47 protein-coding genes and 1 pseudogene (1 of these 48 cut by a window edge) are annotated in these 53,426 nt (G+C 67.1%); 25 read left to right on the top strand and 23 right to left on the bottom strand.

From position 1 onward, the window contains the following. Window positions 1-333 precede the first annotated feature (333 nt). The 3 genes from ACFWO8_RS10640 to ACFWO8_RS10630 all read left to right on the top strand — a co-directional run bounded on the left by ACFWO8_RS10640 (window position 334) and on the right by ACFWO8_RS10630 (window position 4,442). Complete coding sequence (locus ACFWO8_RS10640) at window positions 334-1,686, top strand: wax ester/triacylglycerol synthase family O-acyltransferase (RefSeq protein ID WP_378947507.1); 1,353 nt, start codon at window positions 334-336, stop codon at window positions 1,684-1,686. A 44-nt stretch (window positions 1,687-1,730) separates the two neighbouring features. Further along, a complete protein-coding gene (locus ACFWO8_RS10635; protein ID WP_378947504.1) occupies window positions 1,731-2,849 on the top strand; it encodes an NAD(P)H-dependent flavin oxidoreductase in 1,119 nt (372 codons plus the stop codon). A gap of 153 nt (window positions 2,850-3,002) precedes the next feature. Continuing rightward, on the top strand, window positions 3,003-4,442 hold the full coding sequence (locus ACFWO8_RS10630; RefSeq protein WP_378947501.1) for a threonine/serine exporter ThrE family protein: 1,440 nt from the start codon (window positions 3,003-3,005) through the stop codon (window positions 4,440-4,442). Between the two features lie 9 nt (window positions 4,443-4,451). Here ACFWO8_RS10630 and ACFWO8_RS10625 read toward each other — a convergent pair whose 3' ends face one another. Further along, window positions 4,452-5,225, bottom strand: coding sequence for a GntR family transcriptional regulator (locus tag ACFWO8_RS10625; RefSeq protein ID WP_378947498.1), 774 nt, complete (start codon window positions 5,223-5,225; stop codon window positions 4,452-4,454). 297 nt (window positions 5,226-5,522) lie between these two features. On the opposite strand from ACFWO8_RS10625, the gene ACFWO8_RS10620 reads away from it, so the two are divergent. Further along, the gene (locus ACFWO8_RS10620) at window positions 5,523-6,359 is read left to right on the top strand and encodes a hypothetical protein (protein ID WP_378947495.1); all 837 of its coding nucleotides are present in this window, start codon (window positions 5,523-5,525) and stop codon (window positions 6,357-6,359) included. A gap of 145 nt (window positions 6,360-6,504) precedes the next feature. Here ACFWO8_RS10620 and ACFWO8_RS10615 read toward each other — a convergent pair whose 3' ends face one another. After that, entirely contained in the window at window positions 6,505-8,877 is a 2,373-nt protein-coding gene (locus tag ACFWO8_RS10615) for a flippase-like domain-containing protein (RefSeq protein ID WP_378947492.1), read from the bottom strand. Window positions 8,878-9,039: 162 nt separating this feature from the next. Here ACFWO8_RS10615 and ACFWO8_RS10610 point away from each other — a divergent pair, with 162 nt between their 5' ends. After that, on the top strand, window positions 9,040-9,966 hold the full coding sequence (locus ACFWO8_RS10610) for an NAD-dependent epimerase/dehydratase family protein (RefSeq protein ID WP_378947489.1): 927 nt from the start codon (window positions 9,040-9,042) through the stop codon (window positions 9,964-9,966). 15 nt (window positions 9,967-9,981) lie between these two features. Here ACFWO8_RS10610 and ACFWO8_RS10605 read toward each other — a convergent pair whose 3' ends face one another. From ACFWO8_RS10605 to ACFWO8_RS10590, 4 genes are all read right to left on the bottom strand, one after another. Then, window positions 9,982-10,923: an MBL fold metallo-hydrolase gene (locus ACFWO8_RS10605; RefSeq protein ID WP_378947485.1), complete on the bottom strand. Its 942-nt coding sequence runs from the start codon at window positions 10,921-10,923 to the stop codon at window positions 9,982-9,984. A 91-nt stretch (window positions 10,924-11,014) separates the two neighbouring features. Continuing rightward, the gene (locus ACFWO8_RS10600) at window positions 11,015-11,401 is read right to left on the bottom strand and encodes an RNA-binding S4 domain-containing protein (protein ID WP_378947482.1); all 387 of its coding nucleotides are present in this window, start codon (window positions 11,399-11,401) and stop codon (window positions 11,015-11,017) included. A 3-nt stretch (window positions 11,402-11,404) separates the two neighbouring features. Continuing rightward, window positions 11,405-11,971: a C40 family peptidase gene (locus tag ACFWO8_RS10595; protein WP_378948202.1), complete on the bottom strand. Its 567-nt coding sequence runs from the start codon at window positions 11,969-11,971 to the stop codon at window positions 11,405-11,407. Between the two features lie 330 nt (window positions 11,972-12,301). Continuing rightward, complete coding sequence (locus ACFWO8_RS10590; protein WP_378947478.1) at window positions 12,302-12,553, bottom strand: hypothetical protein; 252 nt, start codon at window positions 12,551-12,553, stop codon at window positions 12,302-12,304. 109 nt (window positions 12,554-12,662) lie between these two features. On the opposite strand from ACFWO8_RS10590, the gene ACFWO8_RS10585 reads away from it, so the two are divergent. From ACFWO8_RS10585 to ACFWO8_RS10560, 6 genes are all read left to right on the top strand, one after another. Then, complete coding sequence (locus ACFWO8_RS10585; protein ID WP_378947475.1) at window positions 12,663-13,844, top strand: AAA family ATPase; 1,182 nt, start codon at window positions 12,663-12,665, stop codon at window positions 13,842-13,844. Between the two features lie 258 nt (window positions 13,845-14,102). After that, entirely contained in the window at window positions 14,103-15,053 is a 951-nt protein-coding gene (locus tag ACFWO8_RS10580; protein WP_378947472.1) for an alpha/beta fold hydrolase, read from the top strand. Between the two features lie 193 nt (window positions 15,054-15,246). Next, window positions 15,247-15,537, top strand: a complete 291-nt coding sequence (locus ACFWO8_RS10575) for a hypothetical protein (RefSeq protein WP_378915991.1) — start codon at window positions 15,247-15,249, stop codon at window positions 15,535-15,537. Window positions 15,538-15,774: 237 nt separating this feature from the next. Next, the gene (locus tag ACFWO8_RS10570; protein WP_378948197.1) at window positions 15,775-16,614 is read left to right on the top strand and encodes a hypothetical protein; all 840 of its coding nucleotides are present in this window, start codon (window positions 15,775-15,777) and stop codon (window positions 16,612-16,614) included. A 30-nt stretch (window positions 16,615-16,644) separates the two neighbouring features. After that, the gene (locus ACFWO8_RS10565) at window positions 16,645-18,567 is read left to right on the top strand and encodes a fumarate reductase/succinate dehydrogenase flavoprotein subunit (protein WP_378947469.1); all 1,923 of its coding nucleotides are present in this window, start codon (window positions 16,645-16,647) and stop codon (window positions 18,565-18,567) included. 2 nt (window positions 18,568-18,569) lie between these two features. Continuing rightward, window positions 18,570-19,316 (top strand): succinate dehydrogenase/fumarate reductase iron-sulfur subunit, encoded by a 747-nt coding sequence (locus tag ACFWO8_RS10560; protein WP_378947466.1) that lies wholly within the window; start codon window positions 18,570-18,572, stop codon window positions 19,314-19,316. Between the two features lie 321 nt (window positions 19,317-19,637). Here the strand turns inward: ACFWO8_RS10560 and ACFWO8_RS10555 are convergent, their stop codons facing one another. From ACFWO8_RS10555 to ACFWO8_RS10545, 3 genes are read right to left on the bottom strand one after another with little or no spacing between them, the layout of a single operon-like run. Further along, complete coding sequence (locus ACFWO8_RS10555; RefSeq protein ID WP_378947463.1) at window positions 19,638-19,847, bottom strand: DUF397 domain-containing protein; 210 nt, start codon at window positions 19,845-19,847, stop codon at window positions 19,638-19,640. Then, the gene (locus ACFWO8_RS10550) at window positions 19,844-20,044 is read right to left on the bottom strand and encodes a DUF397 domain-containing protein (RefSeq protein WP_378947460.1); all 201 of its coding nucleotides are present in this window, start codon (window positions 20,042-20,044) and stop codon (window positions 19,844-19,846) included. The genes ACFWO8_RS10555 and ACFWO8_RS10550 overlap by 4 nt, the downstream gene beginning before the upstream one ends. Then, window positions 20,041-20,946, bottom strand: a complete 906-nt coding sequence (locus ACFWO8_RS10545; RefSeq protein ID WP_378947457.1) for a helix-turn-helix domain-containing protein — start codon at window positions 20,944-20,946, stop codon at window positions 20,041-20,043. The genes ACFWO8_RS10550 and ACFWO8_RS10545 overlap by 4 nt, the downstream gene beginning before the upstream one ends. Before the next feature lie 182 nt (window positions 20,947-21,128). On the opposite strand from ACFWO8_RS10545, the gene ACFWO8_RS10540 reads away from it, so the two are divergent. Continuing rightward, window positions 21,129-21,335 carry a hypothetical protein gene (locus ACFWO8_RS10540; protein ID WP_056824023.1) on the top strand — a complete coding sequence of 69 codons (207 nt, stop codon included), beginning with the start codon at window positions 21,129-21,131 and terminating at the stop codon, window positions 21,333-21,335. A 12-nt stretch (window positions 21,336-21,347) separates the two neighbouring features. On the opposite strand, the gene ACFWO8_RS10535 is transcribed toward ACFWO8_RS10540, so the two are convergent. Both ACFWO8_RS10535 and ACFWO8_RS10530 read right to left on the bottom strand, forming a co-directional pair. Beyond that, window positions 21,348-22,295, bottom strand: coding sequence for a DNA-3-methyladenine glycosylase family protein (locus tag ACFWO8_RS10535; RefSeq protein ID WP_378947454.1), 948 nt, complete (start codon window positions 22,293-22,295; stop codon window positions 21,348-21,350). Window positions 22,296-22,322: 27 nt separating this feature from the next. Further along, a complete protein-coding gene (locus tag ACFWO8_RS10530; RefSeq protein WP_378947451.1) occupies window positions 22,323-25,220 on the bottom strand; it encodes an FAD-binding and (Fe-S)-binding domain-containing protein in 2,898 nt (965 codons plus the stop codon). Between the two features lie 195 nt (window positions 25,221-25,415). Between ACFWO8_RS10530 and ACFWO8_RS10525 the strand changes: the two genes are divergently transcribed. The 3 genes from ACFWO8_RS10525 to ACFWO8_RS10515 all read left to right on the top strand — a co-directional run bounded on the left by ACFWO8_RS10525 (window position 25,416) and on the right by ACFWO8_RS10515 (window position 28,060). Further along, complete coding sequence (locus ACFWO8_RS10525; RefSeq protein ID WP_378947448.1) at window positions 25,416-27,299, top strand: ABC transporter ATP-binding protein; 1,884 nt, start codon at window positions 25,416-25,418, stop codon at window positions 27,297-27,299. Window positions 27,300-27,398: 99 nt separating this feature from the next. Further along, window positions 27,399-27,641: an Arc family DNA-binding protein gene (locus tag ACFWO8_RS10520; protein WP_378947444.1), complete on the top strand. Its 243-nt coding sequence runs from the start codon at window positions 27,399-27,401 to the stop codon at window positions 27,639-27,641. After that, complete coding sequence (locus tag ACFWO8_RS10515; RefSeq protein WP_378947440.1) at window positions 27,638-28,060, top strand: type II toxin-antitoxin system VapC family toxin; 423 nt, start codon at window positions 27,638-27,640, stop codon at window positions 28,058-28,060. Before ACFWO8_RS10520 ends, ACFWO8_RS10515 begins: the two co-directional genes overlap by 4 nt. A gap of 170 nt (window positions 28,061-28,230) precedes the next feature. Here ACFWO8_RS10515 and ACFWO8_RS10510 read toward each other — a convergent pair whose 3' ends face one another. Beyond that, a complete protein-coding gene (locus tag ACFWO8_RS10510) occupies window positions 28,231-29,226 on the bottom strand; it encodes an acryloyl-CoA reductase (protein WP_378947437.1) in 996 nt (331 codons plus the stop codon). 107 nt (window positions 29,227-29,333) lie between these two features. Next, complete coding sequence (locus ACFWO8_RS10505) at window positions 29,334-30,401, bottom strand: DNA polymerase IV (protein WP_378947434.1); 1,068 nt, start codon at window positions 30,399-30,401, stop codon at window positions 29,334-29,336. 104 nt (window positions 30,402-30,505) lie between these two features. Here ACFWO8_RS10505 and ACFWO8_RS10500 point away from each other — a divergent pair. Next, a pseudogene (locus tag ACFWO8_RS10500) lies at window positions 30,506-30,913 on the top strand (PaaI family thioesterase); the annotation flags it as partial. A 228-nt stretch (window positions 30,914-31,141) separates the two neighbouring features. On the opposite strand, the gene lon reads toward ACFWO8_RS10500, so the two are convergent. Continuing rightward, complete coding sequence (lon, locus tag ACFWO8_RS10495; RefSeq protein WP_378947431.1) at window positions 31,142-33,709, bottom strand: endopeptidase La; 2,568 nt, start codon at window positions 33,707-33,709, stop codon at window positions 31,142-31,144. A 187-nt stretch (window positions 33,710-33,896) separates the two neighbouring features. Between lon and ACFWO8_RS10490 the strand changes: the two genes are divergently transcribed. Both ACFWO8_RS10490 and ACFWO8_RS10485 read left to right on the top strand, forming a co-directional pair. Continuing rightward, the gene (locus ACFWO8_RS10490; protein ID WP_378947427.1) at window positions 33,897-34,304 is read left to right on the top strand and encodes a YciI family protein; all 408 of its coding nucleotides are present in this window, start codon (window positions 33,897-33,899) and stop codon (window positions 34,302-34,304) included. Further along, complete coding sequence (locus tag ACFWO8_RS10485) at window positions 34,301-35,449, top strand: RNA polymerase sigma factor (RefSeq protein ID WP_378947424.1); 1,149 nt, start codon at window positions 34,301-34,303, stop codon at window positions 35,447-35,449. The genes ACFWO8_RS10490 and ACFWO8_RS10485 overlap by 4 nt, the downstream gene beginning before the upstream one ends. Window positions 35,450-35,455: 6 nt before the next feature. Here the strand turns inward: ACFWO8_RS10485 and ACFWO8_RS10480 are convergent, their stop codons facing one another. From ACFWO8_RS10480 to ACFWO8_RS10465, 4 genes are all read right to left on the bottom strand, one after another. Beyond that, the gene (locus ACFWO8_RS10480) at window positions 35,456-36,550 is read right to left on the bottom strand and encodes an oxygenase MpaB family protein (protein WP_378947419.1); all 1,095 of its coding nucleotides are present in this window, start codon (window positions 36,548-36,550) and stop codon (window positions 35,456-35,458) included. Between the two features lie 167 nt (window positions 36,551-36,717). Next, window positions 36,718-37,791, bottom strand: a complete 1,074-nt coding sequence (locus tag ACFWO8_RS10475) for a DUF3068 domain-containing protein (protein WP_378947416.1) — start codon at window positions 37,789-37,791, stop codon at window positions 36,718-36,720. Further along, the gene (locus ACFWO8_RS10470; RefSeq protein ID WP_378947413.1) at window positions 37,788-37,958 is read right to left on the bottom strand and encodes a DUF2613 domain-containing protein; all 171 of its coding nucleotides are present in this window, start codon (window positions 37,956-37,958) and stop codon (window positions 37,788-37,790) included. The genes ACFWO8_RS10475 and ACFWO8_RS10470 overlap by 4 nt, the downstream gene beginning before the upstream one ends. Window positions 37,959-37,988: 30 nt before the next feature. Beyond that, window positions 37,989-38,768, bottom strand: coding sequence for a hypothetical protein (locus ACFWO8_RS10465; protein WP_378947410.1), 780 nt, complete (start codon window positions 38,766-38,768; stop codon window positions 37,989-37,991). Between the two features lie 83 nt (window positions 38,769-38,851). Here ACFWO8_RS10465 and ACFWO8_RS10460 point away from each other — a divergent pair, with 83 nt between their 5' ends. Then, complete coding sequence (locus tag ACFWO8_RS10460; RefSeq protein WP_378947407.1) at window positions 38,852-39,469, top strand: TetR/AcrR family transcriptional regulator; 618 nt, start codon at window positions 38,852-38,854, stop codon at window positions 39,467-39,469. Window positions 39,470-39,784: 315 nt separating this feature from the next. Here ACFWO8_RS10460 and ACFWO8_RS10455 read toward each other — a convergent pair whose 3' ends face one another. The 4 genes from ACFWO8_RS10455 to ACFWO8_RS10440 form a co-directional block, all read right to left on the bottom strand. Continuing rightward, the gene (locus ACFWO8_RS10455) at window positions 39,785-41,533 is read right to left on the bottom strand and encodes a serine/threonine protein kinase (protein WP_378947404.1); all 1,749 of its coding nucleotides are present in this window, start codon (window positions 41,531-41,533) and stop codon (window positions 39,785-39,787) included. A gap of 19 nt (window positions 41,534-41,552) precedes the next feature. Continuing rightward, the gene (locus tag ACFWO8_RS10450; protein ID WP_378947401.1) at window positions 41,553-44,390 is read right to left on the bottom strand and encodes a hypothetical protein; all 2,838 of its coding nucleotides are present in this window, start codon (window positions 44,388-44,390) and stop codon (window positions 41,553-41,555) included. Continuing rightward, complete coding sequence (locus ACFWO8_RS10445; protein WP_378947398.1) at window positions 44,390-46,186, bottom strand: HSP90 family protein; 1,797 nt, start codon at window positions 46,184-46,186, stop codon at window positions 44,390-44,392. Before ACFWO8_RS10445 ends, ACFWO8_RS10450 begins: the two co-directional genes overlap by 1 nt. A gap of 119 nt (window positions 46,187-46,305) precedes the next feature. Then, complete coding sequence (locus tag ACFWO8_RS10440) at window positions 46,306-47,181, bottom strand: 3-hydroxyacyl-CoA dehydrogenase family protein (RefSeq protein ID WP_378947395.1); 876 nt, start codon at window positions 47,179-47,181, stop codon at window positions 46,306-46,308. A gap of 199 nt (window positions 47,182-47,380) precedes the next feature. Between ACFWO8_RS10440 and ACFWO8_RS10435 the strand changes: the two genes are divergently transcribed. The 6 genes from ACFWO8_RS10435 to ACFWO8_RS10410 all read left to right on the top strand — a co-directional run bounded on the left by ACFWO8_RS10435 (window position 47,381) and on the right by ACFWO8_RS10410 (window position 53,046). Continuing rightward, a complete protein-coding gene (locus ACFWO8_RS10435; RefSeq protein ID WP_378947391.1) occupies window positions 47,381-48,736 on the top strand; it encodes a hypothetical protein in 1,356 nt (451 codons plus the stop codon). A 153-nt stretch (window positions 48,737-48,889) separates the two neighbouring features. Further along, the gene (locus ACFWO8_RS10430; RefSeq protein WP_378947388.1) at window positions 48,890-49,681 is read left to right on the top strand and encodes a TIGR03084 family metal-binding protein; all 792 of its coding nucleotides are present in this window, start codon (window positions 48,890-48,892) and stop codon (window positions 49,679-49,681) included. A gap of 334 nt (window positions 49,682-50,015) precedes the next feature. Further along, complete coding sequence (locus ACFWO8_RS10425; protein WP_378947385.1) at window positions 50,016-50,693, top strand: hypothetical protein; 678 nt, start codon at window positions 50,016-50,018, stop codon at window positions 50,691-50,693. Continuing rightward, window positions 50,690-51,907 (top strand): L-2-hydroxyglutarate oxidase, encoded by a 1,218-nt coding sequence (gene lhgO / locus ACFWO8_RS10420; protein WP_378947382.1) that lies wholly within the window; start codon window positions 50,690-50,692, stop codon window positions 51,905-51,907. The genes ACFWO8_RS10425 and lhgO overlap by 4 nt, the downstream gene beginning before the upstream one ends. Before the next feature lie 70 nt (window positions 51,908-51,977). Then, complete coding sequence (locus ACFWO8_RS10415) at window positions 51,978-52,451, top strand: SRPBCC family protein (RefSeq protein WP_378947377.1); 474 nt, start codon at window positions 51,978-51,980, stop codon at window positions 52,449-52,451. 10 nt (window positions 52,452-52,461) lie between these two features. Continuing rightward, the gene (locus ACFWO8_RS10410) at window positions 52,462-53,046 is read left to right on the top strand and encodes a ribonuclease H (protein ID WP_378947374.1); all 585 of its coding nucleotides are present in this window, start codon (window positions 52,462-52,464) and stop codon (window positions 53,044-53,046) included. An 89-nt stretch (window positions 53,047-53,135) separates the two neighbouring features. Here the strand turns inward: ACFWO8_RS10410 and ACFWO8_RS10405 are convergent, their stop codons facing one another. Further along, window positions 53,136-53,426: the 3' end of a hypothetical protein gene (locus tag ACFWO8_RS10405; RefSeq protein ID WP_378947369.1), read on the bottom strand. It continues 471 nt past the right edge of the window; the window shows 291 of its 762 coding nt (coding positions 472-762); its start codon lies beyond the right edge, outside the window; it ends in the stop codon at window positions 53,136-53,138.

The raw sequence follows: 53,426 nt of genomic DNA, 5'->3' as shown, positions 1-53,426 counted from the left end.
GCCCCCTACCCCCCCATAAATCCTGCGCGGGGCGCCGCGGTCCCCCCGCGCCCCCAACCCCGCGACTTTTTTTCCCCCCCCCAAACACCGGGGGGCGGCTACTGGGGGGGGGGGCCCCGCTTCGTTCTCTTCACCTCCAGCATCCAGTACTGTTCCGCGAATTGAACATTCGGTGAACACCATGGATCTCGTGATGGTCTGGGCGTTCAGCTGACGCGATACCGAACGGCCGGGTAACTTGGGTGTACGGCACGCAGGGGTGCCGTACCCGACAGCGTGGTCGATCGTCTGAACACTGAGCAACGACCCACTCTCGTCAGGGGGCGATCTGTCATGGATCTCATCGCGCCGTTGGATGCGCTGTTCCTGCTCGCGGAATCTCGTGAGCACCCGATGCACGTCGGCTCATTGCAGTTGTTCGAACCGCCAGAGGACGCGGGGCCCGAATATCTGCGCGAGTTCCGCGACACCTTGTTGGCCGACAAGACCGTTCGGCCCACTTTCAGTAAGCGACCTGCCACCTGGCTGGGCGCACCACAGATGGCGTGGACCCAGGATGACGACGTCGACCTGGACTATCACGTGCAGCGCAGCGCCCTACCCGGACCGGGCCAATTCGACCAGCTGCTCGACCACACGTCCACCTTGCACAGCTCGCTGCTCGACCGGCACCGCCCGATGTGGGAGCTGCACTTCGTCGAGGGCCTGGCCGATGGACGCTTCGCGCTCTATTCGAAGATGCATCACGCACTGGTGGACGGTGTTTCGGCCCAGCGCCTCATGCGACGCACGCTCACCACTGATCCGTTCGCGACCGAGCTCATGCGGCCGTGGAACCTGCCGCGCAAGATCGGTCCCGCCCGCCCCGGCAAATCCCGGCTGGGCGGGCTGATCGACTCGGTCACCTCGGCGCGCTCGTCGACCACCGCGTTGATCAAGGCGACCCGCACCGGTCTGCTGCAACAGCAGCTCACCCTGCCGTTCGAGGCGCCGCGCACGCTGTTCAATGTGCCGATCGGCGGTGCCCGCAAGTGCGCGGTGCGCAGCTGGTCGATGGATCGGGTCAAGCAGGTGAAGAAGGCGACCGGCGCCACCGTCAACGATGTGGTGCTGGCGATGTCGGCGGGCGCGTTGCGGGCATATCTGCTGGAGCGCAATGCTTTACCGGACAAGCCGATGATCGCGCTGGTGCCGATGTCGTTGCGCGAGGAAGACGATGTCGACACCCAAGGCGTGAAAATCGCGGCGCTGCTGTGCAATCTGGGCACCGATGTCGCGGATCCGCTGGAACGTCTTCGGGTGGTAAGCGACTCGACGCGCCGCAACAAAGAGGTGTACCGCTCGCTCACGCCCACGCAGACGCTGGCGATGGCCGGGGTGATGTTGAGTCCGCTCGCGGCGATGCTGCTGCCCGGGTTCGCCTCGGTGGCGACGCCGCCGTTCAATATCGTCATCTCGAATGTGCCCGGTGCGCGCGAGTCGCTGTACTGGAACGGCTCGCGCCTGGACGCCACCTATCCCCTGTCGATCCCGCTCGACGGGCAGGCCGTGAACATCACGCTCACCTCGAACGGCGACAACCTCGATTTCGGCCTGGTCGGCTGCCGCCGCACGCTGCCCGACCTGCATCGACTGCTCGATCACCTCGAGGATTCGCTGGCCGCGCTGGAGGATGCCGCGCTGTAGAAATCGGGCATTTTCGACCAAACTAGAACATGTTACAGTTCGGTATGCGTACCGAATTCTGCGAACAGCTCGGCATCGAGTTCCCCATCTTCGCCTTCACCCACTGCCGCGATGTTGTGGCAGCGGTGAGCAACGCGGGCGGTTTGGGGGTACTCGGCGCGGTCGGCTTCACCGCCGAGCAGCTCGAGGTGGAGCTGGCCTGGCTCGACGAGCACGTCACCGGAATCTACGGGGTCGACCTGGTGATCCCGTCGAAGTACGAGGGCAAGGGCGTCGACGGACTCAGCCCCGAACAGCTGGAAAAGCAGCTGGCGCAGATGGTTCCGCAGGGTCATCGCGACTTCGCCCAGCAGATCCTCACCGATCACAACGTGCCCGCGCTGCCCGACGGCGAGCACCACAACGAGCTGCTCGGCTGGACCGCCACCACCGCGGGCCCGCAGGTCGACGTCATCCTGAACCACCCCAAGGCCAAGCTCGTCGCCAACGCGCTCGGCACCCCGCCCGATGACGTCGTCAAGCGCATCCAGGATTCCGGCCGGGTGATCGGCGCGCTGTGCGGCTCGGTCAAGCACGCGATGAACCACAAGGCGGCCGGCCTCGACTTCGTGGTGGTCCAGGGCACCGAGGGCGGCGGGCACTGCGGTGAGGTGTCCTCGCTGGTGCTGTGGCCGCAGGTGATCGACGCGATCGGCGATGTGCCGGTGCTGGCCGCCGGTGGCATCGGCAACGGCGCGCAGGTCGCGGCGGCGCTGGCGATGGGCGCGGCGGGCGCGTGGACCGGGTCGCTGTGGCTCACCGTCGAGGAGGCCAATGTGCCGCCCGCCCAGATGGACACCTACCTCGAGGCGACCAGCCACGACACCATCCGCTCGCGGTCCTGGACCGGCAAGCCGTGCCGCATGCTGCGCAACGACTGGACCGACGCCTGGGAGTCCACCGAGACCCCCGACCCGCTGCCGATGCCGCTGCAGATGATGGTCGCCCTCGACGGCGTCAAGCGCGGGCACCGCTACCCGGAGGCCGCCAAGGACGTGAACTTCAACCCGGTCGGCCAGGTGGTCGGCATGATGAACAAGGTCGAACGCAGCGCCGACGTGGTCAACCGCCTCGTCGAGGAATACGTCACCGCCTACGACCGCCTCACCCGACTCAACGGCTAGCCCGCCTCCCCGCGAACTTTAGCCAGGGCTCAGGTGCGGGGGTAGTTGGCGACGCGGCAAGCTTCCCAGCACTACACTCGGCGTATCTGACCTGCGGGGCGGTGTTCTGTACACCGCCCGCAGCATTGCCCAACGGTTGCGGACGGCGGTGGCATGGGTTCGGAGGAATACGCGAGCAAGACCTGGCAGGTGGCCAGGAACCGAGTGGCCCATGCCATCGCCAAGATCCGCGAGGGATACGCGAAGGCCCCGCCCCGGCCCACCGAGCACGAGCCCGTCGACCCGCCCGTGCCCGCCGACCTGCTGAATCTGCTGTGCCGTATCGGCGTGGCGCTGGTCGGCGCGGACGAGACCTCCGCGCGGGTGCAGGCCATCCTCGACAAGCTGTCTCGGCGCTACGGCACCGACAACATCCACTTCATGGTGTTGCCCACCGCGGTATTCGTCCGGGTACGTGCCGACGAGAGCTCCGCGGTCGACATGCTCGACGCCCGCGTCGGCACCCTGCCGCTCGACCAGATCGATGGCCTCTACCGGCTCATCGACCAGATCGAGCAGGACGCGCCGCCGCCGAGCCAGGCATCGAGGGATCTCGACAAGATCCTCACCCAGAAGCCCGGCAGTCCGCCGTGGCTGATCTTGCTCGGCCAGGTCATGCTGACCGTCGGCGTCGGCATGATGCTCAATCCGGGGGCGCGGGCACTGGTCGGCTATGTGGTGCTCGGCCTGGTCGTCGGCGTGCTGACCCAGCTCGCCGACAAGGTGAAGCTGCTCTCGCTGGCGTTGCCGGTGGTCGCGTCGGTGGTGGTCGCGGTGCTCGCGTACGGCTTTCCCGGCGCGCTCGCCGGCGGGCAGCCGCAGCAGTTGCTGGTTCCCGCGATCGCGACGCTGCTGCCCGGCGCGATGCTCACCAACGGCACGATCGAGTTGGCGACCGGGTCGATGGTGGCCGGTGCCAGCCGCGTCGTCTACGGCATCAACATGCTGTTCTTGCTCGCGCTGGGTTGCTACGTGGGGATCAGCGTGCTCGGACCGCTGTCGGATCCGCCGGTGAGTAATGCCCAATTGGGTTGGTGGGCCCCGTTGCTCGGGGTGCTTCTGATCGGTTACGGACATTCGTGGCGGTCGAGCGCGCCCCAGAACTCGGTGGGCTGGCTGCTGCTGGTCCTCTACATCACCTTCGCGGCACAGGTCCTCGGCAAGCACGTGTCCGGTCCGCTGACGGGCACGTTCCTCGGCGGGCTCGTCGCCGTGAACGCGGCATATCTGATCCAGGGCCGCAAGCACGCGCCACCGCCCCAGGTCGCGTTCCTGCCCGCGTTCTGGATGCTGGTACCGGGCGGGATCAGCTTCACCGGGATTTCCGATCTGGTCACGCACTCGATTTCGGGGGTGTCGAGCGGCGGGCTGGAGGTACTGGTGTCGGCGCTGCTCTCGGTGATGTCGATCGCGCTTGGCGTGCTGGTCGGGTCGGGTCTGGCGACCGCGCACACACCACGGGTCGCCACGATCATCGAGACGGTGGTGCCACACCACCTGCCGTGGCAGCACACCGCGGGCGCGACAACGAAGAAGCCCGACTCAGACAGCTAGCAGGGTAGTTCAGACGGCCGAGCTCAGTGGCACGGTGTGGATCGGTGTCTCGCCGACGAGTTGACCGAAACGGGCGATCACCTTCTCGTGATACAGCGCGAAAAGGTCACCGAACAGGGCGAGTTGGGCGTCGCTCGGCGCGGATTCGGCGTCCCAGACCGCGAGCAGCGCCCGCCAGACGAGCACGTGCAGATCGGGGGCGACGGCGAAGTAGGCGGCAACCGCCTCCGGCACCTCGACGACCATATCGGCGATCGAATTCAGCACCGCGCGTTGCATACTCATCTCGAGCACGCCGAGGAGCTTGCGCACCAGCGCGATCTCGGCGGCGATGATGCGCGCGTGGTCGGGCACGGCGTGGCGCGCCATCGTCTCCAGCTCGTCGACGGCGGCGGCGAGCTCGGCCGGATCGAGCACCTTCTCCCCCGCGGTGTAGGCGAGCAGTGCCTCGCCCACGATGCCGCGCTCCACCTCGACGATGTCGGTGAACATCTCGGCGGCGACCGCGGGCGCGGTGATCGAGAACCGGAACAGGTGCCGGTAGACGTCCATGCCGCCCTCGACCCGCACATCGCGGATGGTGAACCCCTTGCCACGCCGCGCCTCGACGAATCCGTAGGACTCGAGTCTGCCGAGGATGAGCTGGGCGGTGGCGCGGTTCATCCCGAACTCATCGGCGACCTGGCGCACCGACGGCATCAGCTCGCCAGGTCGGTACTCGCCGGTGGCTACCCGGCGTGCCAGCTCATCGGCAACATCGGCGACCACCGTCCGGGATCCCATCGAAAACACCTTTCGGTCATCATCTGGCTACGTCCCAGACAGTTTAGGTGGTGGAACCCCACCCCGCACACACCTGCGCACGCTGTGGGGTGGTTCACGTCACAGGCTGTTCATCCCCCGGAACCGACCGAACAGCCCGTTCGGCAAGCGGTGGGCAACCCGGTGAATGCCGGGGCACGCAAACCCCGAACCACAGATATTTCGCCGGGCAACGCGCACATCTGGATCAGACAGCGGTGTGCGACACCGTGATTGAATACGCAGGCAACTGCGCAGCTAAACATTGTGGGAGGAATTGTGAGAACCACTCGGCTCGCCGCGAGCGCGGTCGCCGCACTCGCCGTGATCGCAGGCTTGTCCGGCTGTAGCGACAACAAGGAAGATCATTCGGCGCACCCGTCGAGCACCACCGCGGCGACGACCACGGCGGGCAAGACCTCCGCGGCGAAGCTGACCGGCACCTCGGCGGCACCACTGCCTTCGCCGAGCCCAACCCATCCGCCGCACCCCGCGCCCCCGCCGCTGCAAGACGTCAACTGTGGCCAGGTGACCGGCGGCAACGGCGCCACCGCCGATGTGATCGTGTTCGCCTCCGACGCGGGCCGGGCCGGCTGCACCGAGGCTTTCAATGTCGTCGCCGACTATCTCGAAGTGCCGCGCACCGGCGATGCGGCGAATGTCGACGGCTGGGTCTGCGAACCACAGCCCGACGCGTCGGTGAAACACATCTGCGTCAATCAAGGCCTGACCATCGGCCTGCGCGGTGACGCGGCACCGGCCGACCCACCGTCACCCGCGCCCAGCCCGATTCGCACGGTCGACCCGACCAAACCCCCGGTCACCACCACCAGCAGCGTTCCGCCCGAACCGGACCCAGGCACCACGGTCGAGGACGTGAACTGCGGCCCGGTCACCGACGCGGGCGGGCACGCGCGCACCGTGATCGCGGTGGGCAACTCCGCGGGTCGCCCCGGCTGCACCGAGGCGATCACTGTGGCCACCACCTACGCCACCACGATCGGTCCCTCCGACGCGATGGTCGTCGACGGCTGGCAGTGCAACGCCCAGCCCGACGCCGCCACCCCATCGGTGTGCTCGAAGGACGGCCTCGTGATCGCATTGCGGGCGAACTGAGCGCTCGGCCGCAATTCAGGAAGTCTTGTAGTCGCGGCCCGCCCGATTCTGGACTGACTGAAGGGTGCGACGAAGGAGTGCCCGTAGGGAGGGAAGAATCGGGGCCCGAAGGGCCGCGATCCGAGCGCGCCAGCGCTCCAACAATTCAGATCATGTCTTTCTTATCTAGCCAACGCATGACCGGCCAGCCTAAAGCGACTGGGATCCAACAGGTCAGCACTCGGTAGAGCAGTACCGCGGGGACCGCGATCTCGGCTGGAACGCCGAAGGCCGCGAGACCACCGATCAGCGCCGCCTCGACCGCGCCGACGCCACCGGGTGTCGGCGCGGCCGAGGCCAGCGTGCCGCCGATCATGGTGACGATGGTGACGGCCACGAAATCCGTGCCACCGCCGAAGGCTTCGACGGCCGTCCACAGCGCCAGCGCCTGCCCGAGGGTGATCGCGCCGCAGCCGCCGACGATGACCACGAATCGCCTCGGATCCTTCGCGAGGTCGGCGAGTTCGCCCAGCACTTCCTTGACCTGCGGGCGTATCGAGTGATTCACCCAGCGACGCAGCGTCGGCACGAACATGAACGCGCCGATCAACCCGACACCGACGCCCGCGATCAGGTACAGCACCGTCGCGTCGGGCACGATGTGGGCCAGGTTGCTCGATGTTCCGGCCACCACGCTGAACACCACGAGCAGCACCAGGTGGGTGAGCACCTGCATCGACTGCTGCATCGCCACCGCGGCCGTCGCGCGCAGCGTCGACATGCCCGCCTTCTGCAGGAACCGCACGCTCAGCGCCAACCCGCCGACGCCCGCGGGCGTGGTCGTCGCCACGAAGGTGTTGGCCAGCTGCTCCACGAGCAGATAGCGCAGTTTGATCAGCCCGTCCGCGCAAGCACCCAGCGCGGCGGCGGCGCCGACGTAGGTCAGCCCCGAGACGGCAAGACCCGCGAGCGCCCACCACCAGTTGAGCGTGCGCAACTGACTGAAGAACGTCGGAACCTGGCTGAAGAACGGATACGCCACATAGACCAGCGCCATGAGCAGGACGAGCTGGATGAGCTGGTTGCGCGTGAAGCGGGTGATCTGTTCGGACTGGATGCGGTCGTGGCCGGTTTGCCTGCGCACCTCCTCGTGGGCGGTGGCCATCACCTTGGTCCACTGCGGCACCGACTTCCGGATGCCGATCGACATGGCCGATTTCGTCAGGCGCCTGGCCGCGTAGGCGACCTTGTCCTCGCCGAGCGCCTCGATCGCCGCCGAGACCGCCTCATGTTTGCCGTAGAGCGAGGTCGTGGTCACCAGCAGCTGGGCGATATCGGTCTGGCACTGCGCCTGCGCCGTACCGAATTCGGCGGCGGCGAAACCGCCGAACAGGGTGTCGCCCTGGCTGACTCGCACGAAGTCGGGTTGCAGATCGCCGAGGCTGATCTGGTTCTCGTGCAGGCGAAGCAGCGAACGCCACACCCCGGGCAGTACCTGCGCGGACAATGTCGCGATCTGCGTACCGCGAGGCATGGTGTGCGCGTACAGCATCCAGCCGCGATTCAAGCCCGCCACCGCGACCTGATGACTGTCGGCCATCCGGAGGTCACCGATCGCGATGCCGAGCAGCGCCCGATGTTCCACCGCGCGGTGCATCGATCCGTGCAGCGGTGCGGTCTCGCTGGAGCGGAAGGTGATCCAGCGCCACACCTGCCGGATCGCGCCGAAGCTGCGCTGATTCTTGCCGTACAGCTCGACGACGATCTCGTCTTCTGGCCCGTCGACCTCGGTGGCCAGCAGCAGTGGTCCGCGCCCGGCAGGCCGGTCGACCCGGAAGGCTTTCACGGTGTATCCCCGCCCGGCCAGCACCCGGACCGCGGCGTCGAGGGGCACCTCGAGCGCGGGCGTACCGACCAGCCAGACGATCACCGCGCCGACCAGCCAGCCGACCGCCAAGCCGAGCATCGCCCGCGCGGGCACCACCGAGCTGACGAACAGGTGGATCGGCGCGAACATCAGCAACAGAAACCACATCCAGCGCCGTGGCCGCACCGGCAGCCACGGGCTCGACACGGTGAGCATGGCCGCGAGCATCGCGATCCAGCGTGGATCGTCGAGGAATTGCGACAGGAAGGTGTCGAAGCGGTCCGGGACCGGCAGGTGCCATTTCGGCGTGGAGATGCCGGCACCGGTGATCGACAGGGCGAGCGCGGCGAGCAGGCCCGCCGCCGCGTACCCGGCGAGCAGCTTCCACTGCGCGCGCAGCACGAGTTCGATGAGGATGGCGAACGGCAGTGCCAGGATGAGCATTCCGTAGATCAGGTAGACCATGGTCGACTGGTCCTGGCTGAGGAACCCGACGATATTGGCGACCGAGCGTTCCAGTGCCAGCCATTCCGGCCGGGTGATCAGCGAGCCCGCGACCACGACGGCAACGCCTATCCCCGCCAGCACTACCCGGACGATGTCACTGGTTCGCCGGATCAGCGGTTGCAGGAGTTTCCCCGTGACCGGGATCTCCCGACCGTCGACTCGCATGAGCCGCACGATACACACCGACACGCCGCAGACCCGCCGTGACATCACCCAATCAGCACGGTCGTTCCCGCATGGCGTGAAGCCGATCACAGGCCGTCACAAACACTGGCGATACCCCGTCCAGAGGGTAGGGAAACACCCACTCAGCCGGAAGGAACGATCATGCAGGTTCTGCTCGCAGGTGCCACCGGTGCCATCGGACGCCCGCTGATCCGCGCGTTGACCGCGAACGGACATACGGTGTCGGCGCTCGTCCGCGATCCGGGTGCCTTCCCGCTCGTGCGCGAGCTCGGCGCCACCCCGGTCACCGCCGATGTGCTCGACCGCGAGGGACTGCTGCGCGCTGTCGACGGTCTGCGCGCCGATGCCGTGATCCATCAGGCCACCGCCTTGCGCGATGCGAAGGTGCAGCGCCGGATTCCGGCCGACGATCCGACCGGGCTGCTGCGCACGGTCGGCACGGCCAACCTGCTCGACGCCGCGGCGGTGGTCGGTGCCGGTCGGTTCGTCACCCAGTCGCTGATCCTCGGCTACGGGTACCGCGATCACGGTGACCGGCTCGTCACCGAGCGCGATCGGTTCGGGGTGTACGACGGCGGGGTGGCCGACGAGGTGGTTCGCGCGTGCGTTTCCGGCGAGAGTCAAGTCTTCGACGCACCCGGTGTCGACGGAATCGCGTTGCGGTACGGACTCTTCTACGGTCCCGGTGCGTTCAGTGATCTGTTCGCGGACATGATGCGCGAGCACAGTCCGGTCGGGCCGTTGGGCGCCGGCGGAGTCAATACCTGGGTCCATGTCGATGACGCGGCCGCCGCGACCGTCGCCGCACTCGAACGCGGCGCACCCGGGCGCGCCTACAACATCGCCGACGACAACCCGATCACCTGGCGGGAGTTCTTCGCGGAGGTGTCCCGTAGCCAGCAGACCCCACGCCCGATCCGCTTGCCCGCGTGGATGATCCGACTGGCCGTCCCCTATATCGGCGCGCTCATGTCCGAGACCTCGATGCGAATCTCCAGCCGGCTCGCCCATGATGAATTGGATTGGCGGCCACGGTATTCCAGCGTCGCCGCCGGTCTCGCGGGCTGACGTTCCGGGCGGTGATCATGGTGCGGTTCGGGCAGTGACGGCGGCGCGGTCGTGGCCGGGGATCACTTCGATATCGGCGGGCAGGGCGTGCAGGCGGTGGATGGTTTCGAAGGCCCGGTCGCGGTCGGCGTCGAGTAGTTCGCCGAGCAGCGGCGCCTTTTCGCGGAGGAGGTCGATTTGCAGGGTGCTCCAGACCGCGTCGCCCGCGAGCAGGACGCGGGAGCCGTCGTCGACGGCGAGGAGGATGCCGACACTGCCGGGGGTGTGTCCGGCCAGGTCGACGATCAGGACGGAGCCGTCGCCGAACAGGTCGTGGCTGCGGGCGAAGGTGAGGACCGGCGGGCCGTCGAGTTCGTAGAGGTCGAAGGCGCGGCCGCGCAGTGGTCCGCGGGCGACGCCGAGCGGTGCGTGCGAACCGGCCATCGCCCAGCTGTATTCGGCGGCGGGCACCCGGATCGGGATCAGGCCGGGCAGCTCGTACAGCCCGGCGACGTGGTCCCAGTGCAGGTGCGTCGGGAGCACGAAGTCGATGTCGTTGCCGGTGAGGTCGTGCGCGGCCAGCACTTCGCTCAGACCCCGCACCGGACTGTCGGGACCCACCAGCAGCGGCACCGGAAACGGCAACTCGGGCAGTACCCGCTCGTGCACGCCCGCGCAGATCGCGGGGTCGACCAGGAAGGTGGCGTCCGGGTGGCGGATGAGGAACGTCGACATGGTGAGCTCCGTCGACCGCAGCGTCCACACCCCCTCGGCGACGATCGTCGTCGGCGCGGACAGCTCGGCCTGCGCCAGCGCGGTCAGACCAACGGTGTTACGCGCGGGAGGAACGGGAGCGACCGCTAGCCCGTCCAGAAATGCGGTATCGGCACCGCGTGGCCAGAGCAGCCGCGGCCCCGTGGCGACGGCAGCAACACAGCAGGCGAGAACAGTCGATAACATCGTCGTGCGCTCACCCATACGTGCCACCGTAGGCGATCGCCCACACCCCGACCACCGGACCAGGTCGAGCCGCCGCCGTTCGCGGCTAACGCCCGACAACATCCGAGGTCTAGTCGGTGCGGCCCATCAGCCGATCTGTTTCGCGCCGTTCGCGTTTCGTGGGGCGACCGGCACCCCGCTCACGCTGGGGCAGCGTGGCCAACACTTCCTTCGGAGGCGGCGGCGGGCTGCGATCGATCAGGCACTGGGCGGCCACCGGCGGGCCGACTCGCTTGTGAATGATTCGCTCGACGACGACGATGCGCTCGAGACCGGCATGGCGGACCCTGATCTCGTCACCGGGGCGGACGGTCAGCGCCGGTTTCGCGGTGACCCCATTAACGCGAACATGCCCGGCGCGACAAGCGACTGCCGCGGCCGAGCGTGTTTTGAATAGGCGCACCGCCCAGATCCACGCATCGACGCGGGCCTGGGTTTCGGAGCGCTGGGGGGTCACCCCTTAGACAATACGGCGAGCCGTGACGACGTCGTCGGCGCTGAGGTGGGTGTAGGACACCGGGGTGCCCGACTGCACGGCGTTGAGAAGCTGACCGTTGCCCGCGTAGATACCGACGTGGCCACCACCGTTGGTGATGACGATGTCACCGGCCTGGAGGTTGTCGAAGGAAACGGGAGCGCCGACATGCGACTGCTCGAAGCTGGTACGCGGCAGTTCGACACCGGCCTGGCGGTATGCCCACTGCACGAGACCGGAGCAGTCGAAGCTCGCCGGGCCAGCGGCACCCCAGTTGTACTGTGCGCCCAGCTTGCCGCGAGCGGCATCGAGGGCGATGTTGCCCGCGGACTGCTGCTGCGGCTGGGAGAACGGGTTGTCGAAGTTCACGCTCGGGAGCTGCGGTGCGGCCTGGCCCTGAGGGGCGACCATCGCCTGCAGCTGCTTCTCGACCTGCTGTGCCGGCTGCTCGAGCTCTGGCGGCAGATCGAAGTTACCGAGACCGGGGATGTTGATCGTGGCGGCCTGCGAAATCGCGGGCATCGCACCGGTTGTAGCGGCCACCGCACCCATGACGAGGGCACCCTTGACGGAATTCGGCAGTCGAGAATCCCGCTGCAAGCTGTGTTTACCCACCGAGACGAGTCTCCGATCTTGCTACTCTCCCGCCGCTTCGACGCGAATCGCTTGGCGATCACGACTATTCGGCGGTGACCCAATGGCGCCGCTTCTCTGACGAACCGACAGACTCCACTAAGTCACGAGAAGATTACGGCCTGTGATGAGCGCTGTCCAGCGAAGCACGCAAGTTGTTTTCTTCCGACCGGAAAAGCCCAGAACAGGGGCCATGACACCGGCGTGTCGGTGCGGGTAACGATTTCATCGTCGCGGTCGCACGGTGCGTTACCGATCGCGCAGCGCGCGCTCGAGTTGGTCGATGCGCGTTCGGGCGTCGGCCAGGTCGATCTCGAGCCTGCCCAGCATGATCAGCACCGGCCCCATCGCCAGGGCGGCGACCGTCTGCGGGTCCAGGTCGTCGAAGCCCGCGTCGAGCGTGGCCAGCAGGTCACGCCGGATCGTGTCGGCTAGGTGCGCGCCCTGCGGCAGCGGCCAGCTCGCGACGATCTCCGCGGTGGTCTGAGGTTGCTCGAACATCGGGCTCCATTCCGGCTTCGACAGCAATTCTCGGTTTCGCTAGCAGTATCTAGGACACAGCCGAGAGTTACCGAGATTCTCCAACGCACACGCGCTACGGTTATCCGGCATGGACCCCGTGCGCAATCCGTATGCACCCGGCGCCGGCCAGCGTCCGCCCGAATTGGCCGGGCGCGATAAACAACTCGCGGCGTTCGACATCGTCCTCGAGCGCATCGCCCGCGGCAGGCCGGAGCGCAGCGTGATGCTCACGGGCCTGCGCGGTGTCGGAAAGACCGTGCTGCTCAATCAACTTCGCTCCGCCGCCATCTCGCGCGGCTGGGGCACCGGCAAGATCGAGGCGCGGCCCGACCAGGATCTGCGCAGGCCGCTGTCCTCGGCGCTGCATATGGCGGTGCGCGCGATCGCGATGTCGGCCCGCAATTCCGAACAGGTCGACGATTTCCTCGGCATTCTCAAGGCCTTCGCCCTGCGCGCCACCGCGGACAAGGGCATGCGCGAACGGTGGCAGCCCGGCATCGACGTGCCCGCGGTGACCGGCCGCGCCGACTCGGGCGATATCGAGATCGATCTGATCGAGCTGTTCAAAGAGGCCGCGGCCCTTGCCTCCGACATCGGTGTCGGCATTGCCATCTTCATCGACGAAATGCAAGACCTCGGCCCCGCCGACGTGTCCGCGATCTGCGGCGCCTGTCACGAATTGAGTCAGGACGGCGCCCCGCTGATCGTCGTCGGCGCGGGCTTACCTCATCTGCCCGCGGTGCTCTCGGCCTCGAAAAGCTACTCCGAGCGACTGTTCAGTTATCACCGTATCGATCGACTTGACCGCGAGTCGGCCGACCTGGCACTGATCGCCCCCGCCGAACGCGAGGACGTGAAGTTCACCGAAACCGCGCTCGATTCGCTCTACCAAAGAGCCGACGGCTACCCGTATTTCGTACAGGCCTACGGCAAGGCCGCCTGGGATCAGGCACCCGAGAGCCCGATCACCGCCGAAGACGTCGCGGTGGCCTCCCCCGCGGCCGAAGAGGAACTGGCGGTCGGCTTCTTCGGCTCCCGCTACGAACGCGCGACCCCCGCCGAACGCGAGTACATGCGCGCCATGGCCGACCTGGCCGGCGACGATGCCCCGGTCGCCACGTCGGCGGTGGCCGCCGAGCTCGGCCGCAAACCCGCCTCGGTCTCCCCCGCGCGCGACGGCCTGATCAAGAAGGGCCTGATCTACTCGGCCGAACGCGGCACGATCGGCTTCACCGTCCCCCACTTCGGCCGCTACCTCCGGAGCGTATGAGCGTATTCAGGTTTCTAGGACATCACCTAGAGAGTCGAAGAAAGTCAGGTCGACGCACCATTCGGCAGCAATCTACAAATTTCTAGTACGAGCGCTAGATAGACGAAGATTTTCCTGGGTAACGGTGCGGGCCTGCCCGGGATCGTTTGCGCATCGGGTGGATAACGCGAGGGTTGACCGGTTAACACGCTGGAAACCTTCTCCGAAAAGCCCAGCAGGACGCTTCAGGTGCGTCCCGCCGGACCGGAGGAGGCCGCAATGTCGAAGACCTTCCCTTTCACCGACACCGATGGTCACCGCTACACCGTCGTCGCCGATGACGGTGTGCCGATCGCGGTGCGCAGCTTCGGCGCCACCGATGCGGCCCTGACCGTCGTTTTCGTCCACGGCCACTGCCTGCACACCGAATCCTGGTCATTCCTGCGCGAGCACCTGCTGCGCGACTGGGACGCCGGCACCCGCATGGTCTTCTACGACCACCGCGGCCACGGCGAATCCGGGCACGCCCACCACGCCACCTACACGATCGACCAGCTCGCCACCGATCTCGACGCGGTGCTGCGCGCGGTCGCACCGACCGGGCCCGTAGTGCTGGTCGGTCACTCGATGGGCGCGATGGTGGTGCTCGCCTACGCCCGCCACTATCCGGCGGCCATCGGTCACCGGGTCGCCGGGATCGGCCTGATCGCGGGCGCCGCCGGCGGTATCACCGAGGTCGGCCTCGGCCGACTCCTCAACCGGCACGCGGTGGCCTCGCTGCAGCGCGCCGTCGTGCACGCACCCCGGGTGATGCAGGCCTCGAAGCGTTTCTCCCGCTGGATCTTCGGACCGCTGATCCGCGAGGCGAGCACGGGCACCCGGCGGATGAATCCGCGCGTGACGGCCATCGCCACCGCGGTGCTCAACGAGACCGCGCTGCTGACCATGTCCGGCTTCCTGAGCTCGCTGCTCGACTTCGACGAGGCGAACACGCTCGCCCGCTTCGGCGACCTGCCCGCTCTCGTACTGGCGGGCTCGGCCGATCTCATGGTGCCGTTCGCGCACTCGGTGGTGCTGGCTTCACAGCTGGCGGGTGCGGAGCTGGTGCGGATCGAGGGCGCGGGTCACAGCGTCATCCTCGAACGCGCGGAGGAGGTCGCCGACTCGATCACCGCGCTGGTCGACCGGGCGAGGACCGGCGTCCGCGCCCGCTACGCCGTCGCGGGGTGAGCCCCAACAGCTACCGGACGGCAATTCAGCGGTCTCCCGCAACTTCGGGCGTAAACCGAAAAGATCCGTTATTGTGGTGGAGATCACGTTGTGTGGTGAGTCACATGGCTCGGTGCAGTGCGGCCCGGGGACTTTTCGGGCGTACCCGTGATCCGGCGAGTCGGTATGCCCGCCATATACACAGGAGGTAACGATGACACGCAGCGATATCGCGGAACTGCGCTACGCGGTCGGCCAACTCCGGCAATCGATCGGTGCACTGCGCTCCAACTACGGCGACGCGGCCACCATCCGTCGCCTGGAGAACGACCTCGAGCGGCTCGTCATCGACGCCGAGGATTTCGAGCAGGCACCACCGCCGGAACTCGCCATCCCCCGTAGGTCGGAGCCGATCTACGTTCCCGACAGCAAGTCCGACGAAGCAGCATGGATGGGCGCCCAGGACGAAGGCCTCGGCTTCCACTCCCGGCCGAGAACAAAGTAGAACCTGATCACCGGCGCGGCGGCCCTGCCAACAGGGTCGCCGCGCCGACCCATGCGCCACCTACGTCAGCGTCACAGACGTCATCGCTGTGATCGAGATCACCGGCGTGCGCGGGGACCGAGTGCGTGAGACCCACGGCGAGCGGCGCGAACACAGGCGTATGGTGCTCCACATCACAATCCATCGCGGTGGGTAATGATCACCGCCGCAGACCCGAAGATCAGCGAGGCATCCACCGTGAGTGCCGCACCGACCGCCTCCCCCGCTTCACACTCCGCGGGCACCGGCGTCTTCAGCAAAACGCGTGCCCGTATTTCCGCGCGCACCCTTCGCACCGACCGCTGGTGGCTACCGCCGCTGTTCACCGCGCTCGGACTATTCGCGTTCGTCGTCTACGCGACGATCAGATCCTTTGTCCGGACGGCCTATTGGGTGCCCGAGTTCCACTATCTGACCCCGTTCTACTCGCCGTGTCTGAGCGACTCGTGCGTACCGGGATCGGCGCATTTCGGTACCCCGTTCCCCGAGCTGCCGATGTGGATCCCACTGGGCTTCGTGGTGCTGCCGTTCCTGCTCGGCTTCCGGCTGACCTGCTACTACTACCGCAAGGCCTACTACCGCTCGGTGTGGTTCTCCCCGCCCGCCTGCGCGGTGGCCGAGCCGCACGCGCGCTACAGCGGTGAGTCGCGGCTGCCGTTGATCATCCAGAACGCGCACCGCTACTTCTTCTACGTCGCGCTGGTGGTCACGTTGATCAACACCTACGACGCGATCACCGCATTCCACGGCAGCAGTGGTGGTTTCGGCTTCGGTCTGGGCAATATCGTCCTGCTCGTCAACGTGATCGGGCTCTGGGCCTACACCCTGTCGTGTCACTCGTGCAGGCACATCGCGGGCGGGCGGCTCAAGAACTTCTCCGCCCACCCGGTGCGGTACTGGTACTGGACCCAGATCTCCAAGCTCAACACCCGCCACATGGCGCTGGCCTGGACCACCCTCGGCACCCTCGTGCTCACCGACTTCTACGTGATGTTGGTTGCGAGCCACACCATTTCGGACCTGCGGTTCGTCAACTGAGCCGCGACAACGCGAGGAGCTTGAATTTCAATGCCAGACGTGGAACGGCACGACTACGACGTCGTGGTGATCGGAGCGGGCGGCGCGGGTCTGCGAGCCGTGATCGAGGCACGCGAACAAGGGCTTTCGGTGGCGGTGGTGTGTAAGTCGTTGTTCGGCAAGGCACACACCGTGATGGCCGAGGGTGGTTGCGCGGCGTCGATGGGCAATGCCAACGAGAAGGACAACTGGCAGACGCACTTCAAAGACACCATGCGCGGGGGCAAGTTCCTCAACAACTGGCGCATGGCCGAACTCCATGCCCAGGAGGCACCCGATCGGGTGTGGGAGCTGGAAACCTATGGGGCGCTGTTCGATCGAACCGCCGATGGGCGAATCAGCCAGCGCAACTTCGGCGGCCACACCTATCCTCGGCTCGCGCACGTCGGCGACCGGACCGGCCTCGAACTGATCCGCACGATGCAGCAGAAGATCGTCTCGTTGCAGCAGGAGGACTACGCGGCGACCGGCGACTACGAGGCCAGGATCAAGGTCTTCGCCGAATGCACGATCACCGAATTGCTCACCGACGCAGGGGCGATCGCCGGTGCGTTCGGCTATTGGCGTGAATCCGGTGGTCTCGTGCTGTTCAAGGCACCCGCGATCGTGTTGGCCACCGGCGGAATCGGCAAGTCCTACACGGTGACCTCGAACTCATGGGAGTACACCGGCGACGGTCACGCGCTGGCCCTTCGCTCCGGCGCGACGCTGATCAATATGGAGTTCCTCCAGTTCCATCCCACCGGCATGGTCTGGCCGCCGAGCGTGAAGGGCATCCTCGTCACCGAGGGTGTGCGCGGCGACGGCGGCGTGCTGAAGAACTCCGAGGGCAAGCGGTTCATGTTCGACTACATCCCGCCGGTGTTCAAGGGCCAGTATGCCGAGACCGAGGAAGAAGCCGATCAGTGGTTGCGCGACAACGATTCCGCGCGCCGCACCCCTGACCTACTCCCCCGCGACGAGGTCGCCAGGGCGATCAACGAAGAGGTGAAGGCGGGCCGCGGCACCGAGCACGGCGGCGTCTATCTCGACATCGCCTCCCGGATGCCCGCCGACGAGATCGTGCGCAGGCTGCCGTCGATGCACCATCAGTTCAAGGAACTGGCCGATGTCGACATCACGGCCGAACCGATGGAAGTCGGCCCCACCTGCCACTACGTGATGGGCGGGATCGAGGTGAACCCCGATTCCGGCGCCGCGGTCGTACCCGGATTGTTCGCTGCCGGTGAGTGTTCCGGTGGCATGCACGGCTCGAACCGGCTCGGCGGCAACTCGCTGTCGGATCTGCTGGTGTTCGGCCGCAGGGCCGGGCTCGGCGCATCGGCGTACGTCCAGCAGCTGACCGACAAACCGACACCGTCCGAGACCGATATCGCGGCGGCGACGAAAATCGCACTGGCCCCGTTCGATTCACCCGCAGACGGCCCCGGCGAGAATCCGTACACCCTGCACTCCGAACTCCAGCAGACGATGAACGACCTGGTCGGCATCATCCGCAAGGAACACGAGGTACGCGCGGCGATCGACAAACTCACCGAGCTGCGCGCCCGCTACGCCAACGTGGCAGTGCAGGGCAAACGACCGTTCAACCCCGGCTGGCACCTGGCCCTCGACCTGGCCAACATGCTGATCGTCAGCGAATGCGTTGCCAAGGCAGCGCTGTTGCGCACCGAGAGCCGCGGCGGCCACACCCGCGACGATCACCCCGGCATGAACCCGGACTGGCGCAACACGCTGCTGGTCTGCGCCGTCGATCCGGCGTCGGAAGCCCAGATCCCCGACGTGACCGTCACCCCGGCCGATCAGACGCCGATGCGCGATGACCTACTCGCCCTGTTCGAACTGAGCGAGCTCGAAAAGTACTACACCGAGCAAGAATTGGCTGCGCACCCGGCAGCCGAGGGAAAGGCGTAACCATGGGATACGACGCCCGGTTCCGGGTCTGGCGCGGAGACATCGACGACGGCGGCCTCGAGGACTACACGGTGGCGGTGAACGAGGGCGAAGTGGTGCTCGACATCATCCATCGCCTCCAAGCCACCCAGACCCCCGACCTCGCCGTGCGCTGGAATTGCAAAGCGGGCAAGTGCGGTTCGTGTTCGGCGGAGGTGAACGGCCGCCCGCGCCTGCTGTGCATGACGCGCATGTCCACGTTCACGCCGGAGGAGGTCATCACCGTCACCCCGATGCGGACCTTCCCGATCATCAAGGATCTGGTCACCGACGTCTCGTTCAACTACGAGAAGGCCAGGGAGATACCGTCATTCGCGCCGCCGGCCGGTCTCGCGCCGGGCGACTACCGGATGAAGCAGGTCGACGTGGAGCGCTCGCAGGAGTTCCGCAAGTGCATCGAGTGCTTCCTGTGCCAGGACACCTGCCATGTGGTGCGCGATCACGAGGAGAACAAGCCGGCCTTCGCGGGCCCGCGCTACCTGATGCGCATCGCGGAGTTGGAGATGCACCCACTCGACACTCGCGATCGACGCGAAATGGCCCAGGAGGAAGCAGGTTTGGGCTATTGCAATATCACCAAGTGCTGCACCGATGTGTGCCCCGAACACATCAAGATCACCGACAACGCGTTGATTCCACTGAAAGAACGGGTGGTGGATCGTCGATATGACCCGATTGTCTGGCTCGGGAATAAATTGTTCAGGCGGTAGGAACTGATGACGCTGCGGGGTGCGAAACCCCGCAGCGTCTGCTGCCTACAAGACAGCTACAGTCCCCACAGCGACTAATCCGACCAGTAATCCGATGAACAGCGCCGACAGCAAAGAGCTGGTGAGTACGTAGATTCCGATCGCCGATACCGCGAACAGCAGTATCACGATCAGGCGTTCCACCCCGTCCTCAGGCGCTAGCCTCCGGTACCGGGGTGGCATTTTCTTCAACCCTCGGTCCATATACCTGGGCTACCCGACCCGGCTCCGCATCAAACCTCGGTCTATGCCGAATATCTATCGTTCTGTGATCTAGCGTGATCAAGGACGGTCGAACTCGCCGTCGTGCACGCCCGCGGTGAAGGCCGTCCATTCACTCGGGGTGAAGATCAGCACCGGACCCTCGGGATTCCTGCTGTCGCGCAGGGCAACGTACCCCTCGGGCAGCATGGCGACCTCCACGCTGCCGTCGGTGGTGCCCGCCCGCAGCCAGGTGGCATCGGTGGTGTCGATGTCGCGCTTGGTGTTCACGCGAACGCGCCGTTGTCGATGCCGCGGGTGAAGTCGTCCCAGCTCGCGCCGTCGAAGACCAGGGCGGGACCGGCGGGATTCTTGCTGTCGCGCACCCCTACGTGCCCGCCGAACAGGAAAGCAACTTCGACGCAATCCTTGCCCGCACCACTGCGTGTGCTCTTGAACCAGTGTGCGTCGACGAGATCGAAACTCATGCCACATACTCCTTCGCGACCTGCCGCAACAGGTCTCTACTCGGTGGGATATCCAGCGCATGACGCTGGAGGCATTCGTGAGCCTGGTCGTACCTTCGAACATCTGCGTGTCGTTCCAGGTAGAGGTCGCCGGTAAAGCCTTCGGCGTACACCACCGGTGGTTCGATCGGTTTCCCCTTGCTGTCGGTGCCGAACTCGAGAACCGTGAAAGGTCCGGTACAGACCCCGAGCGGAACACCGGCGGCAAACGGCAGGATGCGCAGTGACACGTTACTTCGAGTACTCGCGTCGGCAAGGTGTCGCAGCTGCGCAGCCATCACCTTTGCATCACCGACGACGGTACGCAATACCGATTCGTGCAGAACCACATCGATCTCGGCGGGCGAATGCTTGCGGGTGATCAAGGCCTGGCGTTGCAGCCGCAGCGCGACGCGGCGATCGAGCTCGTCGACCGAATCCTTGGGAAAGCCCAAATGATTCAGTGCCCGTGCGTATTCCGCGGTCTGCAGCAGACCGGGAACCAGCGCGGACTGATAGGCACGCAACCGATGCGCCGATGCCTCCAAACCCACATAGATATCGAAGTTTTCGGGAATCAGATCCCCGTAGGCGTGCCACCAGCTCTTGACAGCGGCCTGCTGCGCGAGACCGGCGAGACCGTCGGCGAGATCGTCGGGAATGCCGTAGATCCGGCACAGTTCGTGGATGTCGATGGTCCGGATGCGGTCGGCTTGGCCCTTCTCCAGTCGCTGGAGGGTGCTGGCGCCCCACTCCATCAGCCGGGCCGCCTCGGCGATGGTGAGCCCGGCCTGGGTGCGCCAGTCACGCAGGTAGCGGCCGAGCTGGCGGCGCGGCAGGGTCGAGGAGGCACCCGCGTGCCCGTACGTTCCGTTCGATGCCACAGCCCCGCTCCTTCTGTGTCGCACACCGCCACCCGCTCCAAGCCCCGCAGCGGCGGTAGAATTCGTCCACTGTGGGGAATCCTGCACTCCCCCTTGGATGTCGTGCTGGGAATTCGAGGTAAATCTATCCGATCGCGCGTGTACTCACCGTTAGCCGGGTGTTAGCGTGCTCTGCTTGGTTCATGCAATTGAGCGAAGTGAACATGCGCGTCGCCACAGCACTGCTGAGTTGCTCCACCGACCCGGGCCCGATGGAGCCCGAACAAGCCCATGCCGCAATGCAATTGCACCTCGACTGCACGGTCGAAGAGTGCCGGGTACGCCGACGGGCGCGCAACACCCTCGTCGAAGCGGGCCGCTGCGTACTGGACGCGCGCGCCACGCGGTAGGGCAGGCGCGCCTCAGTGGTGGCGATGATCGGTGATCGGGTCGCGCGGGCCGAACTTCGGTTTGCGCGCCTGCCCGCTGAGTCCGAGCAGGCGCACCGCGCGGTAGCGGTGGGGTTGTAGCGGTCGCAGGTATTCGATCATCGCGTCGTCGTCGATCGGGTGGCCGAGCAGGCTCCAGCCGACGACGGCGGCGAGGTGGTAGTCGCCGACCGAGAGGGCATCGGCGTCGCCGAAGGCGCGTTGCGCGGTCTCGGCCACCGTCCACACCCCGATGCCGGGCAGGCTGCGCAAACGTCGCGCGGCCTCGATCGGGTCGAGGGTGGCGGTGCGTTCGATCGAGTCGGCGACTCTGGCGGCGCGCACGATGGTCTGCGCGCGCTGCGGGCCGACATTGGCACGGTGGTATTTCCACGACGGGATCAGCCGCCAGGTGTCGGCGTCCGGTGCCACCATCAGGCCCGTCGGGGCCGGGCCAGGGGCCTTCGTCCCGAATTCGCGGACCAGGGTGCGCCACGCCGCGAACGAGGACTTCGTGTGCACCTTCTGTTCGAGGATGGCCGGGATCAGCGACTCCATCACCAGGCCGGTTCTCAGCATGCGCAGGCCGGGGACCGTGCGATGGGCTTCGACCAGCTTGGGGTGTTCGGGGGCGAAGTCGTCGAGGTTTTCCTCGAGGCAGAGCATGCGGTCGAGACCGGCCAGGAACTCCTCGGCTCCCGGGCCCCAGGCGCGGGCGGTGGCGCCGTCGCGGCCGTCCTGGGTCAGGCGGTAGGTGACCGCACCGGTCGGCATGCGCGAGGCGTGCCAGTGGGCGCCGTCGGGGCCGACGTGGTGGCAGGGGTCGCCGCCGCCGCGGCGCAGTGGTGACACGGTGATGCCGACGTCGAAGGGCCTGCTCGACCGGACGGTTCTGGACAGCCCGGCCGAGGCCAGGTCCGGGTCCAGGGTCTGATCACGCACCCGACCATTGTGCGCCTGTGATCGGCGTCAACCGATAGCCGGTCCGGTCTGGCAATCGAGCAGGTACCTGGCCAGATGCAGGCCGGGGGTGCCGGCGAGCTGGTCGGCTTGGGTTCGGCAGGAGAAGCCGTCGGCCAGGAAGATCGCGTTCGGTGGGGCATTTCTCAGCGCCGGGAGTAGGGCGTTCTCGGCTACCGCGACCGAGACGTCGTAGTGGCCGCGCTGCATGCCGAAGTTGCCTGCCAGGCCGCAGCACCCTGCTAGTTCCTCGACGGTGACGCCCATCGCGGCCAGGATTCGGCGTTCGGCGTCGAAGCCGCCTACGGCGTGCTGATGGCAGTGCGGTTGGACGACGACGGTGTCCTGCGGGCGCGGGGGTGGCTGCCAGGTGGGGTGCTCGAGCAGGAACTCGGCGAGGGTACGAATCGAGGCGGCGACCTGGTGTGCCCGCGGGTCGTCGGGGAGTAGTTCGGGGAGGTCCGCGCGGAGGGTGGCGGTGCAGGAGGGTTCGAGGCCGATGATCAACCCGCCTGCTGCTACGTGCTCGGACAGTGCGTCGAGGGTGGCGCGCAGGCGGGTGCGGGCGCCGTCGAGTTGGCCGGTGCTGATCCAGGTGAGGCCGCAGCAGACGCGATCTTTCGGGATGCTGACCTGGTAGCCGAGCTGTTCGATCAGTTGGGTCGCGGCTATGGCATTTTCGGGGTCGAACGTGTCGGTGAAGGTGTCGATCCAGAGCATCACTTCACCTGCGCGCAGATCGTCGGCTGTCGCCGGTGTGCGGGCCGACCCCGTCTCGACAGGCGCGTCGGCTCCGTTGCGGCCCAGGACTTTCGATAGCTCCTCGGCACGTTCAGCACCGCCGAGCTCGGCCCAGATCCGGCGCAGCGGCTTCGGGGCGAGCCGCGGTGCCGCGCGCCTCGGGTCGATTCCGGCTAGTCGCATGCCTGTTCGACGGAGGCGGGGACGGGTGGCCAACGCGTTGGCAAGGCGGGGGAAGTGTTGGGCGATGGCGAGCCAGCGTGGGAGTCGGCCGAGGACATAGTGATCCAGGGGGCGTAGGCGGCCTTCGTAGCGGCGGTACAGCGCCTCGGATTTGTAGGTGGCCATGTCGACGCCAGCTGGGCAGTCGGAGGCGCAGGCCTTGCAGGACAGGCAGAGGTCGAGCGATTCTTCGACTGCTGGTGCGCGCCAGTCGAGTTCGCCGCGGACGACCTCCTGGAGCACTCTGGCACGGGCCCGCGTGGTGTCCTTCTCGTCGGCGGTGGCCAGATACGAGGGGCACATGAAGCCGCCGGAACCACGAGTGTCCGCGCGGCACTTGCCGATTCCTACACATCTGTGCACAGCTGTGGATAAATCGCCGGAGTCTGTGGACAGGGCGAAACCTCGTGACGGGACCGGCGCCAGTGCGGCTACTCGCAGGTCGGCGTCGACGGGGTTCGGGGCGACGAGGACGCCGGGGTTGAGGATGTTGCCGGGGTCGAACAGGGACTTGAAGCCCGCGAAGGCCGCACGCGCGGCCGGTGAGTACATGACTTCGAGCAGTTCGGATCTGGCGCGGCCGTCACCGTGTTCGCCCGACAACGATCCACCATGCCGCACAACGAGTTCGGCGGCGTCGAAGAGGAAGGTGCGGAATCGCTGGGGTGCGTCGGCGATCGGGAAGTCGAGGCGGACGTGGATGCAGCCGTCGCCGAGGTGCCCATACAGCAGCCCACTCACATCGTATTCGCTGGTGAGCGTGGCGAATTCGCGGAGATATGCCCCGAGATTCGCCGGTGGAACTGCGGCATCCTCCCAACCGGGCCACGCCGGTTTCCCGTCGGGGGTTCTCCCGGCCAGACCGGCGCCGTCGGCACGGATGCGCCAGAGTGCTGCTGTGACAACGGGATCGGTGACAATCCGGTGGTCATCGGCGTTGCTCACCGTGCACAGTCGCCGGGCCACGGCCAGCGCCTCGGCCGGGGTCGCTCCCGCGGTTTCGACGAACAGCCATCCGCGACCCCGCGGCAACTCTGGCACTGTCCCTCGGTGTGCGCGGACCACGTCGACGAGGCCGGCATCGATACCCTCCACCGCGATCGGCGCGCACCCGGCCACCGCCGCGATATCGTCTGCGGCCGAGGCGATATCGGGGTAGCCGAGCACCGTGAGCACGGTCGCGGCGGGCACCGGCGTGAGCGCGACCTCCGCTTCCAGGAGTAGTCCACAGGTACCTTCGGAGCCAACGAATGCCTTCGCGGCCGACGAACCACGTTCCGGCAGCAAGTGTTCCAGGCCGTAGCCGGATGCCTGACGATCGAACCGCCCCAGTTCGGTGCGCAGCACAGCCAGGTTCGCGGTGGTGAACTTCGCCAGGCCGGGCACCGCCGTCAGGTCGGCACCCAGCGTTCGCCGCGCCCCCGTGCCGTCGAGAATGCGCAGCTCACGCACGGTATCGGCGGTGCGCCCCCAGGCCAGCGCGTGCGGTCCGCACGCATTGTTGCCGATCATCCCGCCCAGCGTGCAGCGGTCCTGCGTCGACGGATCCGGCCCGAACCGCAACCCATGCGGCCGTAGCCGCCGTTGCAGATCCGACAGCACCACCCCCGGCTGCACAATCGCCGTTCGCGCCTCGACGTCCACCGCGCGCACCGCGTTCATGTGCCTGCTGAAATCCAGCACGATGCCGGGTCCGATGGCATTGCCCGCGACCGAGGTGCCAGCGCCGCGAGCGGTGATCGACAGCCCGTTCTCGCGCGCGAAGGTCACCGCGGCGGCGACGTCGTCATCGGCGCGCGCGAACACCACCATGGCGGGCCGGACGCGGTAGTTGGACGCGTCGGCGGAGTACTCGACGCGCCTGCGCACCGACGCGTCGACCGTGCAGCCGACCTGCCTGCGCAGTGCGTCCGCCAGCAGTTCCGCGCTCCGGTCGTCGTCCACGGAAACCAGCCTATTCGCGTCACCGAGCAGATCGCCTCAGCCGTCCGCGCGACTGCCGTTGGGTGTGATTCGGCGGCTGGTTTCGCTGTGCGCGTAAAGCGGGGTCAGCGGAAAGCATTTGCGATCAACCTTTGTTGAGGTTTTAGTGTCGGTGGGCAGGAGTTCAATGGGCTCCGAAGCCTTGAGGAGAGTGCAGTGAGTATCGAATCCGTGGCCTACAGCCAGATGTACCGGCGTGCGAACGCGCCGGAAGAGCAGCGCCCGTTCAGCACGGTGACAGCGCGGCGGATCCTGCGGTTCGCGCAGCATCATCGGCGCCGGATCGGCGGGTTCCTGATGCTCAGCGTGGTGGCCGCGGTGCTCGGGGTGGCTACCCCGGTGCTGGCGGGGCGCGTTGTCAACGGGATCGTCGAAGGTTCGGCGGCGCGGACCGTGGTGCTGCTCGCGCTCGCCATCGCCGGTCTCGCGGTGCTCGATGCCGCCCTCGGCATCGCCATTCGCTGGCTGTCGGCGCGGATCGGTGAGGGTCTGATCCTGGATCTGCGCACCGCCGTGTTCGATCACGTCCAGAAGATGCCGGTCGCGTTCTTCACCCGCACCAGGACAGGTGCACTGGTGAGTCGGCTCAACAGCGATGTGATCGGCGCGCAGCGCGCGTTCAGCGACACCCTCTCCGGCGTGATCACCAACCTCGTCACCCTGCTGCTCACGCTCGCCGTGATGCTCAGCATCTCCTGGCAGATCACCCTGCTCGCCCTCGTACTGCTGCCGGTGTTCGTCATCCCGGCCCAGCGAGCAGGCAACAAGCTCGCCGCCATGCAGCGCGAAGCCGCCCAGCTCAATGCCGCCATGAGCACCCAGATGACCGAGCGCTTCTCCGCGCCGGGCGCCACCCTGGTGAAGCTGTTCGGCAGGCCGAAGCAGGAGTCGTCGGAGTTCGCGGTGCGCGCCACCCGCGTGCGTGACATCGGCGTGCGTACCGCCATGCTGCAGACCACCTTCGTCACCTCGCTCACCTTGGTCTCCGCGCTCGCGCTCGCCTTGGTCTACGGCCTCGGCGGCTGGTACGCGCTGCGGGGCAGTCTCGACGCGGGCTCGGTGGTCGCGCTCTCGCTGCTGCTCACCCGCCTGTACACCCCGCTCACCGCGCTGGCCAGCGCCCGCCTGGAGATCATGTCGGCGCTGGTGAGTTTCGAGCGCGTCTTCGAGGTGCTCGACCTGAAGCCGCTGATCGAGGACGCGCCGCACGCCACCCCGGTGCCCGACGGCCCGGTCGCGGTGGAACTGGACGCGGTGAACTTCGGTTACCCGTCGGCCGACAAGGTCTCGCTCGCCTCGCTGGAAGACGTCGCGACCTTGGACCGCCGTGGCGGCGTCGAGGTGCTGCACGAGGTATCGCTACGCGCCGAACCCGGCCAGCTCATCGCCTTGGTCGGCTCCTCAGGTGCGGGCAAATCCACTATCGCCCAGCTGGTTTCACGTCTCTACGATGTCGACTCCGGCGCGGTCCGTCTCAACGGCTCCGACGTGCGCGACCTGACCACCGAATCCATCCAGCGCACCGTCGGCCTGGTCACCCAGGACGGCCACCTGTTCCACGACACCATCCGCGCGAACCTCCTGCTGGCCCGGCCGGAGGCCACCGAGGAACAACTGTGGGACGCCCTCGGCCGTGCCCGCCTCGGCGACCTGGTCGACTCGCTCTCCGACGGTCTGGACACCGTCGTCGGCGAACGCGGCTACCGCCTCTCCGGCGGCGAACGCCAACGCCTCACCATCGCCCGCCTGCTCCTCAAGCAACCACGGGTGGTCATCCTCGACGAGGCGACCGCCTCGCTCGACTCCACCTCCGAAGCCGCCGTCCAGGAGGCCCTCACCGAAGCCCTGACCGGCCGCACCGCCCTGGTCATCGCACACCGTCTCTCCACGATTCGCGCCGCCGACCAAATCCTGGTCCTCGAAGACGGCCGCATCATCGAGCGCGGCACCCACGCCACCCTCCTCAACGCCGACGGCCGCTACGCCGAGCTCTACCGAACCCAGTTCGCCGACGACCCGGTGGTCCCGGCGGTCGTATGAACAAAGAACCTGGTCAAGCCGCTTCCCAACTGCTAGCATTGCTGTCATTGCTAGCAGTTGGGGAACTGATTCGGGGGGTGCGTTATGGAGGTTTCGACCGTGGCAACAGTGACCGTGCGGGGATTGGACGACGAACTACACGCCAGACTTCGCTTGCGTGCGGCCCACAACGGCCGCTCGATGGAGGCCGAGGTGCGGGCGATTCTGCAGGAGCAACTCGCCGAACCGGACGAATACGGGTGGGGGAGTCGGATCCACGCACGATTCGCCGACATCGGCGGCGCGGAACTCGATATTCCGCCACGTACCGACCATCCGCGAGCGGTCGAGTTCGGCGAATGATCGTCCTCGACACCAACGTCCTGTCGGAACTGGCACGTCCGAAACCAGAACCCAGGGTTCTCGCCTGGCTTGATCGGCTCCGAGCGAGCGAGATCGCAACCACTGCTGTCACCGCCGCGGAAATGTGGGTAGGCGTCAGCCTGCTGCCCGACGGACGCCGCAAAACCGAGCTGGCCGTCCTGGTCGACGAAATCCTCAACCAGGACCTGCGAGCGCGGGTCCACCCCTTCGACCTACCCGCAGCAGCTCGCTACGCCCACATCGCGTCGACCTGCCACCGAGCCGGCCGCCCCATCGGCTTGGCCGACGGTCAGATCGCCGCGATCTGCTTAGCCCGCGGCGCTACCCTGGCCACCCGCAATACCAAGGATTTCCTCGATACCGGGGTCGACCTCATCGATCCGTGGGAACAGAGCTAGCCGCTGCATCCGCGGACTACTTTTCCTGTTCGGGGCCCTTCCTGTCGAAGTAGGTCGTTCTCGGCGCGCCTCCGCCGATGGACTGACCGAAGGGTGCGACGAAGGAGTGCCCGTAGGGAGGGAAGAGGCGGAGTTAAGCGCCGAGAACCGCGGCGCCAGCCGCAAAAAACTCAGAACTCGTTGGCTATGCCGATCACGGTGCGGCCGGAGTGGGTGCCGGCCTTGATGGACTGTAGGACGGTGCCGACCTCGGTGATCGGGGTGAAGGACTCGATGGTCGAGAGGTGTTGTGGGCGAAGCTCTTTGCCCAGGGAGGTCCACAGGGAGCGGCGCTTCTCGATCGGGAGCTGGACCGAGTCGATGCCGAGCAGGCTGACGCCGCGCAGGATGAACGGGAGCACGGTGGTGGGGAGTTCGGCGCCGCCGGTGAGGCCGCTCGCCGCTACCGCGCCGCCGTAGCCGATGGCGCTGAGGACGTGGGCCAGCGAGGCGCCGCCGACGCTGTCGACCGCGGACGCCCAGTTCGCCTTGTTGAGCGGGCGGGGCTTGGCGTCGGGGTCGAGGGGGAGCCGGCCGATGACCTCGTTGGCGCCGAGTTCGGCGAGCAGGTCGCTCGCGTCGGTTTTGCCGGTGGAGGCGATGACCTCGAAGCCGAGGCCGGAGAGGATGTCGATGGCGACGGTACCGACACCACCGGTCGCGCCGGTGACCAGAACGGCGCCGTCGTCGGGGGTCAGGCCGTGATCGAGCAGGGCCCGCACGCTCATCGCGGCAGTGAAGCCCGCGGTGCCGATGGTGGCGGCGTCACGGGTGTCGAGGCCATCGAGCTTCACCACCCATTCAGCGGGCACCCTGGTGTATTCGGCGAAGCCACCGTTGCGGGAAACACCCAGGTCGTAACCGTGCGCAATGACCTGATCGCCGGGGGCGAAGTCATCGGAATCCGAGAAGACCACCTCGCCGGTGAGGTCGATACCGGGCACGATGGGATAGTTGCGCACCACCCCACCGCGCGGCGTAATCGCCAGCAGGTCTTTGTAATTCGCGCTCGAATAGTGGACCTTGATCGTCACGTCGCCGGTACCGAGGAAATCATCCCCCACCGTTTCGCGGGCGAGAACGATCCCGCCGTCAGCTTCCCGGGCCACCATCGCTGAGAACTCCATGCCCTGAGCATACGAGCCACCCCGGCCACGACAACCCAGACACAGACAGCCGTCCACGTGCCCGCAGGTCATCGCACCAGAAGCTGCCGCAACCCGAAACCGGGTGATCAAGTGTCCAGTAGCTCCAGGCGGACGCCGAGGAGGCGGACCGGGCGGTCGAGCTCGAAGCGGGCGATGATCGCGAGGGCGGTGTCGACGATGGTGGTGATGTCGTCGGTGGGGGTGGGGAGTTTTTGCTGTTTGCTGCGGGTGTAGAAGGTTTTGGTGCGGACGGTGACCGAGACTCGGGTGCTGATGCGGTGGTGGTCGCGCATTTCCTCGGCGACCTCGGTGGCGATGCGGGCGACCTCGCGGTGGATTTCTTCGGGGTCGGTGAGGTCGTGGGGGAAGGTTTCGGATTTGCTGCGGCCCACCGGGATTCGTGGGGTGGTCGAGAGTTCGGTGTCGCCTTTGCCGTGGCCGAGAACCCACAGGTAGGGGCCGGTGTTCGGGCCGAATTCGGCGGCCAGGCGCTGGCGATCGGCGGACATGAGGTCGGCGATCGTGGTGATGTCGAGGTCGGCCAGGCGTTTGGCGATGCGGGCTCCGACGCCCCAGAGCGCGTCGGTGGGGCGGTGGCCCATGAGTTCGGTCCAGTTGGCGGCGGTCAGTTCGAAAATCCCAGCGGCCGCGCCCTCGTCGTGTTCGGGTTCGGCGGAGGTCTTGCCGGTGGACTTGGCGAAACCGGTGGCGAGTTTCGCGGTGAGCTTGTTGTCGCCGATGCCGACCGCACAGGTGAGCCCGAGTTCGCTGATGGCGGTACGGATTTCGGCGGCGAGTGGCCACGGATCGGCATCGGTGGCGACGAAGGCCTCGTCCATCCCCCAGACCTCGACCGCACCCGCCACCCGGCCCAGTGTCGCCATGATCTCCTCGGAGGCCACCTCGTAGGCGGCCATGTCGACCGGCAGGAAAACGCCCTCCGGACACTTGCGCTGCGCCATCTTCAACGCCATCCCCGCATGCACACCGAAGGCCCTCGCGGGATAAGAAGCACAGGTCACGACCTTGCGAGGCTGTTCGGGATCGCCTTCTCCGCCGACGATAACCGGCTGACCGCGCAGCTCAGGGCGACGCCGGAATTCCACCGCCGCCTGGAATTGGTCGAGATCGACATGCAGGAGCCACCGAGGCACTGTTCCGTCATACCGCATGGCACCGACAATCCGGCGTAACCGGGCGTGGCAATATCCGTAGCGCGCCAACCGATCACGACTGAGCTCGAAGAACGGAACACCCGATGCCGACCGAAGCCACCACCCTCGACCTCGACCTGGCGCGCCAGGTGCTCGCCGCGCAGCCTTTCGCCCGTCTGGTCGGCACCGAGCTCACCGAATTCGGTGATGGCGCAGCCACTCTCGTCATCGATATCCAGCCGGAACACGGCCAGCAGTTCGGCTTCGTGCACGGCGGGGTGCTGGCCTACGCCGCCGACAACGCCCTCACCTTCGCCGCGGGCACAGTCCTCGGCCCCAACGTCCTCACCGGCGGCTTCACCATCACCTACCTGCGCCCCGCCCAGGGCGAGCGCCTGCGCGTGCACGCCACCGTCCTCGGCGCCACCCGCCGCCAGGCCGTCACCCACTGCGACGTCTACGCCGAAACCGAGGGCGAGGAACCCATCCTCTGCGCGGTCGCCCAGGGCACCACCCGCCGCGTCGAAAAGGACCTCGCCCCCTCCAACGAGGAAGACGCGGACGTCGAATTCGACGACGATGCCGAATTCGACGACGACCAGGACAACTACGACACCGACCAACTGGCCGTCATCACCGTCGACGGGCCGGTACTACCGCCGACCGTCAGCCGCTAGACCGGCGATCCCGCGCTACGACGAACGGGCCGCGCTCGGTGCGCGGCCCGTTCCCGGTACCTGTCAGGCGCTGACGGCGAAGGTCTTGCTGTCGGCGGCGGGTTCGGCGATGGGTTCGATGGCGTAAGCCAGGATGTCTGCCACGTCACCGACGGGGCGGACTTCCAGGGCAGCCAGGACCTCGGCCGGGACCTCGTCCAGATCTGGTTCGTTGCGGGCCGGGATGAAGACGGTCTTCAGGCCGGCTCGCTGGGCGGCGAGGAGCTTCTGTTTCACGCCGCCGATCGGCAGGACGCTGCCGTTGAGGGTGACCTCGCCGGTCATGCCGACATCGCCGCGGACCGGGCGGCCGAGCGCCAGCGAGACCAGGGCGGTGACCATGGTGACGCCTGCCGAGGGGCCGTCCTTGGGGACTGCGCCCGCGGGGAAGTGGATGTGGATATTGCGGTCAAGGACCTTGGGTTCGATGCCGATTTCCTCCAGGTGCGAGCGCACGTAGGTGAGGGCGATCTGGGCGGACTCCTTCATGACGTCGCCGAGTTGGCCGGTGAGCGTGAGGGAGCGCTCACCCTCGGCGCCGTTGGCCTCGATGTAGAGGACATCGCCGCCTGCTCCGGTTACCGCGAGGCCCGTAGCCACACCGGGGACGGAGGTGCGTTCCATCGAGTCCGGGGTGAAGCGGGGGCGGCCGAGGTAGTCGGCGAGGTTGTCGATGTCGACGGTCAAGTTCGTCACCTGACCGGCCGGTTGTGGGCCGGACTCGATGTCGATGACGTTGTCGTACCCGAGTTCCGGGTCGTAGCCGAGCACCGCACCCTCGCCGAGCGAGCCGTTGTCGACCAGCGCCGTGTCCTTGTCGAGCGCCGCAGCGTTGCCGAGCTCAGCGCCGTTGCCGAGCCCAGCAGCGCTGCCCAGCCCGGCGCCGTTGCCGGGCGCAGCATCCTTGTCGACACGGGCGGAGTCGCCCGCCACCAGGCGAGTTGCCGCCTTACGCAAGGCTTTTGCCACCAGGCGCTCCATCTGACGAACCCCGGCCTCGCGGGTGTAGTTGGCGGCGATCTCGCGCAGTGCCGCGTCGGTGATCGAAACCTCTTCCGCGGTCAGCGCATTGCGTTCCAGCTGGCGGGGGACCAGGAAGTCGCGGGCGATGGCCACCTTGTCGGCCTCGGTGTAACCGTCGACGGTGATGAGCTCCATGCGGTCGAGCAGGGGACCGGGGATGGTGTCCATGACATTGGCGGTCGCGATGAACAGCACATTCGACAGATCGAGGTCCAGGTCGAGGTAGTGGTCGCGGAAGGTGTGGTTCTGCGCGGGGTCGAGGACCTCGAGCAATGCCGCCGCCGGATCACCACGGAAGTCGGAACCGACCTTATCGATCTCGTCCAGCAGGACAACGGGATTCATCGAACCCGCCTCCTTCACCGCGCGCACGATCCGGCCCGGCAACGCGCCGACGTAGGTGCGGCGGTGGCCACGGATCTCGGCCTCGTCGCGCACGCCGCCGAGGGCGACGCGAACGAACTTGCGGCCCAAAGCCTTTGCGACCGACTCACCCAGCGAGGTTTTACCGACACCAGGCGGACCGACTAGTACGAGCACCGCACCGGAACCGCGTCCACCGACGACCTCGAGACCACGCGCGGCCCGACGCGAACGCACGGCCAGGTACTCGACCATGCGGTCCTTCACCTCGTCGAGACCGTGATGATCGGCGTCGAGCACCGCGCGAGCGGCCGAAACATCGGTGCTGTCTTCGGTTTTCACCGACCACGGCAGATCGAGCACGGTGTCGAGCCAGGTGCGGATCCAGCCCGATTCCGGGCTCTGATCGCTGGCGCGCTCCAACCGGCCGACCTCGCGCAGCGCCTCGGCGCGGACGTTCTCTGGCAGGTCAGCGTTCTCCACGCGGGTGCGGTAATCGTCGGCACCGTCGGGTTCGTCCTCGCCGAGTTCCTTGCGAATGGCGTTGAGCTGCTGGCGCAGCAGGAACTCGCGCTGGCTCTTCTCCATGCCGTCGCGGACGTCTTCGGAGATCTTGTCGGTGACCTCGACCTCGGCGATGTGGTCTTTGATCCACTCGAGCTGACGGGTCAGCCGCACGACGACGTCGGGGGTCTCGAGCAGCTCGCGCTTCTGCTCATCGGACAGGTACGGCGCGTAGCCCGCGGTGTCGGCGATGGCCTCCACGTCGTCGAGCTGGTTGACGATGTCGATGATCTGCCAGGCCTCGCGCCGCTGCAGGACGGCGACGACCAGCTTCTTGTACTCGGCGGCGAGTTCGGTGGTGTGCTGGTCGGGTTCGACCGACTCGACGAGTTCGGCCTCCACCCACAGCGCGGCGCCGGGCCCGGTGACCCCGTGCCCGATCCGCGCCCTGCGCTCGGCCTTCAACACGGCCGCCGGCGCGCCACCGCGCATCCGGCCGACCTGTTCGATGGTGGCGACGACGCCGTAGGACGCGTACCCCTCGTCGAGGCGCGGCGCGACCAGCACCGAGCCGGTTTTGGCGGCCTGCGCGGCGTCGATGGCGGCCTGCGCGGATTCGTCCAGTTCGATGGGCACGACCATGCCCGGCAGCACGATCGGATCGGTCAGGAACAGCACCGGCAGGTTCTGAGCTGAAGTCATGTCGACCCTTCCAAAGTTGAGCTTTGTTGACTCAACATGGACCCCCCACTGTTTGTTCCTGCAGGTAGCGCCGTTCACTCACGGCGAAAAAATTCTCCGAAATTCTTTCGCCGCGGATGTCGAGAACGCGCGAACGGCTCCGTCCCAGGGGTACAACCCACGAAGAACACGAACCGAGGAGAACATCATGGCCAAGTACCTGCTGCTCAAGCACTACCGTGGCGCGCCCGCATCGGTCAACGACGCGCCGATGGATCAGTGGACGCCGGATGAGGTGTCCGCGCATGTGCAGTACATGGTGGATTTCGCCGATCGACTGCGCTCGACCGGCGAGTTCGTCGACGGTCAGGCACTGTCCACCCAGGGCACGTGGGTCCGCTCGGACGGCGAGGGGCGCCCGCCGGTCACCGACGGGCCGTTCGCGGAGACCAAGGACCTGATCGCCGGGTGGATGGTCATCGACGTCGAGACCTATGACCGGGCGCTCGAACTGGCCGGGGAGCTGTCGGCGGCACCAGGCGCAGGGGGCAAGCCGGTGCAGGAATGGCTCGAACTGCGGCCGTTCTACGCGGAATTGCCCACGGTGACCGAATGAACGACGCGCTACTGCGCGAACTCGTCCCCGCGGTGATCGCGATTCTCGTCCGCCGCGGGGCCGAGTTCGCCGCGGCCGAGGACGCGGTGCAGGAGGCGCTGATCCGAGCGCTGGAAACCTGGCCCGAGGATCCACCGCGCGATGCGAAGGGCTGGCTCGTCTCCGTCGCCTGGCGAAGGTTCATCGATGCGGCACGGGCCGAAACATCCAGGCGAGGCAGGGAATTCGCCGTCGATGCCGAGCCCGAAGCCGGCCCCGTACCCGCCATGGACGACACCCTGTGGCTGTATTTCCTGTGCGCGCACCCCTCGCTGTCTCCCGGCTCGGCGGTCGCGTTGACGTTGCGCGCGGTCGGCGGCCTGACGACCCGGCAGATAGCGACGGCGTACCTTGTTCCGGAATCGACTATGGCGCAACGGATCAGCCGAGCCAAGAAGCGCATCACCGGCTTACCGCTCGATCGGCCCAGCGAGCCGACGACCGTGCTGCGCGTGCTCTATCTCGTCTTCAACGAGGGCTACAGCGGTGACGTAGACCTGGCCGCCGAAGCCATCCGGCTCACCCGCCAGCTCGCCGCCTGGACCGACGAACCCGAGGTGTCGGGGCTGCTCGCGCTGATGCTGTTGCACCACGCTCGCCGTGCGTCGCGCACCGAGGACGGTCGTCTGGTACCGCTCGCGAAACAAGACCGCTCCCGGTGGGACACAACACTTATCGCCGAAGGGGTGACGATCCTGCAGGCCGCGCTGACTCGCGACCGGCTGGGCGAATACCAGGCCCAAGCCGCGATCGCCGCCCTGCACGCAGACGCCCCGAGCACCGCCGAAACGGACTGGATACAGATCGTGGAGTGGTACGACGAACTACTGCGACTCACCGACAGCCCGATCGTGCGCCTCAACCGCGCGGTCGCGGTCGGCGAGGCCGACGGCCCCCGAGCCGGCCTGGCCGCACTGGCCGACCTGGACCCAGAACTGCCTCGCCACACCGCATCCCGCGCCTACCTACTCGAACGCGCGGGCGACCTCGAGCAGGCTGCCACCCTGTACGCCGAGGCGTCACACGCCGCCACCACCGTGCCAGAGCGCGACCACCTCACCCGCGAGGCGGCCCGAGTACGGCAATCCCATCAGGGCTCCAGATAGTCGCCCTCACCCACGCGCGATGGGAATCATGCCGCCGATGTGTTCCTGCGACTCGATCAGACCCTCGTCCGAAGGCTTGGCGCCTGCCTCGAAAACGCGCTGGTGCTGCTTGGCGCGCAGATCCTGGTGGGCCTGCTCCGGAATGTCGTAGCCGTAGCGGGCCTGGGCCTCGCGCGGAGTCATGGTGGTCTGCTCGACGGCGGGGATGCCGAGGGCGACCGGCGCGAGCACCGCGGTGGTCGTGGGCGCCATCAACCCGATGAACCAGAACTTCAGGGCCGGAACACGGTCGAGCAGGGTGTGCAGCACCGTCAGCGGGGCATTGATCGCCATGTCGGTGCCGCGGCCCTGGGTCAGGCCGAACATCTTTCGCACGTAGGCGGGGTAGGTCGAGATAACACCCTTGCGCAGCAGCCAGATGACGGGCGCCATGGCCAGCCGGGTCCGGCGCGGCAGGTCCGGCGGCAGCGCCACGTCGAGCTGAAGGATGTAGTCGACCATGTCCTGAGCATCCTCGGAGGCGGCCAGGCGCGGACGCCACGACTCGAAGAACTCGATCACCTCAGCGCGCGAACGCGGGACGGTGGCCGGGTCGATCGTCTGGAGCTCGGCGGCCAGCGCGCAGTCGGCCCAGAACTGGTTCTCCTCGGCCTCGCTCAACCGGCCGGGACCGAACTTCTCGTAGCAGTACAGGATCGAGTGCCACGCGGTGACATGGATCCACAGTTGCGAGTCGGGCCGGTTCGCGTCGTAGGTGCCGCCGGTGACCGGGTCGTTGCCGATTGCCTTGGTGTGGATCTTCACCAGCACATCGGCCGCCTTGGCGGTTGGCTCGGTGGCGCCGAACGCCACGAGCGCGAAGTAGTGGATGGTGCGTGCGTATCGCGTATGGGTGCGGGTACGAACGCCGCCGGACTGCACCACAGCGGCGGCGAGATTGGGGTCGAGGTGCTCGATGGTGACCGCCCGTGCGAACCCGAGGACATAGGAGGTCGGGTAGCTCCACACCTTCCACGTCACCGACCCGGGCCCGAAGAATCCGTTGTCGGCTGGGGCCTCGAACTGATTGGCGATCTGATCCCGAGATTTGATGCCGAACATGAGCCAGCTCCGTCCTACAACGATGTAGATTCTGCCCCCTTAGTGTAACTCCAAGTTGCAGGAAGGGCACCGACTCCACGCATCGATGTTTCGAAGACCTGCCCGGAAAACAGCTCGGCCTCCCCGGGTTGAGGACCGGGGAGGCCGAGTGCGTTGGGACAGTTGGTCTACAGGTTCGAGGAACGAATCCGCTCCGTCGGGGGATCGAACGGGCGGCCCGAGGTGGAGCCGGCGCTCATGAATCCCAGGACAGCGCCGCCGATCAGGAAGAGAGCGGCGAGGATGCCCAGGATGATCGGCAGGGTCTTGCCGAACAGGTCGAGCTTGTCGAGGCTCTCCTGAGTGATAGCGAGCTGGGCCTCGATGGTCTCTTCGTCGAAGACGAGGTTCGACTTCAGCACAGAGACGTCGACCTGCTCGGCGCTACGGCCGTAGTACATGTGGATCTTCTCGCCACCCTTGAGGACCGCGCCGGTCCTCGGCTCCACCCACACGTCGCGGGTGTTGGTGTAGAAGCGGGTCATGGTGACCGGCTCGGTGCCCTCGAGGCCCCACTTGGCGGCGGGCAGGGCGAGCTGATAGGACGGGTGCTTGACGACGTCCCACATGTTCGTCACCGGGATGTCCTGGCGGAAGTGGTAGACCGGCACGCCGTTGATCTCCGACTCCTCGATGAAATCGATGTCGTAGGTGGCGCGGGCGTTGAGGTCGAAGTACGGGTACGACTTCTTCTCGGTGCCGATCGGGAAGCGGTACTGCAGGCCGCGCCGCTGCGACTCGGTGGGGATCGCGGCGCCCGACTTGGGATCCTGAGCCACGGCGATCGAACCGTTGGGCGAGGCGTCGATCGGCTCGCCGGTGACGCGGTCGATGGTGACGCGGTCGACCGAGGCGGTGAGCAGGCCTTCCTTGGGATCCATGTCGGCGCGAAGCAGGGTCTGGCCGGCCTGGATGGTCATCTCATCGGCGTCCGAGGGCTCTTCGACCGTCAGGAAACGCTGCGAAACGAGCGGCACATTGGTGTTCACCGTGGCCGAGCCCTCGGGCGAGGTGAGCGACTTCGCGTCGAGCACAAGGCTTTCCTCGCCGGGCACGCTCTTGGCGATGGTGGTGACGCGCAGATCGAGCGGGGTCTTGCCGACCTTGCCGACCGTGTAGGTGGGGATCATGATGGCGGCCGCGAGCAGCAGCGCGCCGAGACCGACGAGGATGCAGGCGATGAGCCTGCGCACGTTGCTCATCGCGAGCCGTACTGCACGTCGCCGAGCAGCGACGAGCCCGGGTCACCGGACTCCTCGGGCGCCGGGATCGAATTCTGTTGCGCGCCCGCGGTGATGCCGAGTACGGCAATCACCCCGAGGACCGCGCCGGTCAGGCCGCTGACCAGGCCGGGGACGACAAACTTCATAGATCGAACTCCAATTGCGTGGTGCGAGACTCAGCCGACAGTGAAGAACCCGAGGGTCGGGGCGAACGAGCAGGTGCGGTCACCATCGGCGGTGGCCGTGGTGAGCGAACCGGTGATCACGGCAGCGACCCGGCCGGGACCGGTGTCGGCGATAGCGGTGAGGGTGGCCGGGCCGTCGGCGTTGATACCCGCCTCCGTGGTGAGCGGCTGGGTGCCGGTGCGGCGGTTGTCGAGGTTGACCCACTGCACCGTCATCGGCGGATTCTGCACGACCGTAGCGGTTTTCGTGCCGAGCGCGGTGAAGACGAAGCCGGTCTGGCCCGCGGCCGGTCCGGGCGGCGGCAGCTCGGCGGGGCCGGGTACGGCCAGCGCGGTGCCGACGGAATCCGACGTCGGGCCGATGCAGCCCTTGCCGATGGTCGGGTACAGGAACTGCGCGATGCGCGGACCGTCCGAAGGCGGCAGTTCGGGACCGCCGCCGCCACTGCCGTCGAGGAAGGTGATGACCTTTTCGAGGGTGGCCTTGACCTGCGCGGGGATGCCGGGCGTGGCCAGCAGCACACGAGCCTGGGCCAGGATCGCGGCCTGTCCGCTGTCGGCGATGGGGGCGGGAGCGGAGATGGCGCCTACGATCGTCGGTGCCAGCGCGGCCAGCGTCCCGGAGGGGACGTTCTCCGCGATGGCGGGGACACTCGGCTGCGTCGCGGCGGACTGCGGGGCAGCCATCACCTGCGTGGGTGCCACGAGTGCCGCACCCGCCGCTAGTACGAGGGCGGACAATGCGGTCCGCGATGCTCGGGTGCTCAGCACTGGTCGGCCGTCCTTTGTTCGGTGGATAGATGAAGCGACCCGAAAAGGTACATGTTATTTCGGGTTTCGGATACTTTGGAGAGGTGACTACAGCGGACAGGCGGTATGGGGGTCGTACGGTCGTCGCGCGAAAAGCCGAGCGACGACTGCGATTCCTGGAAGCAGCGACGCGAATTTTCGCGGAACGCGGGTACGCCACGTGCTCGCTCGCCGAGGTGTGCGCGGCGGCCGGGCTGTCCAAGCGGCAGTTCTACGAGGAGTTCGAGACCCGCGAAGACGTGCTGGTAGCGGCCTACGACCGGATCCAGGACGACGCGGCGGCCGCGGTGGGCACCGCGCTGATCGCGCTCGGCTCGACCGATCCACAGCTCGCGCTGCGGGCTGGTTTCGGCGCCTACCTGGAGTCGCTCGGCTCGGACCCCTATCGCGCGCAGGTGGCGCTGATCGAGGTCGTCGGAGTGAGCGATCGGATGGAGAACCATCGCCGGACTCGCAGGCACGCCTGGTCGGCGCTGATCGAGGGGGGCTTGGAGCAGGTCGGCGTGCGGTTGCGTGGCGATGCCGAGCTGACCACCGGGTTGATCACGGGCGCGGTCAACGGCGTGGCGCACGAGTGGCTGCTGCGCGAGTCGCGCCCGCCCGTCGACGAGCTGGTCGATCTGCTCACCGGCGCGGCCCTGGCGCTGGTCACTTTCGACTGACATCAGGGCAGCCTTCGGGAGGGTGGCAACCACGCGCACCTGCCGCCTGCTCAATCGACTCCCTTTCCCGACATTGTGAGACCGATCGGCTTCACAGTGTGGGCGAGAGTTTGACATATTAGTGACCCAGATCGCAATGCGAGAATTTCTGAGACCGGTGTCACCTGGGGTGATGCGGTATCGGCGGCCATTCCCCAGTTCCTCTCCACGGGCTGACGCGGGCGATCAATCCTGGACAAATGACCGGCTGCGTCCGTACCAGGGTAACCATAGGCAATCCGGCGGCAACCTGTTCCAGTTCGGTCGGAGTGCATGTCAGCCTTTACGCAGGGAGCCGGCGATGGTGCCACCGAGGTAGCCGGGAGTTCGATAGGCGAGCGTGCCGTCGGATTGCAGGGTGACCGTCGAGGTGGCGCCCTGGTCGATGCAGCCGCTCCCCGCGGTGAGCCTGGCTCGGAAGGTGAGGTGGTTGGTGGTGGCCTCGGTCAGGGTTTCCGCACGGTCGCAGCGGTCGCGGGAGAAGGTGCCGGTATTGGCGGAGGTAGCGACTTCCTGACCGACGGCGCCGGGGGTGATGGTGAGCTCGATGTCGAACTGGACGGGGCCGTCGTTGGCACGCCCCTGCCACGTGCCGACGAACTCCGACGGGACCGTCGCGCTGGCGGGAGCCTCGGTGGTCGAGGTGGTGGCGGAGGGGACGGTGGCCGAGTCGGTTCCGGCGAGAGTGGTCGTCGCAGTGGACTCCGTGCCCAGTTGGGTGCCGATGAGATAGGCACCGCAGGCCACCGCCACCGCGACCGTCGCGGATGCGGCGATCAGGAGGGTGCGGGTGCGCCGCGATGCGCCGGCGGGCTGCGGGCGGCCGGTGGACGCGGGCTTGTGCGCGACCACAAAGGGCGGCGGAGTGAACTCGCTGCCCATCGCGGCGGAATTCTGTCCCGCGTGGGTGGCGACTTGCCAGGGCAGCTCGGTGGGACCGGGGGTGAATCCGCCGGACTGTATATAGGGACTCGGCACCGATCCACTGGCCGCGGTCGGCCGGCTCGGTGTCGAGGAGCCGGTCCGAGCGGTTTGCGTCGGGCTCGTGCTGGGCAGGTTCGGTGCCGAGACGGCTGTCGACCAGCCTGGTGCTGAGGTAACCGCAGCGTCGGGATACGAGGCACCGGGCGGGTCGGCGGGGCCGGAATCCAGATCGAGCAGGCGGACGGCACCGGCACTGATGTGCGCGACTACTTGTGGTGGTAGCCAACCGGAGCGTTCGGGAGCACCGATGCTCGCCAGCTCCGAAAGGACTTGTTGCGGTGTCGGTCTGGCGGCAGGATCCTTGGCCAGGCAGGAGGAGACGAGTGGTCGCAGGGACGGGGGGATGGCCTCGATGCGGGGTTCCTCGTAGACGATGCGCCACAGCATCTGCATGACCTCGGCGGTGCCGAAGGGGCCGTGGCCCGCGGCGGCGAAGGTGAGGACGCCGCCGAGAGCGAAGACATCGCATGCGGGACTCAGGGTTTCGCCGCTCACCTGCTCGGGGCACATGAAACCCGGTGAACCGAGGAACTTTCCGGTGGTGGTGAGTGCGGAATCCGCGATCACTCGGGCGATGCCGAAATCGATCACCTTCGGTCCGTCGATCGCGAGCATCACGTTCGACGGCTTCAGGTCGCGGTGCACGATGCCTGCCGCGTGCACCGCGACGAGCGCTTCGGCGAGCCCGTACGCCAACGCTGACAGCGCGGGCTCGCCGAACGGTCCGAACTCGGTCACCGCGTCCGTCAACGAGATCCCGGCGACGTAACCGGTGGCCAGCCACGGCGCTTCGGCATCGACATCGGCGTCGAGAACCGGCGCGGTGAACGCACCGCCGACGCGCTGGGCGGCCGCGACCTCCCGACGGAACCTCGCGCGAAACTCACGATCGATCAGATCGGGGCGGATCACCTTCACCGCGACGGTGCGCCCACCCGGATTCCGGCCCAGATACACCTTGCCCATGCCCCCGGCACCGAGGACGCCCAGCAGTCGGTAGTCGCCGATCCGCCGAGGATCGTTCGGGTCGAGCGGTCGCATCGCGGGTGGTTCCTTCGGATCAGGTGAGCTGAGCTCGGGTTTCGGCCAGTAGCTCCGACAGCATCGGTCCGGCGGCGTGATCGTCGGCCAGTTCGGCGACGGCCTCGGCGAGGATCTTCTCGGCGTCGGCGGGGCGGTTCAGCTCGATCAGGAGGACGGCGCGCTCGTAGTCGGCCCGGGTGGCCTGGTCGGTGGCATCGATGGCGCGGAAGCCGTCGGCAGCGGCGTCGGCGCGCGGGAGAGCGTCGGCGGGGCGTTCGGCTCGACGCAGGATTCGGGCGGCGTTGTGGTTGTGCCGGGCTGTGTGCCAGGTCAGCAGTTCTGGGTCGGGGTCGGTGGCGGCGAGCTGCGTGATCGCGTCGTCGGCTACCGCGATGGCGGCTACCGCGGCGGCGGTGTCGCCGGTCCAGTGCAGCGACAGCGCGGCGCTGTAGCGGCAGTAGGTGACGCGAATCGGGTCATCACCGAATTTCTCGGCGGCCTCGGCGGCCAGCGCGTAGCGCTCGGCGGCCTCGGCGTCGCGATCGAGTCGGTCCAGCAGATCGGCGGTTTCGGCGAGGGCATAGGCCTCGCCGCCGAAATTTCCGGTGGCGCGGTCGAATTCGATGATCTCGTCGAGAACGGTGAGAGCCTGTTCGTCCTCGTCGAGCTCGCGGTGCAGATCGACCAGCAGGAAGCGGCAGCTCTGGGCCTGCGCTCCGGCACCGGCGCGTTCCAAACCAGCGATCGCCTCTTCGGCCTGTTCTGCGGCGTCGAGGAATTGGCCGTTGGCGCGGTAGGCGACGGCCAGATCCCACTGCACGTACGGCACCTGCGCACTGCCCGCCGCAGTGGCGATCGCGATCGCGGTCAACAGCTCGCTGACCGCCTCCTCCTCTCTGTTCAGGTGGATGAGCAAGGACCCGCGCCTGGCGTGCAGAACAATCCGCAGGCCCTCGGGGAGGTCGGCGTCAGCCTGGCCCACCGCCTCATCGATCATCGTCAGCGCCGCTGCCGCATCGCCTGCGTCGCTGTGAATTCCGGCGAGGTACTGGGCCGTGTCGGCCAACCGCCACCCACGACCGGCCCGTCGATACGCCGCGACGGCTGCCTCTCCGGCGGTCACGGCTTCGGCGAATTCAGCGTTGTTCTGGTGCAGATACATTCGGTGCCTCGCGGCATCGCCGAGCAGGGCGTCGTCGCCCGCTTCGGCGGCGTCGACCGCGGCCCGATCGAGCAAGGCCGGCAGCTCGGCCGCGTCGTCATCCAACAGCAGGCCGCGATCGAGCAGTGCGAACAATCCGCCGGAAAGGTGCAGCGTCGCAGTAGCTCTGATGTGCGGATCGGCGGACTTCGCCAGGTGCGACACAGAATCACGCAGCAGGCCAAGGGCTTCCGTCGCGTCACCATGCCTGCAGAACAAAAGGCCGAGGCGACTTAGATCCGTCTGGCGGCGATCTTCCTCGCCTGCCGCGGCGAAATACTCTGCCGCCCGGCGCAAGAGCGACTCGGCACGATCGTGATCGGTCGCCAGCAAGGCGGCTCCCGCCAGGACGGAGGCGTGTCGACCCGCCAGGCCCGGATCCGTCGGCTCCGGCTCGGACTCCAGCCGCTGCGCCAAGGCTCGCAGCTCGGCCAGCGCGTGCTGCTTGTTCGCGTGCTCGGCGCGTTCGATCAGTTCGGTGGTGGTGAGCTCGGGGATCTCGACGACCGTCATGGTCGGACCCGGCTCGACCGGCACCCAGTGCGCGGTGGCCGCGGACAAGGGCAAGTAGTCGACGATCGGCCGGCTCGTCAGCTTCGCCTCGACCAGCGCGGTCTGGTGATCGGTGCCGTTGCGCTGGTCGAAGCGGGCGGCGATGGCGAGTGCTTCGTCAGTGAGCTCTGCTCGCAGTGCGCGCGCGGTGGATTCGGCGGCGGGGCGGTCGGCGTCGGCCGGGCGGCGGATCGCGGTATCGCCGTTACCGGTGTCTACGAGGGTGCGCAGGAGTAGCGCCGCGGAGCCGAGGAAGGTGAGCGCGTCTCTCGGGCTCGGTGCGCGATCGAGCCAGGAGAAGTGACGATCCAGCAGTTCCAGGCCGCGCACCTGATTGCCCGACAGCGCGCAGAACTCCAGGTGGTCGCCGATCGCGGCGAGGTCTTGGGGTTTGGTGCGTAGGACACGGTAGGAGCGGCGATGCGCGCTGCGCGCCTCATCGAGTTGCCCGGTGCGCAGGTAGGGCAGCAGTAGTGCGGTCAGGATCAGCTGCGGTTGCTCGGAACAGCCGAGTTCACCAGCGAGGACCGGGGCGGCCAGCTCGACGGCTTCGATGTCGCGGCCCTGGCTCGCCAGCCAGGCGACGCGGTTGGTCGGATCGCAGCCTTCGCAGTCGGAATTCTCGTCACGCGGTGTGGTGCACCATCTTTCGTACCACTCGGTGGCAGCGGCGAGGTCGCCGACGTGGACGGCCACGCGGTGCCTGCGGCCGTAGACCGCGTTCAGGCTCTGCCCCTCGACCCGGTAGCGCCGTTCCATCTGATCGAGGGCGGCCAGCGCCCGATCCATCGGCACCTCCGGGAATTTCGTCATCGCGCCCACCGCGGTCTTGAACTTCCACCGCAGCGAGGGCGCCACCCACGACTCATGGGTGCCGGGGTCGCGATCGTATTCGGCCAGGCAACGGGCGAACGGCACGAACAACTTGGCCGGGCTCATCCCGTGGCCGTACGCGTCGACCATCGCCATCCGAACGTGGAACGCGAGCGCGGTGTGCGCACCCGCCTCCGCATGCCGCAGAACCTGTTCCAGCAGTGCGTCTTTAGCGTCGCCGTAGGGCATGTCGTACGCCTGGAAGAGCAGCCTTTGCAGGTCGTCGGGCGTGTTGGCGGCGTCCGGCATCAGAGCTCTCCCCGCGGATCGTGAACCGCCCAGTCGAGCAACCCGACAAACGATTTGTTCAGCAGCGCGGTGTCGACCGGCCGCATCGGATGCTGACCGAGCAGCAGCGCCTGGCTGTAGAGGGCCTCGACCGCCGTCGTCACCAAGCGGGCATCGGCGAGCCCGGTGATACGGCGTACCAACGGGTTCCGGTAGTTGAGTACCAGCTGCGGACGGTCGCCGGCCTGGTCGGTATCGAAAGCGCCGAGAACGTCGGCCCACAGTTCGTCGGCGACCTCGCGGGTGGCGCGCAGTTCGGCGCGGTGCTGGGCGTCGCGGTCGAGCAGATACAGCGCGGCCAGCGACGGCGGATCGAAAGTACGCAGCACGACTTCGCATTCCAGGCGGTCGAGCACGCGCTGGGCGGTGCTCAGGAATGGACGAAGCGCGAGCTCGGTGGCCGGATCGACGAGGTCGAAATGGGTGGCCAGTTCGGCGGGATCCAAACGGAGCACCCGAATTTCGGGATCGATCGCGGGCAGGCGCTCGAGAATGTCGGTGATGTAGGAGTAGCCGCCGTTCACCAGGCCGATGCCCGCGGCGCTCGCCACCGCGGCGAGCTGGCGGAACTCCTCCACCGACGGGGTGTAGCGCACGGCGCCGAAGCGGCGGCGGAATTCGGCGAGCGGGATCTGGCCCGCGTTGGTTTCCACCGGCAGCCAGCGGTCGACCAGGCGCAGCATGTCGTCGTCGTGCAGGGCGAGGGCCTTCACGCCGAGATCATGGATGCGCAGGAAGCGGTGCAGCGCGGACGGATCGGAGGTGGACAGTTCCACCAGCCAGTCCCTGATCCGGTTGCCGAGCGCTTCCCTCGTGCTCTCCAGCAGGTCGTCCTCGTAGAGGGCTTCGCGGCTCGCGGTGGGGCGCAGCTCGGTGGTGTCGACCACGCAGCGGACGAAGAATGCCCATTCCGGCAGCAGTCCGGTGACGCTCTCCGCCAATAGCATTCGCTTCAGATACACCCGATGCCCGGCCTTGGCCGCCGGGTTGACCGGCTGCGGAAGCACGAAAGCCACACCGGTGACGCCGGATTCGGCACAGGCGAGATCGAAGGTGGCGAACGGGGTGAACCCGAAGGTGTCCTCGGCGTACGCGGCGAGCGCGTTCGTGCGATCCGAAGGAGTGGGATGGGTTGCGCGCCAAGGTACTTCCGGCTCGGTGATCGACTGTCCGTCGACGGTGACCTCGAAGGGCAGCAGGCTACCGAACAGCCGCGCCAGTTCGACCACGGTCGTCGGCGTGAGCCACTGCTCGGCGCCGCGGCGGGGTGCGAGGATCACGGTGGTGCCGGGTTCGTCGCGTTCGGATGCGGCAGGCTCGACGCGGTAGCGGCCGTCGGCGAAACCGGTCCAGCGCACGGTCGCGCCACCGCGTGCCGACCGGGTGAGAACCTGGGCCTCATCGGCGACCAGGAAGCACGACAGCAGGCCGATGCCGAACTGGCCGAGGAACTCGTGCCGGGCGAAGCCGAGATCGTCGCGCTTGCCGCTGCGGCCGATGGTGGCGAGGAAGGTGTGCACTTCGGCTTCGGTCAGGCCGACACCGCTGTCATGGACGCGGATGGTGCCGTCACCGGTGCTCGCGGGTGTCTCGATCCGCACCTGCGCGCGAGCCTGCGGGTCGATGGCGCGGCGGGCGGTGATCGCGTCGACCGCGTTCTGCAGCAACTCGCGGACGTAGACCCGTGGACTGCCGTACAGGTGATGACTGAGCAGGTCGACGATGCCGCGTAAGTCGACCTGGAATACCTGCTCCACCGGGTTCCCTCCCCAAAACACTGACCACCTGCCTGGTCACTGTAACTGGATCTCCGCCGGCTGGCGCCGCAGTTCGCGGGCACTCGACTCCAAGGCCGAAAGGCGGCGCGTTTCAGGGCTCAGCCCTGACCCGGCCCCTGGTAGTCGTCATAGAATCCCTCGCCGGTCTTCACCCCGAGCTTGCCCGCGTCGACATATTTCCGCAGCAGCTCGACCGGGCCCTTCGGCAGGTTCGGGTTCTCCTGCTCGTAGTGCTGCTCGATATCGAGCACCACATCCAGACCCACCTGGTCCATCATCCGGAACGGACCCGCCTCGGTGCCGAAATTCCGCGAGAACATCTCATCGATGTCAGTCGGTGTCGATACACCCTCGTAGACCACCTCGAGCGACTCGCGCTTGATGGCGGCCCAGATGCGGTTGAAGATGAAGCCGGTCGATTCCTTACGCACCAGGAACGGGTGCAGGCCGTACTCCGGGAAGGTCTTCATGACGAAGTCGAGGGTTTCCTCGGACGTGTTGCCGTCCGACATCACGTCGAGCGCCGTCGACTGCGGCGGCATGTAGAAGTGGGTGTTGAGCATCCGGTCGTTGGTCTTCAGGCCCTCGGTGAACAACCGGCTCGCGTACGACGACGAGTTCGAGGCGACGATCGCGTCGGCGTCGGTGTCATTGTCGAGCTGGGCGAAGACCTTCTTCTTCAGATCGAGGACCTCAGGGACTGCCTCGACCACCAGCCACGCGCCCTTCACACCGATGGCTTGGTCGGGCACATACTCGGCGGTGCCCAACGTGCCGTTCGGCACCGTGGCGGCCACCTCGGGCAGCTGATTCTCCACGAAGCCAACGGCCGCGTTGCCGACCTCGCCGTTGGGATCGATGATGCGGACCTCGCCACCCCTGGTGGCGAACATCAGCGCGATACGTCTGCCCAACGTGCCACCGCCGAGCACAGCGACCGGACGCTCGAAGTGATTTTTCGGAACAATGCTCACAGCGACTCCCTTTGCACAGGCGACGGGGAAGAATTCGGTGACGCATACAACAGCCTTGCCAGCGTAGCGCCGACGGCGGATCACCAGGCCCCCGGACGCCCCGACTTGCGTTGACACCCCGTCACGACCGGGCAGAATATGGTTGCCTTATCCTCACGTTCTGCACATTCTTCGCGCGTCAGCACTAGGGGGCTCCTCGATGACCACACTGGCCTCCGGACTGTTCATCGACTGGGAACAGCTGACGGGGCAGTCGAAATTCGTCGTCGAGCTGGTCAGTTTTCCGATCTTCAGCGCGCTCGCAGGCTGGCTCACCAACTGGACCGGCGTGCTGATGCTGTTCTGGCCGTTGTACTTCAAGGGCTTCCGCGTTCCGCTGCTGCACGTGCTGTATCCCTATCTACCGCGACGCGTCCAGGTGCTGCCGACGTTCTCCGGCGACGGGCGCATGCTCGGCTTCCAGGGCTTCATCCCGGCACGCGCGGAGAAGATGGCGAGCATCTGCGTCGACTCGGCGCTGCTGCGGATCGGCAGCCCGCGCGACTTCATCCACGAACTCGACCTCGACGGGATCGGCGACTATCTCGCCGAACGGGCGCGCGACCAGGTGCAGCCGATCGTCGACGAGATCATGTACCGGGAAAATCCCGACCTGTGGCGCTCGCTCCCTCGGCAGGTGAAACAGGCCGTCTACCAGCGGGTGGACCGGAACTTACCCTCGCTGTGCCGGCGCGCGTTCGAGAGCCTGGGCGACAATATCGACCAACTGCTCGACGTGAAGAACTTCGTGATCAGGTACCTGGAGAAGAACCCGGCCATCCTCAAGGACCTGACCACCACCATCGCCGCGCCCGAGCTCAAGTTCATGGCGCGAATCGGCCTGCTCGGTGCGCCGTTCGGCCTGATCCTGGCGCTGTACCTGCACGTGCACTCGCAGATTCCCTACTTCGGCGCGATTCCGGCCTGGGTGATCGTGCTGTTCTCCTCGGCGATGATCGGTGTGACGGTGAACGTCATCGCGATCAAGATGGTGTTCGAACCCGGCGACCCGCAGCCGCGCTACAAATATCTGTGGCGCCAGGCGCTGCTGGCCAAGCGTCAGCCCCAGGCCGCCACCGACCTCGCGCATATCCTGGCCTACCAGGTACTCACCGTGGAGAACCTGTCCATCGAGCTCTTGGAAGGACCGAACGGGGACAAGACCCGCCAGCTCATCGAACGGGTGGTGGCGGAGGAGATCCACAAGCAACTCGGTGCGACCGCGTTCATGGTGCGAGCCGCGCTGGGCAAGAAGCAGTTCGAGAATCTGGCGGTCTCGGGCGCCGGTGCCGGGCTGGTTTCGGCGCGCACGATGATCTCCGACCAGCAGTTCGTGCTGGAACAGGCGAAGAAGATCGACGACTTCGCCGCGCGCAAGCTACGGACACTCACGCCCGGCGAGTTCATGGAGATGTTCTACGCGTCGGTTGAACAGGACGCGTGGTTGCTGTACCTGCACGGTGGGGCGCTCGGTATCGGCGTGGGCGCACTCCACCTACTGACCTTCGGCTGGTAGCAGTATCTTTTCGCGCTGGCGCGCGGTTCTCGGCCTATTAACCTCAAGAACAAATAACAAGCACGCGTGCTTGCATTTTTTGACGGTCGCTGCGACTCTTGGTGACGACGGCGCACCGCTACCGGGTCGCGCCATGATCGGCAAGGGAACTCCATGGCTGACCTCGCAGCGCTGCTCGACGATTTCGCCGCCGAATGCGCGGATCTGGAAAACCTGGTCGCACCGCTGACCCCCGAGCAGTGGAAGACGCCGACGCCCGCGCCACGCTGGGATATCGCCACCCAGATCGCCCACCTGACCTGGACCGACGAGGTATCGGTGATCGCCGCGACCGACGGCGATGCCTTCACCGCGTTCCTCACCGAGGCCGCGTCGCGGGCATTCACCCTCGTCGACGACGGTGCCGAGGAAATCGCTCAGACACCCCCCGCCGACCTGCTGGTGCGCTGGCGCGCAGGCCGCGAGCAGCTCATCGCCGGACTGGCCGCCGTCCCCGCGGGCACCAAACTGCCGTGGTTCGGCCCGCCGATGAGCGCCGCGTCGATGATCTCGGCCCGCATCATGGAAACCTGGGCCCACGGCCAAGACGTCGCCGACGCGCTCGGCGTCACCCGCGTCCCCACGGCCCGCCTGCGCACCGTCGCCCACATCAGCGTCCGCGCCAGGAACTACGCCTACCTGGTCAACGGCGAATCCGGCCCCGCCGAGGAATTCCGCGTAGAACTCACCGCCCCCGACGGCACCCCCTGGACCTGGGGCCCCGAAGACGCTCCCCAGCGCGTCACCGGCCCCGCCATCGACTTCTGCCTGGTAGCCACCCAACGCCGCCACCGCGAAGACACCGCCCTGACAACCACGGGCCCCGACGCCGACCACTGGCTCGCCATCGCCCAAGCCTTCGCAGGCCCGCCCGGCTCCGGCCGCACAGTGGGCCAGTTCGCCTGAGCCGGGGGTACGAACAGGCGAGCGTCAGTCTCAGAGCGCCATTCGTGCCGACTGCCCCGGACTTCATTGGCCGGGGTTGACCGCCGTGGCAGTCGTGAATGACGCTCGCCTGCTCCCTTCAGGTACCCGCTGGGCGGTGTGAGAAACACTTACCCATGCGAAAACCCGCCCCGACTAGGAGTGATACAGCATCGTTTCGGATGTGGCTCTGATCTCACGACGGTGGAGCGGTTACTGTGCGGCCTACCACGTAACGTGGAAACAGCACGTGGCTTTCAACGATGCGGGCCCGTTCAACTCGGGTATACCCACAGCCACAGGAGGGAACCGCATCGTGACCGCACATCGACCCGCTCAGCTCGTGCGCCTGTCCGCGATCGTCTTCTCCGGCGCCGCCAGCCTATGCCTCACCGTGGCCGCGGGCGCCTACATCGTCAATCACATGCCACCGCCGCCCGCGCGGGAATACGCGGGACCGGTCGCGACGCCGAACCCCGGCCTGCACCGGCCCTTCTCGGTCGAGGACTCCGCCCCACGCGCCTACGGCGTCGAGTTGGCGATGTCCTCCGGGCCGACGCTGGCCACCGAGCGCTCGGCATCCGCCGCCACGCGCACGCCGATCACCACGCTGCAGTCCGGAGTCGGTGTGCGACCGGGCAATTCGCCGCTGGCCGGGCGGGTGGGGATCGGCGGCACCTATGTCGGCGCGCAGGTGGCACCGCCGCGCAACGAAGGCTTGGCGTTCACCGTCGACACGAACCTCGTGACGGTGGCGGCGAAATACCTCGGCCTGACCGTGGATCCGGCCGCGGTGACCGCACTGCACACCGAGTTCGACGCGCGCCGTGGAGAATTGGTGTTCGTGCTGTCGGACCCCGGCCTCGGCAACCACACGCTGCGGGTCGAGGGAGCACCGTCGGACACCGAGACTCCGGCACCGGCCGAGGTCGATAATGAAGCCGAGGCACCGCGGTCGTCCACCGAGGAACTGCCGACTACCGTCGGCGTGTGACTCCTCGCGACACCCCCAGCGGTGCGTACGACTTCTGTGTGGTCGGCGGCGGCATCGTCGGCGTGGCCACCGCGCATCGACTGCTGACCGAGTATCCCGAGGCGAGCCTGGTACTCATCGAGAAGGAAGCCTCGCTCGGCACCCATCAGACCGGGCACAACAGCGGCGTCATCCATTCCGGGATCTATTACCCCCCGGACAGTTTGAAGGCACGGCTGTGCCGGGCCGGTGCCGAGTGGACCAAGGAATTCGCCGCGGCCCATGATATTCCGTTCCGCGAATGCGGAAAGTTGCTGGTAGCCACCGATTCCGCGGAACACGAACGAATGCTCGCGCTGTACGAGCGCTCGATCGCCAACGGCGTGGAGGTCGAGGCGATCGACGCGGCCGAGCTGCGGCGACGCGAACCCCGGATCACCGGTGTCGGCGCACTGTTCGTGCCCGCCACCGGCATCATCGATTACACGAAGATCACCGCCGCACTCGCCGCTCAGGTCGAGGCGATGGGCGGGGAGATCCTGCTCGACACCCCTGTCGACGCGATCACCGAGAACGTCTCAGCTGTCACGGTTTCGGGCCCGACGGGCTCGGTCACCGCGGGCACGCTGATCGTCTGCGCGGGTTTGCAAGCCGACCGGATGGCACGAAAGGCAGGGATACACACCGACTTTCGCATCGTCCCGTTCCGTGGGGAGTACTATCGGCTCCCCGCCGAACGGTCGGATCTGGTGCGCACGCTGATCTACCCGGTGCCCGACCCCGCGCTGCCGTTCCTCGGCGTTCACCTCAGTCCCACCATCGACGGCGAACTCACCGTCGGCCCGAACGCGGTGCTCGGACTGTCGAGAGAGGGTTACCGCAAGGGCAGCGTGAACCGGCGGGACGCTATCGACGTGCTGAGCTTCGCCGGCGTGCGGCGGGTGGCCCGCGACCACCTCGCCACCGGGGTGCGCGAGCTCCGTAATTCGGTGTTCAAGCGCGGCTATCTCGCCGAATGCCGCAAATACTGCCCCGAACTCACCACCGGCGACCTGCTACCGCACCGGGCGGGCATCAGGGCCCAGGCGGTGCTGCGCGACGGGACGCTGGTGCACGATTTCCTCATCGAACGCACGCCGCGCTCGATCCATGTGCTCAACGCACCCTCCCCGGCCGCCACGTCGGCGATGCCGATCGCGGAATACCTGGTCGAACAACTCTATTCCGCCAATTAAATAGGAGATTTGTAGTACTTTTGACTCCTGTACGCGTTGGGTGACAACCCATCCGGAGCAGGGAGGGCCGATGGGCCACATCAGGTTTGCGTGTGACGTCGGCGCACCGGTCGACGCCGCCTTCGCCTACGCCGAGGATTTCCGCCACGGGCCGCAGTGGATGTTCGGTGTCACCGGTGTCGAGCCGCTCGGCGAGCCGGACCAGGGATTGGGCGCCGCCTTCGCGGTGAAAGTCCGGTTGTTCGGACTGATTCCGCTGCGATCATCGGTGGAGATCACCGAATACCGGCGCAATGCCGTTATCGGGTATACCCTGCGTGGGCGGGTATACGGAACCGTTACCCTGCGATTCGATCCACTCGGCTACGAACGGTCGGTGCTGACCTCCGAAGCCGACTATCCACCACCACGCGGCATGTTCGGCCGCCTGTGCCACGGCCTCGTCGACGCGGCCGCGAAATCGGCACTGCGCCGAACGGAATCGCGGTTGCGAAGGGAGATAGAGGCATTCCACGGTACCGATCTTGTCGGCCGCATCGCCTAGGGTGGCGGTCATGATCATCGTGAGCACCGACGGGTCCTGCCTGCGCAATCCCGGTGGTGCCATCGGCTGGGCATGGGTGAATCATTCCGGGCCCGCCGACAGCGGCGGCGCGGCCAGCGGCACCAACCAGATCGCCGAACTCCGCGGCGTACTGGAAGCCATCCTGGCCCACCCCGGCGCCGAACCGATGCTCATCGAGAGCGACTCCCAGTACGCCATCAAGTGCGCCTCGGAATGGATCACCAGCTGGCGACGCAACGGCTGGCGCACCTCCACCGGCGGCGCGGTGAAGAACGTGGAGATCATCAAACAGATCGACCGAGCCATCACCGGCCGCGAAGGACCGGTGCGTTTCCGCTGGGTGCGCGGTCACGTGGGCAACTACTTCAACGAACAAGCCGACAAACTGGCAGGCGAGGCCGCGCGGGCAGTCCGCGACAACCCGGCTCTCGGCCGCGAGGCGGCGCCCATCGAGCAGGAACAAGCGAGGCTTCGGCGCCGCGAACCCGTGGCGCCCGCCCTCACGAACACGGTCTCCACAGGGAAGTCGGTCGCAGAGCACGCGCCGGTGGCAGGGACTCTCACCCTGTTCTAGGTGCGGTGCGACCGGAGTGGGACCGCACAACGAAACGCCGCGGGCGATGAATCTGCCCGCGGCGTTTCGGTTTGCTCGGTTCCCGGTACTCAGTTCCCTGGTGTCGGGGCAGGGGCCGGGGCAGGCGCGGGGGCCGGAACCGCCGCACCGGGTGCCGTACCGCCCGCGGCGCCGCCGCCGTTCTTGAGCAGCGGCGAGTCCAGCTTGCTGACCAGCCACTTGTCGCCGGAACGCTCGAGGCTCATCTCGATCGCGAACATCATCCGGTCGGGCTCGGTCTGGGTGAAGTTGGTCCGGTACTGGGTCATGGTGACCATGGCCTTGACGTCGTCGGTGCTGCCCGACATGTACGCGCACTGCACGTCTTCGCCGGTCGACTT

Origin of the sequence: Nocardia sp. NPDC058480 (assembly GCF_042720495.1) — a bacterium.
GTDB lineage: Bacteria > Actinomycetota > Actinomycetes > Mycobacteriales > Mycobacteriaceae > Nocardia.
Note: the sequence above shows the minus strand (reverse complement) of the source record. Positions and strands in the feature narration are given on the sequence as shown.

What these genes read in the sequence shown, in the direction of transcription:
- ACFWO8_RS10550 (WP_378947460.1), bottom strand. Translation starts at nt 20,044, where the DNA reads ATGAGTTTCGATCTCGTCGACGCACACTGGTTCAAGAGCACACGCAGT.
- ACFWO8_RS10480 (WP_378947419.1), bottom strand. Translation starts at nt 36,550, where the DNA reads ATGTTCGGCATCAAATCTCGGGATCAGATCGCCAATCAGTTCGAGGCC.
- ACFWO8_RS10585 (WP_378947475.1), top strand. Translation starts at nt 12,663, where the DNA reads ATGGACCCCGTGCGCAATCCGTATGCACCCGGCGCCGGCCAGCGTCCG.
- ACFWO8_RS10435 (WP_378947391.1), top strand. Translation starts at nt 47,381, where the DNA reads ATGACCACACTGGCCTCCGGACTGTTCATCGACTGGGAACAGCTGACG.
- ACFWO8_RS10510 (WP_378947437.1), bottom strand. Translation starts at nt 29,226, where the DNA reads ATGGAGTTCTCAGCGATGGTGGCCCGGGAAGCTGACGGCGGGATCGTT.
- ACFWO8_RS10580 (WP_378947472.1), top strand. Translation starts at nt 14,103, where the DNA reads ATGTCGAAGACCTTCCCTTTCACCGACACCGATGGTCACCGCTACACC.
- ACFWO8_RS10540 (WP_056824023.1), top strand. Translation starts at nt 21,129, where the DNA reads ATGCAATTGAGCGAAGTGAACATGCGCGTCGCCACAGCACTGCTGAGT.
- ACFWO8_RS10590 (WP_378947478.1), bottom strand. Translation starts at nt 12,553, where the DNA reads ATGTTCGAGCAACCTCAGACCACCGCGGAGATCGTCGCGAGCTGGCCG.
- ACFWO8_RS10615 (WP_378947492.1), bottom strand. Translation starts at nt 8,877, where the DNA reads ATGCGAGTCGACGGTCGGGAGATCCCGGTCACGGGGAAACTCCTGCAA.
- ACFWO8_RS10450 (WP_378947401.1), bottom strand. Translation starts at nt 44,390, where the DNA reads ATGCCGGACGCCGCCAACACGCCCGACGACCTGCAAAGGCTGCTCTTC.
- ACFWO8_RS10625 (WP_378947498.1), bottom strand. Translation starts at nt 5,225, where the DNA reads ATGGGATCCCGGACGGTGGTCGCCGATGTTGCCGATGAGCTGGCACGC.
- ACFWO8_RS10515 (WP_378947440.1), top strand. Translation starts at nt 27,638, where the DNA reads ATGATCGTCCTCGACACCAACGTCCTGTCGGAACTGGCACGTCCGAAA.
- ACFWO8_RS10640 (WP_378947507.1), top strand. Translation starts at nt 334, where the DNA reads ATGGATCTCATCGCGCCGTTGGATGCGCTGTTCCTGCTCGCGGAATCT.
- ACFWO8_RS10415 (WP_378947377.1), top strand. Translation starts at nt 51,978, where the DNA reads ATGGGCCACATCAGGTTTGCGTGTGACGTCGGCGCACCGGTCGACGCC.
- ACFWO8_RS10430 (WP_378947388.1), top strand. Translation starts at nt 48,890, where the DNA reads ATGGCTGACCTCGCAGCGCTGCTCGACGATTTCGCCGCCGAATGCGCG.
- ACFWO8_RS10595 (WP_378948202.1), bottom strand. Translation starts at nt 11,971, where the DNA reads ATGGGTGCGGTGGCCGCTACAACCGGTGCGATGCCCGCGATTTCGCAG.
- ACFWO8_RS10485 (WP_378947424.1), top strand. Translation starts at nt 34,301, where the DNA reads ATGAACGACGCGCTACTGCGCGAACTCGTCCCCGCGGTGATCGCGATT.
- ACFWO8_RS10610 (WP_378947489.1), top strand. Translation starts at nt 9,040, where the DNA reads ATGCAGGTTCTGCTCGCAGGTGCCACCGGTGCCATCGGACGCCCGCTG.
- ACFWO8_RS10490 (WP_378947427.1), top strand. Translation starts at nt 33,897, where the DNA reads ATGGCCAAGTACCTGCTGCTCAAGCACTACCGTGGCGCGCCCGCATCG.
- ACFWO8_RS10630 (WP_378947501.1), top strand. Translation starts at nt 3,003, where the DNA reads ATGGGTTCGGAGGAATACGCGAGCAAGACCTGGCAGGTGGCCAGGAAC.
- ACFWO8_RS10575 (WP_378915991.1), top strand. Translation starts at nt 15,247, where the DNA reads ATGACACGCAGCGATATCGCGGAACTGCGCTACGCGGTCGGCCAACTC.
- ACFWO8_RS10475 (WP_378947416.1), bottom strand. Translation starts at nt 37,791, where the DNA reads ATGAGCAACGTGCGCAGGCTCATCGCCTGCATCCTCGTCGGTCTCGGC.
- ACFWO8_RS10635 (WP_378947504.1), top strand. Translation starts at nt 1,731, where the DNA reads ATGCGTACCGAATTCTGCGAACAGCTCGGCATCGAGTTCCCCATCTTC.
- ACFWO8_RS10605 (WP_378947485.1), bottom strand. Translation starts at nt 10,923, where the DNA reads ATGGGTGAGCGCACGACGATGTTATCGACTGTTCTCGCCTGCTGTGTT.
- ACFWO8_RS10410 (WP_378947374.1), top strand. Translation starts at nt 52,462, where the DNA reads ATGATCATCGTGAGCACCGACGGGTCCTGCCTGCGCAATCCCGGTGGT.
- ACFWO8_RS10455 (WP_378947404.1), bottom strand. Translation starts at nt 41,533, where the DNA reads ATGCGACCGCTCGACCCGAACGATCCTCGGCGGATCGGCGACTACCGA.
- ACFWO8_RS10470 (WP_378947413.1), bottom strand. Translation starts at nt 37,958, where the DNA reads ATGAAGTTTGTCGTCCCCGGCCTGGTCAGCGGCCTGACCGGCGCGGTC.
- ACFWO8_RS10560 (WP_378947466.1), top strand. Translation starts at nt 18,570, where the DNA reads ATGGGATACGACGCCCGGTTCCGGGTCTGGCGCGGAGACATCGACGAC.
- ACFWO8_RS10565 (WP_378947469.1), top strand. Translation starts at nt 16,645, where the DNA reads ATGCCAGACGTGGAACGGCACGACTACGACGTCGTGGTGATCGGAGCG.
- lon (WP_378947431.1), bottom strand. Translation starts at nt 33,709, where the DNA reads ATGACTTCAGCTCAGAACCTGCCGGTGCTGTTCCTGACCGATCCGATC.